Genomic DNA, 54,134 nt, shown 5'->3' with positions numbered 1-54,134 from the left:
GAGCCGGTCGCGCCGCGCGAGAACTTCCTCGAGCTCCCATCGGAACGCTTCCTTCTCTCCTTCGATCTCCGCCACGCCCGAGTGCGTGCGGAGCTTCTCGATTTCCTTCCCCAGCGCGGCGGAGGCCGCATCGACCGCGCGGAGGCGATCTTCGATCTCCTCCCTCCGCCGATCGAGGCGCACCTTCTCCTCGTCGGTGAGAGGCGCCTCTCCGCCGCTCGAGACGAGTCCCGCGATCTCCGCGGCGAGCGAATCGATCGACTCCCCCCGCTTTTCGACTTCCTCCTCGACGTGCCGTCTCTCGACCGCCGCGCTCCGCAGCGCCTCCCTCCTCTTCTCGAGGAGGGCGATGCAGGCGGCAAGATCCCCCGCGCCGAGAGCGAGCAGTCTCGTCTCCGCGGACTCCTTCTCCCCGCGCGCCCGCTCCCGCTCTTCCTCGATCCGCTTCACGCGGGCGTCAAGCTCCGGGATCCGCCTCGCCGCTTCCTCGTGCTCCCGCTCCGCACCCCTCGCCTCCTCGAGCGCGCGGCGGAGGCGGCGCGCCGCCTCTTCCGCGTCGGCGACATCGATCGAAAGCTCCCCGCAGAGGGCGAGCATCTCCGACTCCCGCGCCCGGATCCGCCCCTCGGTCGCCGCGATCCGCCGGCAAGTCTCCTCCTTCTCCTCCAAGGCGCGGGCGAGATTAACGAGATCCTCGGCGAGCGCCTCGTCCGGCTCCACGACGCGCGTGGGGAGGATCCCCGCGGCGCGCAGCGTTTCGCGGACCGAAGCAAGGCGCGCCTCCTCTTCGCGCCTCGCCTTCTCGAGCGCTTCCTCCCTCCGCTCGGCGTCCAAGACCGCGCTCGCGTGCCGGCGCCGCGCGCCGAGGACCCACCCCCCGAAGAGGAAGACGACGAGAAGAGAGGCGGCCCCCGCGCCGAGAAGGAGGAGCCTCGCCCCCCCCTCCGGTGCCAGGAAGGACGCGGCGATGAGCGCGAGCCCTCCCGCCCCCGAGAGGAAGAGAGGGAGAAGCGAGGGAGGAGAAGGGAGGGCGCCGGCCGCCTCGCGCGCCGCCTCGAACGACGCCCTCGCTCCGCGTGCGTTCCGAAAGGCGTGGATGAGCCCCCTCGCCTCCTGCGCGGGGAAGGACGAAAGGCCGACCGCCGTATCCGGTCTCTCGAAGAGGGCGCGCCCCTTCTCTCGGATCGCCGCCTTCTTGCTTTCGTACCCGCTTCGAAGGTCTTCGAGGTCGGCCCGCTCCTTCCCGAGAACCGCCGCCTGATCGGTCGAGAGCTCGACCGCGTCCGCGAGGTCGAGCACGCTCCGAAGCTCGGGGGTGAGACGGTCCCTTCGTTCGACCGCCCGTCCCCTCTCCGCCCGCTCTTCCTCGAGACGCCGGGAGAGGGATTCGATCCGATCGTCGACCGCGCGGAAGAAGTTCTCGATCTCCTCGGGGAACCCGGTGATCTCCGCGGCGTCCCCGGCGATCCTCTCGTTTTCCTCGATCCGATCGAACCTCTTTCGCATCGGGAGGAGCCTCTCGGTCCGCCGAATCGCGACGAGCGTCCCCGTCTTCTCCTCTTCGAGCGCCTCCCGTTCGGCCGCGAGGCGCGCGATCTCTTCCTCCTTGCCGCGAATCTCCGCGTCCCTCCCGACCGCGTCCCGGATCTCGGCGTTGAGCGCGCGGATCCTCTCCCGGATCTCCTTCACCCGGGTGCTCCCGCGGTTGTCCTCGCGCCAGAGCTTCTTCCCCTCCGACTCGAGATCCGAGGCGACCTGGCGGGCGGGTCGAACCCCGGCGAGGCCCCCCGTCCCGACAAACCGGTCCTTCATCTCCTCCCAAGTCTCTTTGGGGAACACGAGGCCTCCCCGCTCGAGCGAGTAGATCCTTTCGAAGACCTCTCTCTGGGTCGGGCCGAGCGCATCGATCGGGCGGTTGACGAGCTTTATGCTTTGACCTTCGCTTCGCCAAGTACCCGTGGGCCTCCCGCCGAGCCGCCTCTCGACCTCCGCCCTCCCGCCGGAGGCGAGCTCGATCTCGATCGATCCCTCCGGGTCCGATCCGTCCCACGACGCGTAGGGGTGCCCCTCGACGTTCGCCGGGTGGAACCCGAAGAGGAGGTCCTGCACGAACCGCCGCAAGGTCGTCTTCCCCGCCTCGTTCGGGCCGTGGACGGCGACGAGGCGCCCGAGCCCCTCGAAGGCTCGTCCCCTCAGTGCTCCGTACGAGCGGACGCGGATCGACCGGATGATCACGGCTCTTCCCCCCGCGCCCGGTCGATCAGCTCCTCCTCCGCCCCATCGAGAAGGGCGCGGAGGAAACGGCCTCTCTCCTCGGCGTCCTCCGGGAGCGGGCGGGCGAGCTCCGGGAGGAACGGGTCGAACGGCTCCCTCCCCTCCCGAAGGGCGGCGACGAGATCGAGCGCGGCGCCGAGAGGGCCGATCCGCGCCCGCCCCTCGTCCGCGAGAGGCCGGAGACGTCCGGTCCGGATCGCGAGAAACGCGAGCCCGGTCTCGGCGGCGAGATCCCCGGCAAGCTCGGCCGCCCCCTCCCCCTCCTCGAGCGCTCGCTTGAGAGGTGAAGATCCTTCCATCTCGATCGAGAGGAGCACCCCCTCCCCGTACCCTTCCGCGACGATCCGTTCGCGGAGGTGCCGGCGGAGCGCCTCGACCGACGACGCGCCGGCCGCGTCGATTCCGATTTCCTCCCATCGGACGGGAGCGGTCGGCCGGAACTCCACGCGCGCCCCGCCCCCCGGGACCACCTCGACGAGAAGCGCCCCCTTCTCTCCCGTCTCCGTTCGATCGAGCCCCATCGGGCTCCCCGAGTAATGCGCGGGAGGATCGTTGAGCGGCGCGCTTCTCTTGTGGACGTGCCCGAGCGCCCAGTAGTCGTATCCCTTTCCGCGGAGGTCGCGCGTCGCGCACGGCGCGTAGCGGTCGTCCGGCGCGAGATCCCCCACCCCCTCGATCGACGCGTGAAGAAGCGCAACCTCGGGGAGCGGACCGGAGACGGCCGGGAAGCGCGCCGCGAGGTTCTCCCCCACGGCCGGCCCCTCGTGCCCCGCGCCGGTCACGCGCGCGACGAGCCTTCCGTCCGGCGCGAGAACATCTCGCCGCGCGGGAACGCCCTCGAGGAAGACCTCGACCCCCTCGGGCCATTCGATCCGTCTCGCGCCCGCGGCCGCGCGCAAGGGATCGTGATTTCCGGTGCAGTAGAAGACGTGGATCCCCGCGGCGGACAACCGTCTCATCTGCGCGAGAAGGAACGTCTCGGCGGCGATCGAGGGATCGCGCTTCTGGAAGAGATCGCCCGCGATGAGAAAGGCGTGCACTCTCTCCCCGATCGCGAGATCGACCGCCCTCTCGAACGACCGGCGGAGCGAGTCCGCGAGAAGCCTTCGCAGTTCCGGGCTCTTGCTCGCGAAAGGCATATCGAGGTGAACATCCGCCGTGTGAACGAACCGGAACGCGCTCATCGTTTCCTCCGCGGGCGAGTATACGGAACGAACCGCGGAAGGGGTAGGTTCTCCGGCGCTCTCGAACCGGCGCGGACCGCGCCCGGCTTTATCCTGTTCAAGACGGGGCGGGGGCGATCCTCCGAACGGAGGCGAAGAAGTCGCAGAGCCCCGGCATCGGCCTCCCGCAGGGATCCTCGTCGATCTCCTCCCCCCAAACGAGAATCTCCCCGAGAGGAATCGAATCGGGACGGGCCGCGAGCCCGATGCGAAAGGGCGGGGCCGCGAGATCGAGGCATTCCTCACCGTTCGGGTCGAGGAACCCCCGGGCGACGAAACGCCTCGAAGAGGAATCCGGCTCGGCCGAGACCGTGAGCGTGTCTTGGAGATCCCCCGCCCAGAGAAGGTAGATCCCCGGATCGAGGCGGGGAAGCGGGAGCACGCGGGTCGCCTCTCGCGGCATCGTGCCGCAATCGTGCCCGTTGGTCCTCTCGACCGCGAGCCCGGAGACGCGGATCGTGTTCCCCTCGCGCGCGACCTCGAGCTTCTCCACCGCCCAACAGGTGTTCGGCCCGACGTAGAACCCGGTCTCGATCGTCAATGAGTCCGCCGGCGCGATCGGCGAGGAGAAACGAAGCACGGAGAAACGAAGGGCGCGCGCCCTCACGTTCTCGCGCGGGTTAAGGAGACAACCGGAGAGGAAGAAAAGAGAGAGAAAGAAGAGAGAAGAGAGAGAGGAGAGGAGGAGGAGGCGGACGGGTGTGCGCCCATTTCCCGCGCGAAGCGTCCTACGGCCCGTCCCTCGCGTCGCGCCGGATTCCTCTTCGCGGCCGCGCATGGTTCACTCCGTTTTCACCGCGGTCTCGATTTCCGGCGGGTTCTCCAGATAACGCTTCACGCTGCAAGTGTTCGCCGCGCGGACGAGCGCCTTCCGATACTTCTCCGGGAAGTCCGCGCCGACACGGATCTCATGGCGAACCCTGACGACGCGGTTCGTCTCCTCGTCCCGAACGAGACGCGCCGCGACGCGGAGCCCGTCCGCCGGAAGCCCCCGGCTCTCGCAAAAACCGAGGACCGTGTACGCGGTGCACGCCGCGATCGCCGCGAAGAGAAGATCGACCGGCTCGGGGGCGCTCCCCTCGCCGCCGCTCTCCCCCGGTTGGTCGGTCCGGTGCGTGAAGCCCTTGTAGCGGACGTCGACCTTCTTGCCGCCGCCGAACGCGATCTCGATGTCCATGGTGTTCTCCTCGCGACCACGCGCGTGCGGATCTACCTGAGGTAAGGGAGCGCCTGGAGCTTGTCGAGCTTCTCTCGCATCTCGCCGATTCTCCGATCCGAAACCTCTCTCTCGATCGGCCGATCGGCGAACCGGATCGGGGCCGCCTCTTCCAGGCTCTCCTCGAAGGGACCCTCGAACGGACGACCGTCCATCCGAAGAGGGATCGTTTCCCCGAGAAGGCGGAGCGCCGTCGGGGCGAGATCGAGAAGTCTCAAGTCCCGCTCCCCCCGCCCGGTCCGGACGTGCGGCCCGCGGACGAGGAAGATGCCGCGCATATCGTGGAAGGCGGAGAAGGTGTACGACGGCTCCCCGAACGTCCCGCCTTCTTCCATCGGAGAACCGCGCCCGAAGAAGTAGCCGGGCTCCGGGAGAAAGAGAAGATCCGGGGCTTCGTCCAGATGCGGGCCCGAATAGATCCGATCCGCCCGGAAGACCTCGGACACCACGCGTTTCCCGTTCGCGGGATCCCGCACCGCGAGGAGCTTCTCCGTCAGCTCGGCAATCAACTGCTCGTATTCTTCGCCGGGGGCGACGACCCCGTACGGGAACTTGTCCTTCCGATTGATCGTGAGCTCCCCGCCGTAGTGGGGAAGATAGAGCACGCGCGATCGCGTCGGGTTGATGTCGCAGTAACCCTCGTCCCAGAGCCAACGGAGAACCCGCATCTCGCGGTGAATCGGGCCGAACCCGTGATCGGAGACGACGAAGAGAACGGTGTTCGAGTCGGTGGCCTCGACGAACTCGCCGACGAGCCGGTCGACGTCGATCCAGAAATCGCGGATCGCGTGCCGATACCTCTCCGCCGTCGCCGGATCCACGTCGCCTCGCTGCTCGGCGTCCATGAACTTCCAGAAGAAGTGCTGGACCTTGTCCGTTCCCAGGAAGACGAACCAGAAGAGATCCCAGTCCTTCTGCCGATAGAGATCGAGTCCCACCCGTCCGTGCGACTCGCGCACCTCGTACAGATGGTTCAGGAACTCCTCCTCGTGCTCGTCCGCGAGATACTCGCCGTATTTGTGGAGGCGATATTCGATGAGTTCGTTCTCCAGCTCGGGAGGAAACGTGAACCCGGTTTCGCTGAGATGGGGAAATCCGGAGATCATCACGCCGTTCAAGGAGTCGGGCGGAGAGGTGAGGGGGATGGCGACCACGGTCGAGCGGCGATTCGATTCGGTGAGGTACTCCCAGACCGCCTTCGTCTTCCGATCGAGCGATGTCGCCGGAAACGGAAGGAACCGCTCTCGATCGAAGTGATCGAAGTTGAAGATGCCGTGCCGCCCGGGGTTCGTTCCGGTGATCGCGGTCGTCCACGCGGGCGCGGAGAGAGGCGGAACAACCGAAAGCAAGCCCGTCGAGAATCCTTCCCGGCGGATCCGCTCGATGTTGGGGAGGATCCCTTCCTCGATCCACGGATCGAGGAGGTTCCAGGTCGCCCCGTCGAGCCCGATGACCGCGACGCGAAGCCCCGTCGGGGGCGTTCGCTCCGCGCAACCGGCGACCAGCGCAAGGAGAAGCACGAAGATTCCTAGATTCCTCGTCATCACGGTTCCTGTTCCTCCCGCCCCCGTTCGCATCCGAAGAAGGAGATGCGCCCGCGCGAAGGCCCTCTCGCCCGACCGGAACATAATAACCTTTACGGGGGGTTGCACCCAACCGATCTCGCCCGCGGGAAGGGAGCGTCCGCCGAAGGCCGCGCCGCCGGGCCGCTCCCCCTCACTGCCCCGTTGCCAACGGGCCTCCCCGCCCCTATAATGCGTCGGTCGGTTCAACGGGGAGAAATCAAGCGTATGCCTTTCACGCTCACGTGGGACATGGAGACGCACTACGAGGTCGCCGGCGAGGGACACCCGCTCGTCCTCATCCACGACCTCACCCTCGACGGAAGAATCTGGAATCCCCAGTGGAAGGTCTTCCCGCGGGCGGCGCGCGTCGTTCGGTACGATCTCCGCGGCCACGGGGAATCCTCGTCGCCCGCCGCGCCCTTTTCCGCGGACAACCTCGTCCTGCAGCTTCGCACGCTTCTTGATACGTTAAAGATCACTCGCCCGGTTCTCGTCGGCCATTCGTTCGGAGCGGCGATCGCCGTTCACTTCGCGCTCCGGCATCGGACGCGAGCGGCCGCCCTCGTTCTCGCGAGCCCCGCGATCTGGGGCGCGCTGGGCGAGGGGGGATCGTCCGATCGCGCGCTCCCGGGGCCCTCCATCGATCCCGGTCTCTTGGAGGATCCCAGGGCGCACAAGAAGGCGCTCAAGGATTGGCTCGAGTCCGACCTCTTCGCGGCGACCCGAAGAAACGAGCAGGCGTTTCGCTGGATCGAGAACATCGTGCTCGCGCACGGGTGCGCCCCGTGGAAGAGCGCGGAGCCCTTCATCCGCCCCGACGACTGGTCGAATCTTCCCGCGCTCGATCTTCCCGTTCTTGTTCTTTGCGGGTCGGACGAGGACGCGCGCCTTCGCGGGGCCGCGCGCGCGCTGGGGGATCGCATCCGGGGAGCCCGCGTGATCGAGCTTCCGCAGGCGGGCCGCTTCGCGAACGTCGAGAGCCCAGCGGATTTCAACCGGCGCGTGCTCGACTTCCTTCAGGCGGAAAGTTTCGCCCGCGCTCTTCCGCCGGGCGCCGAGATCCCTCCGAAGACGCGCCGAAAGAAGAAGCCGCGCGGCGACCGGAAGAAGCCCGAGGGAGAGAGATTTCGTCCGCCGCCTACCGAGGAGCGGCCGCAGCCTTCGAAGGGAAAGCCGGAGCGAAGGCGGCGAAGACGAAGACGCCCGCGCTCGGCCGATGAGACCGCTCCCGGAAGAGGAGGACGCTCCGCGCCCGCCGAGCCGCCGAAGGAAGAGAAGCGAAGCTTCTGGAGCCGGCTGTTCGGGAAGAAGAAGCCGAAGGAAGATTGATGCGGAGCACCGAGCGCGAGGCTCGAACCGATCGATTCTAGCGGAGCCGAACGGAGCGGATCGTCGCGTCCGATCCGCCTTCCCGGACGCGAATGAAGTACACGCCAGGCGGAACCTCGCGCCCGACGTCGTCCTTCCCGTTCCACACCCATTCCCCCGAGACGCCGGCCATCGGAAGCGCGCGGATCCGCCGTCCGAGGAGATCGTACACCTGCGCCGAGGAACCGCCGCGCGCGGGCCTCGCGAGGCGAATCGTCGTTTCGGCGCGGAACGGGCTGGGCGCCGCGGCCGCGCGGAGCGCTCGAGGCCCCGCTTCTCCACCCCGGACGAGGACGGAGATCTCGACCTCGAACGCGTACCATCCGAGCGGAGCGGTGCGGGGAAGGCGCTCGACCCGCCCGCTGGAATCCGACGCCTCGAGCCAGTACTCCACCACGGCGCCGCCGGGCACTTCCGGAACGGCGGCGGCGAACGTGTCCGGATCCGCCGTCGGCGCGAGAGGAACATCGTTCCACTCCGTCTCGCCCTGAAGACGCCAGCGGAGGAAGCTCCCTCCCTCAACCAGCCCCGCGCCCCTCCGATCGTCGATGAACACGCGCATCTCGTGCGACGAAGCCCACGGGACCGTCTCGTCCATTCGCCGATGCGTCATCCGCAGCATGTGCCGGTCGTGGATCCCCATCGCCCGGCAGTGAAGAGCGTCGTAGTAGTACCAAGAGCCCCAAGGGAACCCGATCACCTCGTAGCCGGGCATCGCCGCCTCGTACGCCGCGAGCGCCGCCGCATCGGTGGAGATCCCGAAGAGGGGAACGAGAACCTTTCCGTTCAGGATCAGGGAGTTCGTGTAGGCGGCCGGAACGCCGTACGAGTTGTACGCGCCGCAATCGACGCGGTGAACCCGGTAGGGCCGGCCGTAGCATCCGGTCGCTCCCGCGAAGGCGTCCGCGAGCGCTTCCACGCACGCGTACTCCCCGTGGCTCGGAGAGACCCTCTTCACGAGCACCGTCTCCTCGTCGAGAAGCTTCGCATAGCAATCAATATGTTGGATTCCGTGGATCTCCGGGTTGTCGAGAACGAAATAGCGCGTGATGCAAAGGTACCCTTCCGCGAGGGAGAGGAAGGACGCCTCGTCGCCGAAGGACGCGTTCTCATCCGCCATCTGCCGCGTGGAGAACGCGGTCCCTTGTCCGTCGGTCATGATGTTCCCCCCCGTGCAGAAGCGCGGGAGCGCGTGCAACGGAGCGCCGAAGAACGCGGCCAGAGCGGCGTTCACTTGGTCGTCCTCTTCGTATCCCCTCGACCCCTTCGCTCTCGCGGCAACCATCGAACGGAAACTCGACCAGTTGGCAGCACTCGCAAGGCTTCCCAACCAGAGGAGGAGGGTTACCTCTCAAACGGCCTGACGATTACCCCTTAGGTTACATTCTTAAATGGCTTGATAGGGTCTTCCGGAAGCGGAGAGAGTTCTCGTGCCGACAAAGAGCGGGTGAGTCTCGGGAAAGAAGACGGCATACGAAGACGGCCGGCGATGCCCCGCAAGGGACTCGGGGAACCGTCGGGTCCCCTGCGATCACCGTTCAAGCTCGACGCGGAGCGGGGAACGCGACGATTCCCATTCCCCCTTGGCGGTGTTCTCCGTTCCTTCAAACACGAGATATCCATACTTCCCGTAATGAGGGATCTTCCGCGCGAGCGCGGGGACGGCTTCCGGATCGTGCGGATCGAAGAGGGACCACGAGCGCTCCGGATCGACCGGATGCCGCGCGGTGAGAACGACGGAGTGAGAGGCGGCGGGGAAATCCCCGGACGGGATCTTCCAGACGCCCTCGGAGAGGCTCGTCCCCGCGGGGAGGGTCTTGGCGAATCGCTCGGCGTAGACGGTCCGTCCGAAGAGCCAGATCGTCGAGCGCGCGAAGACGTCCTCGGGGAGCGCCTCCGTCGCGACACGGACGCCGGGACGGGCCGCCCACGACTCGGCGAGCGCGCGAAGCGCCGAATCGGACGGCGAGCCGCCCGTCTCGGGGAGCACGATCCACACCGAATCCGCTCCGAGAGTCTCGGAGAGCGACGGAGGGATCTCCTCCCGGTGGAGCCGCCGAAAGAGATGAAAGGCGGGATCGACCGCGACCGCGAGCGGCCGGGCATTCCCTTTCCACTCGAATCCTTTCTTCTCCCCAGTGAGGTAAACGACGAGGCTCTCCGGGCCCGCCTCGGTCTCGATGCGAACCGGCACGTCGAGCCGATACGGGGGCTTCTCCTGAACGACCGTCCCCTTCACCTCGTAGCGCCCCCCGCGGATCGTCTTCGAGCGGACATCGGCAAGGTGCAGCATGGGCGCCCCCGTGCGCTCCGTCCATTGCCGGAAGAACGTCTCGAGATCGGCGGCGCTCGCCGTCTCGAACGCCTCTCTCACGTGTCCCCAATCGGACGGCTGGAAGCGCCTGTCTCGGAAGAGATTCCTTTGACCTTCAACAAACGCGCGGTGCCCGATCTCCCTGCGGAGCATGTGGAAGACCATCGTACCCTTGGAGTAGCCGATCGCCTGCGTCGCCGCGTCCGATCGGCTGCGGAACCGGACGAGCGGGAAATCCTCGTGCTCGCTCACGTAGTTCCGGAATTTCTGGAGCTCACCGCGGCGAAAACCGGCCGCCTCGAGCGCCCCCTGGTCCTCCTTGTAGGCATAGTCCGCCCCGTAGGCCGTTAGCCCTTCGCACCAATTCCCCTTCTCCCAATCGACGTACACCCCGTTCCCCCACCAGTTGTGGAGGATCTCGTGCCCGAAGGAGGTGCGCGGAATGAACGGAAGCCGGATCACCTGCGCGCCGAGAAGGGTGAACGACGGCATCCCAAAGCCGGTCTGCCAGAAGTTCTCGACGAGGGCGAATTTCGGAAACGGATACGGGGCGATCGCGCGGCTGTAGCGGTCCAGAAAAGTTTGGGTGGCATCGATATACATATCATGGAGTTTTTCTGCGTCCTCCGCGTCGTAGAGGAAGGTCTGGATCTTGGTCCCGTGGAAGTCCGCCTCCCGAAAGACATACGGTCCCGCGACGAGATAGACCTCCTCCATCGGGTCGTCCGCGCGCCACCGGGCGATCCTCGATCCCCCCTCTTCGAAGCGCGCGAGAAGCGTCCCCTGGCTCACGCTCTCCCAGTCCCGCGGAACGCGCGCCTCCAAGCGAAACGTGAAGAGGTCCCCGGGAACCGTCGGCACCCAAAAGGTGGGGCCGCAAAGATAGGCCCCGCGCGCCTCGATCAGGCCGGACGTCGTCTCGAACGATCGCTCGTAGCCCGCGGACGGCGCGCGAAGCGAGTCGAGGACGGCGCCCCGGTATTCGATCGAGACCCTCGAGCTGTCCCCCGCGCGTCCGGGAAGGTTGATCGCGATCTCGCGAACCCCTTCCCACAAGGAATCCTCGCCGTACAGGGCTCCCCCCCACCGGCTCCGATCGAGCGGTTCTTCCCGCCATTGGATCGGGGCGCCGCCCAGCTCCATCGAGACGATCTCGAGACTCTCGTTCAGGAGGAACCGGAAGACGCTCGTTTCGTGGCCGACGATCGTGAAGCGGTCGGACGCCTCGAGCCGGGATCGGTACGGATCGATCGCCGCTCGGATGTCGTGCTCCACGATCCGCCCGGCTCCGTAGGCCGTCGATGCAAGCGCGAGGACGATCGCGAGGGCAGCTTTCAGAGATCTCATCGTGTTTCTCTCCTCGAGGCGGCGCCCGCCGGACGCGCGACTGATGCGATTATAGAGACCGATCGCGCGGGGCGCAAGAAACGGGCGGCGGGCGTTCCGATCGCCAAGGGCCTCGTCCCTCGTGTACGATAATAGGAGCTTTCTCGTCTCGGAGTGAAACGTCGTGCGGAAGACCGGTTTCATCCTTGTCGCTCTCGTTCTTCTCGCATGCCGCGCGGCGTTCGCGGAAGGGCCGCGCGCGGAGTCTCTCCGCTTCGATTTCGCGGGCGGCGACCTCCTCGGGTGGTCGGCGCCGACCGGGCGCCTCGCCCCGCGCGCGGGAGCCGCCCGGCTCGATGTCGAGGACGAGATCTCCTCGTTTCTCAGCCCGGGCCGCCTCGCGGTCGATGCTTCTCGGTTCAATCGTTTGGAGATCGATGTTCGCGTCGAACCTCCCGAGGCGGGGGCCGTGGTCTACTGGACCGACGACGCCGAGCGCGGTTTCGTGCCGGATTGGCGTCTCGCGATCCCGAGCGGCCGGAGCGTCCTCGATCTCTCGCGCGATCCGCGCTGGAGGGGAACGATCGATCGCTTTCTCCTCACCCCGGGTCCGCGGGCGCGGGGGGCAAGCCTCGTTCTCTTCGAACTGCGCGGCGCGCGGGGGTTTCGCGAGCGATTGCGCGCGATCGCGAGAGACTTCTCGGAGACGGAGCTTCGCGCGCACTACTCGGTGAACGGGATTCTCGGAGCCCGGATCGGCCCGATTCCGTTCTCCCTTCTTCTCGGGGTTCTCTTCGTCGTTTTGCCTTTCCTCCTCACCCTTCGGAGCGCCCGCAGGTTCCCCGCGAAAGGGGCGCGCGTCCTTTCGCGCGGGCTTCTCGCGGGGACGCTTCTCTTTCTCGCGCGCGCCGGCTGCGACGAGGTCCGGATCCTCCGAGCGGACACGCGCGTCCTCGCCGGGAAGAGCTTGGACGAGAAGATCGAGGCGACGAACCCGCCCGGGTTCTATCCGCTCCTCTACGAAGCGAAACGGAGAATCCCTCGGGGCGCGCCCGTCGAGTTCCGCGCGGAGAAGCCGTACCCGTGGGAGAGGGGCGCGTACTACTTGTACCCGAACCGCGTGGCTGATCGCGCGAACTATGTCCTTTCCTATCGTGTGCCCGCGCCCGACGACTCCGCCGCGTGCGAGCTTCTCTTCCGAAAGCCGGGGTTCGGATCGGTCTACAGGAGGAAAGGCGGATGACCGCGTTCTTCTCCGCCGGGATCGCGCTCGTTCTCCTCGTCGCCGCGGGCGAGGGGCTCCTCCTTCTCCTTCGGGTCGGCATGCGGCGCGCGGGGCTCCTCGACCGTCTCGTCGCCTCGTTCGGGAGCGGCGCCGCCGTCGTCGGAACCTGGTCGCTCGCCCTCGCGCTTCTCGGCGTCCCTGCGAGCGGGCCGCTCCTCGCGATCCCCGTTCTTCTCTATCCCGCGGGACGAATCCTCGGGAGGGGCGGTCCGATCGACTCGGTCTGGACGCGAGAGAGCGCGCCCCGATCCGTCTGGGCGCTCCTCGCTCTCGCCGTCGCCCTCGCGCAGGTCGCCTACGCGTTCCGCCAGGCGGTCCTTCGGCCGATCCACAGCTGGGACGCGTGGCGCATCTGGTCCTTCCGCGCGAAAATACTTTACATCGAAAAGGGATTCCCCGAGGGCTTCTTCGACGGAGACTGGGCCGGCTTCCCCGGCTACCCGCTTGGGATTCCGTTCGTCGAGGCCTACCTCGCGCGCGCCGCCGGAATGTGGCACGAGCCGGCGATCAAGATGCTCTTTCCGCTCTTTCTCGCGGCTCTCCTCTTTGTCTCGTGGCGCCTTCTTGCAGAGCGAACCGACGGAAGAACCGCGGGCCTCGGGCTTCTTCTTCTCGCTTCGGCCCCCCTTCTCGTCCATCACGGATCGGTCGCGTACATGGACCTTCCCCTCGCCTTCTTCCTCGCCTCGTCGGTTCTTCATCTTTCCCGATGGGAGCGGGAGAAGGACGGGGGATCGCTCGCGACCGCCGCTCTCTTCGCGGGTTTTCTTCCCGTGATCAAGAACGAGGGGCTCCCCTTCTTCCTGCTCCTCTCGGCGATCGTCGTCGTTCGCCGCACGGGGCGAGGGGGCGGACGCGCGCTTCTCCGATGGTTCGCGATCTCCCTTCCCTTCTCTCTTCCCTGGCTCCTCTTCAAGCATCTCGGGGGGATCGCCGAGTCCCCGTACCACGTTCTCTCGTTCCCCGACCCGGCGTCGATCGCCCGCCGCGCGTACGACTGCGCGCGTCTCTCCGCAGCGAACATGACGCTCACCGGAAGCTGGGGGCTCGCGTGGTTCGCGCTCGTCTTTCTCCTTCTTCCCGGACGAGCGCTGCGCCGCGGCGTTCCGGAGATCGTTCTCGCGGGGGGCGCGATTCTCTTCGCCGCCGCCTACTGCCTCACCGAAAGCTACACGTTTCTTCTGAACGGAACCGCGCTCGGTAGAAACCTTCTCGTCCTCCTCCCTCTCGCGGTCGCGGCTTGTCTCACCGCGCTCTTCGACGCCGGCGCTCGGCGAAATGCGCCCTCCGGAACTCGATGACGCACGCGCGCCGCGTGGCATCCCGACCGGCCCGTTGCTATAATCACGGGAAACAACGAACCTCCCGCGCGGATCCGCATGCGCCGCCGGAGAACCCGGACGAATCGGAGAGACCATGACCGAGAAGACGAACCCCGAGTACCGCTCGCCGATGGCCCGCGCCGTCCTCGATGCGTACCGCCGCGGCGAGGAAGACGAAGCGATGAACCCGCTCGTGCTCTACGGCCCGGACGGAACACCGGCCGGCCTTCCCGCGAAGGAGGACTCCGTGATCTTCTACGACATCCGCGGGGAACGCGAGATCGAGCTCACGCAAGCCTTCGTCGAGCGCGGTTTCCGGCACTTCCCCGTCCGGGAGCCGCTCGACCTCCGGTTCGCGACGATGATCCGCTATCACGAGGATCTCGACGTCCGCGTCGCCTTCCCCCCGGAAGAAGCAATCGCCGGAACGCTCGGCGAGGCGGTGAGCCGGGCCGGGCTCCGGCAAGCGAAGGTCGTGGAGACCGAAAAATCCGTTCATCTATCGTATTTTCTTAACGGAAAGAGACGGGAGCCCTTTCCGGGCGAGGAGAGGTTCTTCATCGAGTCGCCGGCGGTGGCCGACTACTCGACGATTCCGGGGCTTCACGCGAACGAGGTCGCGGACCGGATCGTCGCCTGCCTCGAGGACGGCGGCTTCGATCTCATCGTCGCCAACTTCGCGAACATCGACGTGCTCGGACATATCGAGAACGCCGAGTCTGCGAGACAGGCGGTCGAGACGGTCGACCGCCATCTCGGCCGCGTGACCGAGGCGGCGCGAAGGGCGGGGGTCGAGACGATCATCACCGCCGACCACGGAACCGTCGAGCATTGGCTCTACCCGGAGGGGACGGTCGACACGGGTCACACGACGAGCCCGGTCCCCTTCGTCTTCGTTCCGAGCGGCGAGGTCCCTCACGGAATCGTCCCGCGCGGCGGCGGCTCGCTCATCGACGTCGCCCCGACCGTGCTCGCTCTCCTCGGCGTCCCCCGACCGAGCGAGATGACCGGACGCCCCCTCTTCGAATGCTTCCCGGCCGGAGAGGGGAAGCGCCGCGTGCTCCTCGTGATCGCGGACGGGTGGGGGCACTCGGACGAGATCTTCGGCAACCTCATCGCCGAGGCGTACACTCCGAACATGGATCGTTTGCGTGCGAACTATCCGTCCACCCTTCTCGCCGCTTCCGGCGAGGCGGTCGGTCTTCCGAAGGAGACGGTCGGGAACTCGGAGGCGGGACATCTCCATCTCGGGGCGGGACGCGTGCTCTTTTCGGACCGGCTCCGCATCGACCGGGCGATCGCGGACGGTTCCTATCGGACAAACGAGGCGTTCCTCTGGGCGATGGACGGGGCCGCGAAGGACGGGAAGACGCTCCACCTTCTCGGCATCGTCTCGTTCTTCAGCTCGCACGGATCGCTCGACCACCTCATGGCGCTTCTCGAGATGGCGAAGGAACGCGGCGTGAAGAGGGTTTGCGTGCACAGCCTGCTCGGAAGACGGGGCGAGCGTCCGGAGGCGGGAGCGGCGTACATCGAGGCGGTCGACGAGAAGTGCGCCGCGCTCGGGCTCGGGCGCGTGTGCACCGTGACCGGCCGATACTGGGCGCTCGATCGCGAGGAGAACTGGGACCGTGTGGAAAAAGCGTACCGCGCGATCGCCTTCGGCGACGGGAGACGCGTCTCCCTCGCTTGAGCGTTGGATCGTCCGCTCCCTTATTTTTCTTCTCGCCGGGATCGCCGCGGCCGGGACGCCGCCCGATCCGGACGCCGGACCGCCCGGCCGCGGTCTCTTCCTCGAGCGTACGCGCGCCGGGACTTCCGCTCCGCTCCCAGCGTTCGCGAGCGCATCCTCGGCGGGGGACTTCCTCCTCGCGTCGCTCGCCTCGCGTTTCGAGGCGGACTCCTTGAGGCGGACCGTCGCCGATCTCGTCGCCTTCGGCACGCGCTATGAATACACCGCGGAGCAGGAGAGCGCGGCGGAGTATCTCTCCCGGCGGTTCGCCGCGATGGGATACGAGCCGGTCTTCCATTCGTACGGGCTCTCCCAGTGGGACCTCTTCGACATCTCGTTCTCGGAAAACGGGCGGGACGGATGGATGGCCGTCTCCCACGCCGACACCGGCGCGGTTCTCCGCACGGAGGACGACGGGGCGACGTGGACGGTCGACTTCCGCGCGCCGGTCCGCCTTCACGGGGTGAGCGTCGCGGGCGAGGGGCGCGTCTTCGCGGTCGGCGACGCGGGGCGCGTCTTCCGAAGGGACGGCGGCGCGTGGGCCCTCTTCGGCACGCTCGGATCGGATCCGCTCCCCGCCGTCGATTTCCTCGACGAGACGCGCGGAATGATCGCGAGCCAGATCGGCGTCGTCCACCGGACGGAGGACGGAGGGGAGACGTGGAGCGCGGACACGCTCACGACGAGCTATCTCATGGACGTCGCGTACGTCGACGAACGGCACGCCTGGGCATGCGGCGCGAACGGAACGATGCTCGCTTGGACCCCCAGCGGGTGGGAGCTTCAGCCGGTCGGGACGAGCCGAACGATTCAAGACGTGGATTTTTATGATTCAACGTTCGGGATCGCCGCCCTCAGCGACGCCTCCGCCCTCATCTGGGAGACGAGCGGATGGCGGGTCGCGGCGACCGGGGTCGCGTTCGGCTACAGCGCGGGAGCCGCTTCCGACTCGACCGTATGGCTCGCCGGGCTCGACCCTCTTCGCCTCACCCGCGTGATCCGGTCGGACGACCGCGGCTTCACCTGGAGGGAAGCGGTCTTCCCCTTCGGTGTCCTCTGGAGAAGCGTCAACCTGATGCGCTTCGATCCGAACGGGGGAATCCTCTTCGGCGGATACGACGGGCTCTTCGTTCAAAGCGGCGACGGGGGCGATTCGTGGAGCCTCGTCCCCCTGCCGGAAGAGATCGTGCATGTTTCAAGAAATGTGTACGCCGATCTTCGGGGGTGCGCCGAGGCGGAGAGCCTCGTGATCCTCTCCGCCCACTACGACTCCTACTCGGTCGCCGCCCCGTTCACCGACGCCCCCGGCGCCGACGACGACGCGACCGGCGTCGCCGCGGTCCTCGAGGCGGCGCGCGTCTTCGCTTCCTCGCCCGCCCGGAAGACGCTCCGCTTTCTCCTCTTCTCGGGAGAGGAACTCGGCCTTCTCGGGAGCACGGCGTACGCGATCCGCGCGCGCGAAGAGGAAGAACGAATCGCGGCGAACATCCAGATCGACATGATCGGCATTCCGGGAGAGCCGCTTCGCATCGTCACGAACGAGCCCTCTTCGTGGATTCTCTCCGAGGCCGCAGCGATTGGGCCTGCAGCCGCCCCCGGCCTCCCCTTCTCGATGGAGGTCTCTCCTCTCGCCACGTTCAGCGATCACGCTTCGTTCTGGGCGAACGGCTTCTCTGCCGTTCAGATCAGCGAGACGATCGAGGACGACAACCCGCTTCACACGCCCGGCGACACGCTCGGGAACCTCGACTTCGACTTCTTCACGCGCTCGGCCCGATTCGCGGGCGCGCTCGCCGCGAAGATCGCCGGGATCGCTCCCGCCGCTCCGCGCGCGGAAGAAGCGATCGTGTGGCGGCCGTATCCGAACCCGAGCCGCGGGATGCTCACGATCCCGCTCGTCTCGTCGAGCGAGAACACGACGCGGGTCGACATCTTCGACCCTTCCGGGCGTCTCATTCGAAGCCTCGCCGGCGATGGGGTCGGGCGCTGCGCCTCGTGCGCGATCACTTGGGACGGAAAAGACGCGGGCGGGCGCGAGGTTCCTCCCGGCGCGTACGTTCTTCGCATGGAAGCCGACGCGCGCCGCACGACGCGCAAGGTGATCGTGGTGAGGTGAACCCCACAGGATGGCTGCTGCCCTCCGTCACAATTCGTTCACCCTTCTTCGATCTTTCGGCGTTCGAGGAAGGGCACCCGCGCGACCTCTCGCCGTCCGCGTGCAGCTTTCGGTCCCCTCCATCCACAGAGCCTTGACTCCTGAAGAGTGGACGGAGTAGGATGCGGATCGATCGGCCGGTCGATTTCCGAGCACGAAGCGGTTTGGTCGGATGATCGCAGGAGCCGGCACGATGAATCACGAGACGCCAAGGGTTCGACCTCAAACTGCGCGAATCGACGGACCGGCCTTTCCGCGGGTTTGGACGAGACCGCTCGCAGCCTATTCCCCCTCGTTGAACTCCCGGACGAGACCGGAGGTCGTTGCGGGAGAACCGACAAGCGGCTCGGAGCCCGCAACGAGTCGCGGGAATCGGCAGCCGGCGATGCCGGCGTTGGGGTACTAGCCCAAGTTCCGCAGTTCGGGGGGTGGTTTTGAGGTTTTTCAACAACTTGTTAGGCGAACAGGGAGATACTCGGGGGATACGTGATGCCAAAGAAGAAGACAGGTACGGTCACCGAAACATCGACTCCAAAGGAATCCGGCAAGCCCAAACGCCCTCGCACAACGCCGACGAGTGGTGGCAAGAAAGGGGCGGCGTGGACGTTTCCGAAGGAAACCCTGGAGTCGGCTATCCGCGTCCCCCGAGCGATCGATGAGAAGCACGGTGGAAACCCAATGAACGCCGCAGACCTCGCAAAGGCAGTCGGCTTCCATCAGTCCAATGACTGGCGCTTTCTGGACCTCCTCCGCGCCGCGAATCAGTACGGACTCGTTTCGGGAAGTGGGGCCCACGCTACGGTGCGCCTCGAAAAGCTCGGTCAGGATATCGTGGCCCCAGAAGATGCCTCGGACAGGCAAAGGGCTCTTCTTGAAGCGTTCAGAAAGGTAGAGGACTTCAAGAAGGTGGAAGAGTTCTACGGGAGCAAGCCGCTTCCAGAGGACGAGTTCTTCAAGAACACTCTGTCCAGGCAGTTCAGCGTTCCCAGAGACCGCGTTGACCGCTTCGCTGAGGTCTTTCGTGAAAACCTGGCCTTTCTGATGTCGTTCGCAGCTAGACCACCCAAGACGCCGCCGCGGGAGAAACCTAGCGGCACAGGGGAAGAGGCACTCCCAGAGCCCCCGGAACCACTTAAGGAAGATCGGGTTCGTAGATTCCTTGATAGCTGTTTCGTAATGATGCCGTTCGGCGAGTGGTTCGATAAGTACTACCAACAGATCTACGTGCCTGCCATCCGAGCAGCGGGTTTCGAGCCCGTCCGCGCAGACGAACTCTTCAACACCGGGACTGTTGTCGAGCAGATTTGGGAACAGATCGGCAAGTCGACCGTTCTTCTGGCCGACTTGACCGGCAAGAACGCGAACGTGTTCTATGAGCTTGGCCTCGCTCACGCGGCGAGAAAGCCTGTAGTCTTCGCAGCCGGGCAGATCGACGACATCCCGTTCGATCTTCGTCACTTGCGCGTTATCGTCTACGATGTGCGAGAGCCCCAATGGGCGGCAACGCTCTCGCGGCAAGTCACAGAGTTTCTGAAGAACGCAAAGGCGGATCCCGCTAAGTCGATTCCACAGCCCTTCAGGGGAGATCAGGAGTGAGGTCGGCTAACACCTACAAGGCCCCCGGGCGCAAGTGAAAAGATCTCCCCGAGCTGCCGTCTTTGCGAGAGACGGCGAGGGTGTCCTGTCCATCTCGACGGTCTGTCTCCGCTTCGAAGGGTGTGCGGAGATTGGGCTCCGCACCCAACACTTATCGAGGATCGTCACGGAGAGCTTGTCCGGTCAGAGATCGGACAGAACGGATTTCCGGGGACGCCATACCGAATTCGGCAGCCGCTCACCCGAACAATCCGAACCGCGTTCACGAAGACCGCGCGGAGAAACTGGAATCAAGTCGAGCATTCGTCTACGATGACCGCGATCGCTCGCGCGGCGACCGACGGATGAGGACGCGGGTCTCCCGAGCGAAGGGACGCACGCGCGCGCCGGAGGGGAGGACCCACATGTCGAGAGAACGCGGGGAGCGAACGGGCGGCCTCTCGTGGATCCTCTGGATCCTGGCCGGCCTCTTCGCCGGAGGCGCGGCGGGCGCTCTCGATTCCCTCTTTCTCACCCGCGTGCTCTCTTCCTTATCCCTCCCGAGCTACTTCGTTCTCTTGACGGCGATCCAATACGGAATCCTCGGCGGCGCCGCGGGCCTCATCCTTTGGCCGCTCCTCGCGGTCTTCCCGGGCGGGCGCAGGCTTCACCCGCATCCGTTCGCCGTTCTTCTCCCGCTCCTCCTTCTCGTCGCCGTCACCAGCATCGGAAACCGGCACTACCTCCCCGAGGAGACGGCGCCGGCGAGCCTTCTCTTCGACGGCCTGGCGATTCTCCTCTCCGTCGCCCTCGGGATCGCGATCGCGCGCGTCGGCCGAAGGCTCCCGCGGCTCACTGCCGGAAGAGCGGCGATCTTCACGTTCGCGGCGGCGGGCGCGCTCTTCGGTCTTCTCTCGATCGTCCCGGGCTCCGCGGGGAGAACGATTGAACCATCATCGATCGAAGGCGGGAATGTTCGCGGCCGGCCCAATCTTCTCATCCTCATGATCGACACGCTCCGCAACGATCACGTCTCGTGGAACGACTATCCGAGGCGAACGACGCCGAGGCTCGATCGCTTCGTGGAGAGGGGAACCGTCTTCACCCATCTCGTCTCCCAGGCGCCGCACACGAAGGAATCGTGCGCGACGCTTCTCACGGGCCTCTATCCTTCCACCCACACCGCGGTGGAGCACGACGCCCTTCCGGAGTCCGCGCACACGCTGGCTGAGGACCTTCAAGGGAGAGGCTACCGGACCTTCTGCTCGAGCGCGAACACGTACATCTCGCCGGTCTTCGGTTTCGACCAAGGGTTCGAAACGCTCGTCACGCTCCCCGTGATCACCACGTACAAGAACGGTCTCGGCCACGCTCTTCTTCGAGGCGTGCGGAGGTTCGGTCCTCTTCCCGTCGTGTCGACCGGCCTGGATCTCTTGATCTCGATCGAGAAGCGGCTCTTCTGGGAAATCGAGCACGACGCGGCGGCGCTCGCGGCGCCCGAGGTGATCGATCCCTTCCTCGATTGGATCGGCGAAAACGACAAGGAGCCGTTCTTCGCCTATCTGCATTTCCTGGAGCCTCACGCGACGTACGAGCCGCCGGCTCCCTACGACGCGCTCTTCTCCGGCGGCTACGACGGCGACCCCGTGATTCGTCCTCCCTCCACCGCGGGGGTGTTCGCCCCCGCCAACCGAGCGCGCGCCCTCCCCGAAGCGGAACGGCGAAACATGATCGACCGCTACGACGGGGAGATCGCCTACTTGGACGAAGAGATCGGCCGCCTGATCGACGCGATCGAGACCCGCGGCCTCATCGAGCGAACCCTGATTGTCGTCGTGGCGGACCACGGAGAGACGTTCTACGAACACGGCTCTTGGGGCCACGGCCATTCGCTCTACGAAGAGGAGCTTCGCGTTCCGTTCGCGCTCATCCGCCCCGGGTCGGTCCCCTCCGGCCGGAGAATCGACTCGATGGCGCGCATGGTGGACGTGATGCCCACGCTCCTCGATCTTCTCGGTCTCGATCCCCCCGAGGGGATGCAGGGGAGCAGCTTCGCGGGCCTCTTGGAGGGACGCGGCGCGGGAGCGTCTTCTTCCTACAGCGAGATCCAGCTCTCCGGCCGCAGGTACGACACTCTCCGAAAGGGGAACTATAAGCTGATCCGATCCGAGGACGGGGGCGCATGGCTCTACGATCTGGAGAAGGATCCCGGGGAGCACGAGGATCTCTTCGAGGAGCTTCCCGACCGGGCGTCGGAACTCCTCGCGGAGATCGAGTCGCTTTCGGTTCTGTTCCGAGGCGCTCGGCTCACCCGCTCCGAGAAGAGCGCGGAGCTCGACGCGACCACAATGGACCGCCTCCGCGCGCTCGGCTACATCGAGTAGCGCGACGCTGCCGAAGCTTGATGACCGAAGTGTTTGGGAGAAGCGCTCCGCCGATCACACCTCGACGCCGACGAAGCCCTTGATCGCGAAGCCGAAGACGACCGAGACGACGAAGAAGACGAGGAGCCAGTGCGCTCCGATCCCGAAGAGCCGAAGGTCCCTTTCCGGATAAGCGAGCGCGACCTCGCGGATCGGGGATCCGTTCGGGAGAGGGCTCTCCGCGGGGCGCGCCCACACGGCGAGAATGCCGGCGCGGTCGCGGACTTCGGAGAGCTTGGCGACGCGCTCCCCCGCCTCGAGCCGCTTCACCGCGCGCTCCGAGCCGACGGCGATCACGAGATCGTGCGATCCTTCTCTCTCCGCGCGGATCCGCCAGTTCACCTCGTGCGCGCCGGGGATTCGCATCGGCTCCGTCTCGACCGTGATCCCCTCGGGCGCGTCGAGCCGCACCGACGAAAGGTCGGTCCCCTCTTCCACGGCGACGCGGAGGACCGTCGTCTCGCCGGGAAGGAGGGGCCTTCTCGCGTACCGCACGTCGAGCTGGATCAAGATGACGAGGACCGGAACGAGCATCACGAGCATCGGGGCGAGCGCGTAGCGCATGTAGCGGAGGTTCTCGACGAGGATCTTCCTCTGCGCGGCGAACTGCATGCGCAGGTCGTCCTTGAAGAGCCGGATCTCGAGGATGTGCGCCTTGATCAGCTCCTTCTGCCGGGCGATCGCCTGTTGGTTCGACGTGTAGCGGAAGATGACGAGCATCACGCCGCCCGTGAGAATGGAGACCGCGAGAAGCCCGACCATCGGGTTCCAACGGCCGAAGATCCCGATCAGGCCGTCGAAGACGGCGGTCACCGCGCGCACCAATCCCCACATGCTTCGATCCTCAAGCTTTATGAGATATAGCCGAGCCCCTGGAGTTTCTTCTTGATCTCCTCGTCCGATCCGGCCTCCTCGAGCTTCGCGATCTCCTTCTCGAGCGCGTGCAGGACGAACTCGTCCGGCGAGGAGTAGCCGGCGAGCGCCGAGTACTTCTTGATCTTCTCCATCAGGTCCTTGCTGATCTTGACCTTCGGTCCGAACATCTCTTCCCTCCCGCTTCCGGCGCGGCGGAGCCCTCTCCGCTTTCGCCCGAGTCCATTCTATCCGTTCGCCGCGCCCCGCGGAACGGAGCCCGCGGAATCCTCCTCGGGGGCGGCGCGGAAAAACGACCTCCCGGTCATGTGGCGAGGCCGCTCGATCCCGAAGAGATCGAGGACGCTCGCTCCGATGTCGACGATCGCGGGGTTCTTGCGCGCGAGGCGGCGGTTGCAGAAGAGAACCCCCGGCACGAGCCTCGGATCGACGCAGTGATCGCCGCTCCAGCTCTTCGTGTTGTCGGTGAAAACCTTGCCGTCCGCTTTGCCGACCGCCGATTCCCAGGAGATCCGATAGCCGGTGTTGAACGCGGGGAGGATGTCGGGGCTCGCGTCGAGATACGGACCGGTGTAGAGATCCTCGGCGACGATCGCGTCGTTCACCGCCGTCTTCCCGCGCTCCTCGTCGCGCAAACCCGAGAGCTTCGCCGCGATCTCGCGCTTCAGCGCGAGCGCTTCCTTCGGATCGACGATCCCCTGCCCCTCGCGCCCCGACTTATTGATGTAGATCCCCGTGAGGCCGAAGCTGTACGCGCGCGTCTTCGACCAATCCACCCCCTGGAACCAATCCTTGCACGTCTTGTCGCCGTTCTTCATCGCCATGTAGCCGTTCAGGGCGAGCCACGAGTTCAGGTTGATCCCGCGCGAGAACTCGGTGAACCCGTGGTCCGACATGACCATGAGCACGGTCCGCGGGTCGTCGCACGTCTTCATGATTCGGCCGAGCAGCTCGTCCGCGCGCACGTAGAGGTTCTCGATCGCGTGTTTGAAACGGACGGTGTCCTTGCCGCGGTTCGCCGGATGGTTCTCGTCGAAATAGCGCCAGAACATGTGCTGGATCCGGTCGGTGCAGTCGAAGACGCACGCCACGAGGCCGCGCTTCGTCTGATCGACCGCGTTGAAGAACATCCTCTCGCGCTCCTCGTGGTTCAGCCAGACCTGCTCGAGGAAGAGCTCCTCGTCGAGAACCCTCTCGTTCAGCGCCCACGTGTCCTCGGCGAGCCCGAGCGTCGAGTACGGCCCGAGGAGCTTCGCGAGGTAGACCGAGTAGAAGAGCGGCTCCGAGATCGGCATCGCCGGCTTGTCCGGATCGATCTGGGTCGGCGTGAGATAGAGCTCGAAGTGCGGGCGGATCGAAAGGACACAGAAGCGGACGATCCCGTTCACGCGCACGCCGAGCCCGGGCTTGAACGTCACGCGCTTCCACGGAGAGAACTCGCGAAGGCGGAGCCGGAAGGTCTCGTCCGGCAGATGGAGGGTCGCGCTCTCGTTCGCCTCGTCGATCACGATCCGAACGGGGACGCGAAGCTCCTCCTGTCCCTCCGTCATGCTGTTCGCCGGACCGGGAACAAACGCCTCAACGATGTTCCCGTTCCTCGCAACCGGCTTCCGCACGCCTCCGGTCGCCGCCTTGGCCCCCTCGGTGTCGGTCGTGAAGAAGGTGAACGTCCCCTGCGTGCCGGCGAGATCCGGAACGCACATCGCCGAGAGGACCGCGCCGTTGAACTTCTGCGGCGGGAAGGTGATCGGCACGCGAATGATCTGCGAGAAGATTCCGTGCTCGCCGAGGATCTTCCAGAAGGGGATCGATCGCTGCAGGAGGCGAACGACCGGCTTGCCGAGCGGGATTCGATACTTGCCGAGCTTGATGCGCCGCGTCGGGTTCACGATCTTCACCGACGCGAGATCGGGGATGTACGTCTTCGGATCGCGGGAGAGGAAGTCGTACTGGCTGTGACGGGACGCGTCACTGCTCGTCGCGAAGCTCGACCACGCGACCGGCGACATCGAAGGCCACGACGAGTCGAGCGGCCGGAACTCCCCCTTCTCCGCGAGGCGCTTGAAGTTGGGGAGCTTCCCCTCGTCCATCCACCTCCTGGCGAGCTTCGGATCGAGACCGTCGTACCCGACGATGATCACCCGATCCACGTCGGTCTTCGCGAGCTTCCCCTTCCTGCGCGCGAGACGGATGAGAAGACGGATCGGCCAAATCAGAATCGTGGCGATCGCGAGAAGGAACGTCACGAAGAGGACGAAGAACGAGGAAAGGAACGCGAAGCCGGCGCCCGGCCCGATGTAGGCTTCCGCGGGAGAGGCCGCCAGAAGAACGAGCGCGGCCGGAAGAAGAAACGCGAAGCGACCGACCGATCGGCGCATCGCTCTACTCCTCTTGGCCCGCGAGGCGGCTCTCGATCGCCGAGGCGATCGCCGTGATGTCGAAGTCCTCCGGCATCGGGCCTCCGTTCCAGAAGAACGCGTCGTCCCAGTTGTGCATCCCCGTGAAGTGGGACCGGCCGAACACCGGTCCGGTCCGCATCCATCCCTTGACGTCGAAACCGTCGTTCGCGAGGAGGACGAGATCGGGCGCCGAGGCGGTCTCGGGTCCCGAGTAGATCTCCTCCGCCCGGAACGCCCCCCGGAAGACCGGCTCGCCGGCGAAGCGGAGGGGAAGGATCTTCTCCGCGATCCGCGCGCAAAGCTCCGGAACCTCGTCCGGCTCCACGCACCCGTTCGGGAAGCGATCCTTGCGATGTAAATAAATCCTCGTCGGATCGAGGCCGAACGCCTTCGAGGAAGGCTCCGCGTCCTCGAACGACTTCGGCTCCCCGGTCCGGAATGAGAGAAGGCCCTCTTCGACGAGCCACGCGTTCACGTAAAACTCCTGTCGGATCCTGGTGAAGCCGTGGTCCGAGAGGGCGAAGAAGCCGCGCCCCGAATCATCTCCCGTCTCCCGGACAAACCGATCGAACACGCGCCCGAGCAGGGCGTCCACCTTCTCGTAGTAGTCGAGACAGTGCACATGGTTCGGATGGGACGGATCCTCGATCGCGTCGAACTGGAAGTGCTGCAGGCGGTCGGTTCCGGTCACCACGATCTCGAAGAGGTCCCATTTCTCCCTCTCCCAAAGATAATCGAGAGCTTCTTCCCGTCCACGGAGGATCGCCTGGAGCTCCCGGAAGAGGTAATCGGAGTGCTTCCCCGCCTTCTGGGTGTCGAGATCGATCCGGTAGTTCATCTCCTCGAGCTTCCGCGCGAGATCCGGCGGCCAGACCGCCTTCTTGAGATCGATCGCGACGAACCCGGAGACGAGGACTCCCGGGATCTCGCGCGCCGGGTAGGTCGACGGCTGGTTGAGGACGATCGAGCGCTTCCCGCGCCTGCCGAGGCGGTCCCAGAGCGTCGGCGCCCGGAGCGAGGCGAACGAGGGGAAGCGGATCCGGTACGATCCCTTGTCGAAATCGGTGAAGCCGTAGATCCCGTGCGTCCCGGGGTTCGAGCCGGTCATGAAGCTCGACCAGCTCACCGACGAGACCTCGGGGAGCGTCACCCGCATCCGCCGGAGAGCGCTCCCGAAGATCGCGCGCGCCCGCGGCATCACCCCCTGGTCCATCAGGCGGCGAAGGAGCGCGTGCGGCATCCCGTCCACGCCGAAGACGCACACCTTCGGGCCGCTCGATCGCTTCTTCCAGAACGCGGCCAACCCGTGCTCTCTCCTCTTCCCCCGTCCGGCCCGGCGAAGGTCTCGCCGGAACCTTCCCATCGCCTCCATCGAGGCATGATTGTTTTAGATATAACCGAGATCGCGAAGACGCCGCCGAATCTTCTCTTCCTCTTCCTCGCTCGTCTCGCCCGACGCGTCCGCGCCCGGAATGTATCCCATGAGCTCGAGCGTGCGGATGATCTTCTGCACGCACGCCTCTTCCGATTCCTTGTCGGTCTCGACCAGGACCTCGGGATTGAGCGGCTCCTCGTACGGATCGTCCACGCCGGTGAAGCCCTTGATCTCCCCGGCGAGCGCCTTCGCGTACATCCCCTTCACGTCCCGCTTCACGAGGACGTCGAGCGGGCACTTCACGTACACCTCGACGAACCTCCCGATGAGGCGGCGGTTCGAATCGCGCACGTCCCGGTACGGGCTGATCGCCGAGGCGATCGCGACGACCCCGTTCCGCGAAAGGAGATGGCAGACGAACCCGATCCGCTTGATGTTCGTGTCCCGGTCCTCTTTCGAGAACCCGAGACCCTTGGACAGGTTCGTGCGGACGACGTCTCCGTCCAGCACCTCGACCTTCATCCCGCGCTCGCGAAGAATCTCTTCCACGACGCGCGCGAGCGTCGTCTTCCCCGAACCGGAGAGACCCGTGAACCAGATCGTGAAACCCTTCATCTCCATGAACGCTTCCCTTCCTTCCCCGACTCCCCTCGCCCCCCGCGCGCGCCGATTCGGCGCTCGTCAGAACAGGGGCTCGCCGATCCAGTGCGCGGGGACATCGAGGCCGAAAAAGCGCACGATCGTGGGAGCGATGTCGAAAATCGAATACGGATCCTTCGCCTTCGGCCGGACTTTCGCCGGGTGGTCCCAGATGAGGATCCCGTTTCGGTTGTGATTCGCGTCGTCGAGGCCCGCCTCCTTGTCGAGGAGAGAAACCGATCCGGTTCCGACGAGCCCGGACGCCCGCCAGCGAAGATCGCCGAAGAGGACGAGAAGATCCGGCGCGATCCCGCTCACCGTCCGGTAGATCTCCTCCGGTTTCAGGACCTCGGTCTTCAGCGCATCCCCCTTGTCGTCCGGAATCGCGGCGATTCTGGCCTTGAGCTCCTCGCGGTACGATTCGTAGTCCGCCTCGGGGACGGCTCCCTTGGGCTCCCTCCCCTTCACGTTCAGGTAGATCCGTGCGAGGTGCCCCCCTTCCGCCCACGCGCGCGTCTTCCCCCAATCGATATGGTCCGCGGCCGGCGCCGCCGGCTCCTCCGGCTTCTCCTTGAGCGCGAGAAGCTTTTCATTCATCAACCATTCATTGATGCAGATCGCGCCGTCCGAGCGCGCGGCTCCGTGTTCCGAAACGATCATCGTGGAGGTGTCGGACGGAAGGGAGTCGAGAAGGCGGCCGAGCTCCTCGTCGAGGAAACGGTAGTACTTCCGGATCGAGTCGGCATGCTTGTGGTCCGCTTGGTGGAGCCGGTGCTCGGGGTCCATGTACCGCCAGAACGAGCGGTGGATGAGATCCGGACCGGACTCCGCGAGCACCATGAGATCGAACTCCTTCTTCGCCGCGAAACGGCGGAAGACGGCGAAGCGCTTCCGCGTCATCTCCTCGATCTGATCGAAGAGCCAGTCCTCCTCGAGGGAACGGAAGTCCGGGATGCCGAGCACGTACTCTCCCCCCGCGCTCTCCTCGATCTCGCGGGCGATCTCGCGCGGGTGGGTCCAGTGCGCGTCCTTCCCCGGCGTGTACGGCCCCGCCGCGAGAACCCCCTTGAGCGGCTTGGGGGGATACGTCTGGGGAACCCCGATCACGAGCGAGTTCAAGCGATGGTTCGAGAGGACGTTCCAAACGGTCTTCGCCCTCACTTGCTCCGAGGTCGCCGGCGCCGGATCGCCGTACTCGCGTCCCTTCCGGCCGCGCGGCCCGTAGATCCCGAGCTGTCCCGGGTCCTGCGAGGTCATCATCGAGGTCCAACCGGGGATCATCCCGAGCGGAATCGTCGATTGCAGGATTCCGTGGATCCCATCATTCATCACCGATCGGATGTTCGGCAGCTCGTCGCGCCACGAATCGAAGAGGAACTTCGGAGGGGCGCCGTCCAGACCGATCAGGGCGAAACGACTCATCCGTTCTGCTCCTTGTTTCGCTTGCGGTAGTACTCCATCAGGATCTCCGCGACCTCCGGCCGCGTGAACTCCGGCGGCGGCATCTCCCCGCGCGCCAACATCTCGCGGACTTTCGTGCCGGAGAGGGCGACGTGATCGGCGCTCCCGTGAGGGCACGTCTTGGAGGAAGCCATGTTGCCGCACGTGCGGCAGAAGAAGCTATTATCGAAGAACATCGGCGTAATGTCGATCTCGTAGCGATCGAACTCTCCGAAAATGTAGTGGGCGTCGAAGGGGCCGTAGAAGTTCCCGACCCCCGCGTGGTCGCGCCCGACGATCATGTGCGAGCAGCCGTAGTTCTTGCGGACGAGCGCGTGGAAGATCGCCTCGCGGGGTCCCGCGTAGCGCATCGCCGCCGGGAAGATCGAGAGCGCGGTCCGGGTGCGCGGATAGTAGTTCTCGAAGAGCGCGCGGTAGCACTCCATCCGCACGTCGGCCGGGATGTCCTCGCCGCGCGTCTGCCCGACGAGCGGGTGCACGAGGAGCCCGTCGACCACCTCGAGCGCGCACTTCTGAAGATACTCGTGCGCGCGGTGGATCGGGTTCCTGGTCTGGAACGCGACGATCGTCTCCCATCCTTTCGCCTTGAAGAGGACGCGGGTCTCGCGCGGATCGAGGCGGAAGTCCTCGAAGCGCCGGTGCTTCGGCCTCTGGATGAGGGTGATCGGCCCGCCGAGATAGACATCGCCGATGCTCTTCAGGTATTGGACGCCCGGATGCGACTCGTCGGTCGTGAGGAGAACCTTCTCCGCTTCCTGCTCCTTGTCGACGGCGAACTTCTCTTCCAGATCGAGAACGCCGAGCACCTCTCCTTCCGGCCCGACGAGGGCGATCTTCTCCCCCTCGCGGAACTCGTCGCCGTGCCCCTCCTTCGCCGAGAGAACGACCGGGATCGTCCACGGGAGGCCCTTGGCGAGACGCTTGAGATCTAAAACACTGACGTAGTCCTCGCGGTTCATGAACCCCTCGAGAGGGCTCATCGCCCCGATCGCGATCATCTCGATGTCGGCGGTCTCCCGCTCGTTCAGGGGAAGGCGCGGAAGCGAATCGACGAGACGGACCAGGCTTTCCCGCTCCTTCTCCTCCGCGACCCGGTGGACCAGCTTGCCTCCATGTGCGCGAATCATGCTTCGTTCCCTCGAAGTTTCCGGGGGACTATTCGAGATAGCCCAGGTTGCGGAGCTTCCGGCGGATGCTGCGGAGCTCCTCTTGTGTGAACTCGTCCGGGGTCTCCGCCGGACCCCGCTCCCCGACCAGATCCCGAAGAACGAAGACGACAAAGTCGGTCGGCGAGCTAAACCCAGACCCCTCAATCACTTGTCCGATTCTTCGGTAGAGCGGACGGGGGATCTTGATCGTGACGCGACTCTCTCTCACGCTCTCGTGCTCCCTATTGAGGCTCCGATCAGATAACCGATCGCACCCCAAGAAGAGCCTACTGTAGCGGTTCGGCGGGGTCGCCGTCAACCGGGCAGGCACAGGAGACGCGCGCCCGCCTCCTAGAAGATCGGCAGGGGTTTCGGTGCCAGGCACCGAAACTCACCAGGCACCGAAACTCACGTCTCCCGCCGGAGAAGGCGGAGCGTTTCGCGGACGGCGCGGAGGCGGCGCCGATGAAAGACGACGAGCGCGAGCGAGTAGACGACGGCGCCGACGGGGACCTCGAGGGCGAGGCGCCGGCCCGCCGACCAGCTGTCCGGCGCGAGCTGTTTCGCCGCGAGAACGGCGGCGGCCATCACGAGCACCGCGCTTGCGGCCGGCCAGACGGAACGGAGATAGCGGCCCGCGGAGAGCTCGATGCGTTTGAAGACTCGCCGGTAGAGCGGAAAGGTGACGAGCGGGTGGAGGATGAGCCAGGCCGAGGCGATCCCCATCGTTCCCCAACGCGCCCCGACGATGAACCCGACCGGGAGGACCGCGGCGGCGAGGTAGGCGTTCCACATCCCGAAGCGCGTCTCGCCGATCACGTTCACGACGTGCGGGAGGAGCGTCACGATCGAGCGAAACGTGGCGTAGAGAGCGAGAAGCCGGAGCGGAACGACCGCGCCCTGCCACTGCTCGCCGAGAACCGACGGCACGAGCGTGTCGGCGACGAGAGCGAGCCCCACAGCGACCGGGAAGGTCACGAGCGCGAGCCCTTCGGTCAGGTTCAAAAGATAACGCCTCAAGGATTCCTTCTCCGACTGAACCGCGGAGAAGATCGCGGGCGTCACGCGGCTCATGAGCGCGGTCACTTTCTCGACCGGCATCCCCGCCGTGCTCCACGCGAGCGAGTAGGAACCGAGCGGACCCTTTCCGAGAAGGCGTCCCGCGATCGCGAAGTCGGCGTGCGAGTAGATGTACCACCCGATCCGCGCGCCGAGGATGTGCCCGCTGAAGCGGATCGCCGAGCGGATCTCCCTCCACGCCGGGAGATCGAAGCGGAGCCGGCGGACGAAGAGGGTCATGCCGGTGAGAAAGAGCGCACCGACCACGTTCCCGAGGACGAGGGTCCAGTAGCCGAAACCGGCCGCCGCGAAGAGGATCATGAAGAGCGCGCGGAGGATCGACTGCACGCCCTCGATCACCGCGAGCGTCCCGAAGCGAAGCTCTCTCTGGAGGACCGCCTGCGGAACCGTGCGGAACGCGGCCACGACGAACGCGCTGCTCATCGCGATCACGACCGCCGTGAGCTCCGCGGCGTCGAAAAACGCCGCGAGAGGCCGGGCCGCGGCGAGCGAGAGGAGAAAACTCGCCGCGCCGAAGAGCACGGAAACGGTGTTGAGCTGCGCGATTTGCCGTTCGGAGAGATCGCGGAGCGAGACGATCGCCGTGCCGAACCCGAACTCGTTGAAGAGCGTGACGAGGCCGAGATAGACCGTCGCCATCCCGACGAGGCCGTAGTGCTCCGGGAGAAGAAGCCGCGCGACGACGAGGGTCGCCCCCCAGGCGACGATCTGGGTCCCCCACTTCGCCGCGCCGGTCCACGCCAGACCCTTGATGAGCGAACGATCGAGCTCTCGACGATCGGGCGTCTTCCCTTCGTTCAAGACATCACCTCGCCGGCTCCTCGGAAGAGAAGCCCTCCCCCTCCTCCGGGCGGTCCCAGCGAAACGCCCGAAGCCTCCATTCCGCGGGAAGAGGGATCTCCTCGAAATATCGCTCCAGGAAATCGGCCGCGGGCGCGGGAACGCCCCAGCTCGTCCGGAGCTGCTTCTTCTCGACGACCACGAGACCGCGCGGATGCCTTTCCACGATCCGCCGGAGCGACTCGGCCTCGGAGACCACCGGCACGCGGGTCTTCCAGTGCGGCGCGAACTCCTCCCTCATCCCCCGCGAATCGCCGAGCAGGTCGCGCGAGAGGATGTAGTCGATTCCGCCGAAATAGTAGAGGCCCTTGAGATCGGACGAAGCGACGAGAACCGCCCCCTGCACGCGTTCGGCGCCGAGGCGTCCGGCCGCCGCCCCCCAGTTCGGCTCCCCGCGATAGGTGCGGGCGAACGGCCAATCGGCGTCGCTGCCGGCGACCATCTTCGCGGCCAGCGAGAACGCGCCGTTCCCCGCGGCCGCGAAGAGACCGGCGAGGATGAGAAGCGCGAGCGCCGAGCCCCGCGCCGCGGAGGGCCGCCGCGCGAAGAAACCGACCGATCGGATCGCTTCCTCGAACGCCGTTCGAAGCCAAGGGATCAGCGCTCCGAGCCCCGCCCCCGCACTCGCGAAGAAGAAGGGGATTGCGTAGAAGAGATACCGCTCCGACTTCCACGCGGCGAGCGATTGGACGAGGAAGGGGACCGCGAAGACGAGGAGCGAGAAGCTCCCCTCCCGAGGGCGCGCGCGGATCGCAAGAAGCGCGAGCGCGGGGAAGAGCGTCCAGAGCGTCGCGTACTGCTCGAGGAAGAGCCAGTGGTAGTAGCGGACGTTCCCTCGATCGCCCGCCGCCCAGACATCGACGCGGTTGAAGAGCTCCCAGAAGCCTCGCGCGCGGTGGAGGATCCACGGCGCCCCGAGGAGACCGGCGGCCAACACGACGAGGCCGCCCACCAGGAGGATCGCGCGCGATCGTCCGCGCACGCGGAGCGCGCGGGGCGCCCGAGCGAGAACGACCCAAAGAGCGACCGCGCCGATCCCGACGACCGTGAGAACCTGGAAGTGGAGCGCGAGAGCGAAGAGAACGCCGGCCCCGATGAGAGACGCGATCGTCCTCCCCATCGTGAGAGAGCGGCCGAAGAGCCGGAGGACGAGGAGAGCGCCCCCCAAGAAGAAGAGCCCTTGAAGCGTGTAGAAACGGGAGAGCTGCGAGACGAAGATCGCGCCGGGCGAGAATGCAAAGAGAACCGCCGCGATCCACGCGGAGAGACGCCCGGCGAACGATCGGACCCAGAGGAAGAGGACGACGACGAGCGCCGTTCCCGCGAGAACGGCGGGAAGCCGCGCGGCGACGAGGCTCTCGCCGAAGAGTCGGAATGCCTCGGCGACGAGGCGCGTGAAGAGCCACGCGCGATCGTAGATCGCCCCGCCCGCGATCCGCATCGTTCCCTCCTCGAGGAACGAGCGCGCCGCGAGGACGTGGTTCAGCTCGTCGACGTACGGCGCGTGGTCGAGGGCGGCGAGTCGGGCTGCGAGGGCGACAAGACCAACGACGGCCGCCTCAACCGCGCCGGCGGCGCGCGCGATCAGGACGGGAACGCGCGCGGGGGTTGCCGTTCCGGCCGGTTCTTCGTTCAACGCGCTTCCTCCTTGCTCTTACCCCGCGGGCAGCGCGCCCGGGCTCGGCGCCCGCGCATCACGTTCGGCTCTCCGCCTCGCGCGCGAGAGTCTCCGCGATCCGCCGCATGAGGTCCTCCTCGCCGCCGAGCGAAAGCGCATAGCGGCGGCCGCGCTCGGCGACCGCTCGGCGACGCTCCGCGTCCTCGCTCGCGCGCGCGATCGCTTCGGCAAGCTCGGCCGGGTCGCGCGGCGGCACCAGGATCGCCTCCCCGCCGTTCGTGAGAATGCCCCGCACGGCCGGGCAGTCGGTGATCACGACGCACTTCCCGAGAGCCATCGCCAGAAGATAGGCGCCCACGCCGGAAGCCCCGATCGCCTCCGGTGCGATGCAGAACACCGCGAGCTTCGAGGACGCGATGTGGCGGATCCACGACTCCGAAGACCCGTCGTCGCGGACGAGCTCCACGTTCGCCGGAACCGCGAGCCCTTCGAGCAACGTTCCGTGTTCCGCGTTCTCCTCCTCGCGCGGCGTGAGGATGATCCCGCGGTACGGAAGCCTCTCCATCGCCCGGCAGAACGTGTGGAAGTCCCGCCGCGAGCGCCCCCCCGTGAAGACATAATCCCCCTCCCGCGTCCCGAGACCGGCGACGGCCTCCAGCGAGTTCACCTTGAAGGGAACGTACCGGCACTTCGACTCGGGGATTCCCCAGGACGCGCGAATCCCGGAACAATCTCGTACATGAAGAATCAAGAGATCGACCTTCTTCCAAAGAAGGCGCTTGAGGGCGTCCGCCGCGCGTCCCGCCGCGGAGCGTCTCGGCAGGGAGAAGACCGCGTCAACGACCGCGAAGAGGGGGCGGCGGCCGATCGTGAGGCAACGCAAGGCGGCGAGAAAGAAGAGCTCCCTTCCGGGTTGGTAAAGCACGATCGCGTCATAGGACCGGGACTTGGCGAAAAGAAGAAGCCCTGCGCGGAGGCTGTGGCGCCGAAGGGGCACGTGATCGATTCGGATCTCCCTCCCCGGCGGCGAGGCCCCCGTCAAGCGCCGGACGTTCGTCAGCACGCGCACCAAACGCACCTTTCCCCCGCTCCCTCGTTTTCGGAAACGCGGAACGGCCGCCGCCCTGCGCGGGCCCGTCCTCGCCCGAGGCATCGGCAGTGTACAGGATTCTCCCCCGCGGCAGAAGAAGAGACGCGTCTGTCGCTCGTTCTCAAGCTGCCTCCCCGCGCGCCGATAAGTGGTTGGGGATGTTATAATAGAAGAGCGCAGCCGGCCGCCGGTGCGGCGGCCGGACCGACGAGCATGCGCGCGCTCGCGAGGGCGTCTTTTCGACTACACTCATTCTGTGGGTTTGATCTCAACCCCGATTCGGAGATTGGCGATGCGGATTTCCTTCTCGCTCCTTCTCGTCGCGGCACTTCTCGCCGGAGTCGCGGCCGCGCCGGCGCCGGCCCGCGCCGCCTACGCGATCCCTTCCGGACACCCGAGGATCTTCTTCACGTCCGCCGACATCCCGTCGATCGCGAACCGCTGCCGCACCGGCGGCACGCACCGGCAGCATTACGAGAAGCTCCTCGCCTTCTCGGACGCCGGCATCAACGCGAACCGGACGGACGCGCTTTTCCTTCCGAACTACGCGCTCGTCTACGTCATCCACGAGCATTGGAACCAGACCGGCTACTCGGGCGGCGGCTTCGAGGTGAACAAGTACGGCAACTTCGTCCGGAACGCGCTCCTCTCCTCCTCGAGCAACTGGGGGATCGATTCCAAGGCGGCCGCGCGCGCCTTCGCCGCCGACTGGATCTGGGATCGCCTCTCGACCGCCGACATCTCGACGATCGCGCCCAAGTACGGCGCGCCCCAGACGTCGATTCCGGACGGCCACACCTGGAGGGACGCCTGTACGTGGGACCGGTTGACGCAGATGAGCCGATCGCTTCTCTATGCCGGGTCGAACGCGGACAACGGCAACTACGCCACCGAGTACCAGAAGGTTTGCTGGAACATCGAGAACGTCATGACGAAGGCGTTCGATCTTCACGGCGGAGCCGCCGCGATCGGGCCCTCGTACGAGACCGGCCACCAGTTCTGCCGCGCCTGGTTCATCGAGGCGTTCACCGTCGCCACGGGAGTCGACGGATGGACGCTCTCGGGGAAATGGCCGCTTGAGTGGGGGAAGTGGATCGCTCTTTCGACGCCTCCGCACCGCGGGACCATGGCGATGAAGGAAGACAGCCGCCCGCAGTACGGCGACGACTACCGAAACGTCGCGCTCATGGCCGCGCGAGCGAACGATCCGTACCACCAAGCGCACAATGTGAAGCAGTGGAACGATATCGTGAGCCGGAGCGCGGGCGACTATCGGAACGCGTGTATCTGGTGCTTCGTCCTCTGGTACGACCCGACGCTTCCCCCCTACAATCCCGCGACCGCCCCGAAGGCGGTGCGACTCGGAGAAGGGGGCACCGACCAGATCTACATGTGCACCGGACGCGATGCGAACGCGACGTGGGCCAACTTCGGCGCCGGGATGTATCTCTACGGCCATCAGCACCAGGACGAGGGCTCCTTCATCATCCATCGGAAGGGGAACCTCATCATCGACAGCGGCTACTACGCGCACTACTGGTCGACGGACGGCGGCAGCCACGCGTCCAACTATTTCCATCGATCGATCGCGCACAATACGGTCCACGTCTACAACCCGAACGAGATCTTCTACTGGACCGCGGGGGGCGCGGTCGTGCTGAACGAAGGGGGCCAGGTGATGCCCTCGAGCGCCCCCACCTACGCGCAGGCGACGACCGATCCCACCTTCCGCCCGGGAAAGATTCTTCGTTATGAAACGAACGATGCCTATACCTATGCGCTCGCGGATCTCGCGACCGCTTACGATCAGGAAGCGATCTCCGCGAGCCGCAACAAGCCCTTCCAGCCGAACAAGCTGACGCACATCACCCGGGAGTTCGTCTTCCTCCGCCCCGATTTCTTCGTCGTCTTCGATCGCGTCGGATCAGTGAACCCGAACTTCACGAAGGTCTGGAACGTGCACTTTCAGGCCGAGCCGACGATCCAGGGGTCCGGCGTTCAGAGGAGGGGGAACGCAGAGGCCGGCATCTGGGATTACGCGGGGGCGAGCATCGCGCGCGTGACCGATCCGAGTCCTTCGTACGGCCAGGGGAGCCTCTTCCTCAAGTCCCTCCTCCCCAAGAACCGGACGATGCGGAAGATCGGCGGGAACAACCGATCGCACGACGGATACGCGTACTGGGCCGGCGGGTTCGACGCGAACGGAAAGTACGATCCGACCAAGGGTGCGAACTACTATTGGGGCGAATGGTCCCCGGGAAGCGAGGGCGAGGAAGCGAAGGTCGTGAACCACACGATCGGCTGGGGGCGGATCGAGGTCGAGGCGACGACCCCCGCCCTCGAGGATCTCTTCCTCCACGTGCTCTATCCTTGCGACGCATCGGTTCAGTCGATGCCCGACACGCGCCTCATCGAAACCGGGAACATGGTGGGGGCCGAGATCGTGAACGACCGCGTGATCCTCTTCGGACGCGCCGAGGGGGTCGACATCGACTCGGTCACCTACTCGCTCGCCCCGGGCGACACGGCCTCTTTGCAGACGATCTGCAATCTGGCCTCGTCCGCCGTGTACCGGGTCTTCCGCGCGGGCCGCACGCTCTACCTTCGGCGTCTCGGGATGCCGGCCCCCGGCGGCGCGGAGGAGATCCTCACGCCCCCGCCGACCTCGACTCCTGCCGGGATCCTCTCGTTCACCTTCAGCGGGGAGAACGCTCTCGTTCAGATCGGGAACGTGGCCGCCTCGATTATCGGCGGCCAAACCTTCGCGGTGGCGATCGAGTGGGAGACCAATATCCCTTCCGACTCGCGCGTCGAGTACGGGCCGACCCCGGCTCTCGGCTTCTTCACTCCTCTCGATCCGGCTCTCGTGACGAGCCATTCGGTCGTCTTGACCGAGCCGGCAGCAGAGAACGATGTCCGCACCTACTTCCGCGTGCACTCCGTCGGCGCCGGCGGACAGTACGGGGTCTCCGAGACGCATAGTTTCCTCTTCGATGTCGTCCCGCCCGCCAAGGTGACCGACCTTCGCGCGGCGGAGTAGCGTCGTCCTTCGTCATCGAGTTCCGGCCGTCTCTTGGAGAAGCCGCCGCGCGTCCTCGCGGTGCGGTTCCGCCCGAAGAGCCCGCTCCAGATAGGGGACCGCCTCCGCGCCTCTTCCCGATCTCACGAGGCCGAGGCCGATCCACGTGTCGAGATCGGCGTTTTCCGGAAGCGCGCGGCGGGCCTGTAGGAGATGTTCGAGCGCCTCCTCCCACTCCCCCTTTCGGAGCAACACCCGGCCGAGATAGCTCTCGGCGGACGGATTCCCCGGGACGAGCTCCAGGAAACGTCGGAACGCCTCTTCCCCGAGATCGCCTTCTTGAAGATGAAAGCGAACGGTTCCGAGATAAAATAGCGGAGGGTCAAGCGTCGGATCGAGACGGACCGCCGCCTCGAGATGAGGTTTCGCCTCACGATACTCCCCGCGCCCCCAAAGGAGGATCCCGAGGTTCGAGCGGGCCACCGCGTTGTCCGGGCGCTTCCGGGCCGCCCGATCGAAGAGTCGGTGCGCCGCCTCCGGGGCGCCCCTCTCCGCCATCACCCAAGCAAGCCCCACGATCTTCGGCTTCCTACCCCAGTAGTGATGCGGATCGTCCGCGATCATTCGCGCGACCCGCTCTGCTCCCCGTTCGACCGTCGTGTTGCCGGCAACCCACGGGATCAGAAAGAAGAGGCCGAGTCCTCCCGCGAGCGTCGCAAGGGACGGGATTCTCCTCGGAGAAGCTCGAACGAGCGCGCGAGCCGACACCCAGAGCGCAAGCGGCGCGACGAAGAGCGAGAGAAGATCCCAGTCCCTCGGGCCGAGAAACGGACGGACGACGAGCGAGAGAGCGATGCCCGCGAGGGACGCGACGCGGAGGAAGCGGAAGAACGCCTCGTGTCGTGTCTCGCCTTCGCCCTTCTCCGAGCGGCGGAGAAGAAAGAGAAGGATCGGAACCGGCGCGAGAAGGAGCGCGAAGTTGAGGGAGAAGAGGAGATGGTCGCGCGAGAGGATTCCGTAAGGCGCCTCCTCGCCGATTGCGATCCACGGATGAAACTGGTGCACGAGGCGCGCCTGCGCAAGCGAGGGGGGGACGAGAAAGAGAAGAACGAGGCCGATCTCGGGAAGACGCGCGCGGGCCTTCCCGAGCAACGAGCCGTTCGACCGGGGCCAAAGAACGAGAAGCGCGGGGAGAAGCGCGAGAACCGCCCAGTGCGCGGCGGCGGCAAGAGCGAAGAACGTTGCCGCGGGGATCCTGCTCCCCCCGCGAAGAAGAACCCGCGATCCCTCGGCCAAGAAGGCGAGAAGGAGAAGATGGGCGAGCGCGTAGTTCTCCACGTACCCGAAGAAGAGCTGCATTGTCCCGACGGTGAGCGGGACCGCGGCGAGGAGAAGGACCGCGCCCCGCGTTTGTTCGGGATGAAGCGCGGGGGCGACCGCGCGGGCCCATCGGACCACCCAACACGCGAAGAGCACCCCCGCCGCGCACGAGAGGAGAACGAACACGAACTCCTCGCCCACGCCGAGCGCGCGAACCAGGCGGAAGAGCGCCCGATGAACAAAGAGCGTTCCCATCCCCGGCCTTGTCACGATCGGATCTTCGTCCCGTTCGAGAAGCGTGATGACGAGCCAGCCGTCGCCGAGAAAGTGGTTCTTCGAGCGGAAGGCGTAGAAGAGACCGAAAAGGAGAAGAGCGAGCGCCCCCTCGCCGGCCGGACCGGGAACGCGCGCCCTCCGGAGGAAGGCGGCGGCCCTCTCGCCGCTGCGCGCGTGAACCGGAAGAGCGGCGATCGAGAGGCCGAAGACGATCCATGCAATCCGAGCCGCGGACCCGAGATCGGCTCCGTTCGAGAGCGACCAAAGATGCGTCGAGGGACGGAACGAGAAGAAGACATACGCGATCGCGAGAAGAGCGGCGGCCGCGATCGTCCGGTTCATGCGCTCCTTCGAGCGCCGCGCGCGCCTTGCGAGAGAAGAACGTCGATCCCCGAGAGAGAGCGCGCGACGAGATAGAGGGCGGACCTCGCGAGGAAGAGAGGGAAGCGGGCGATGGAGCGATCCCCGCGCGCGATCGCCGTCGCGAGGATCGGGATCGCCGCGCCGAGAGCGAGGACGATTCCCGCGGGGCGGAGCGCGCCGGCCGCCGCGAGAGCCGCGCTCGCGGCGAGCGAGACAAGAACGAGCGACCCGAGCACGGCCGGACGCGAGCGGAGAAAACACCCCCACGACTGGAAGTCGCCTCGCCCGTGCCATCGTTCCCTTCGAAAGTACTCGCCGAATGTCTTCGGATACCCGCGGTGAAAGGCAAGGAAGTCCGGACGCGGCTCGATGCGGATCCCGCGCGCCGAGGCGCGCGCGCAGAAATCGTGATCCTCGCCGGTCGCGAGCCGCGGATCGAAACCCCCGACGCTCTCGAAGACGTCGCGCGTGACGATCAGATTGCCGCTCGGAATGTAGGAGGGCGCGCGCGACGGCCGACGAAACGCGAGGATCGTCTCCAGGCGGCCTGCGTCGGGCGGGACGGCGGCCGGAAAGCCGGTGATCAAGCCGATCGGCTTCTCGCGGACGATCGCGCCGAGCGCGGTCCGCCAGGAAGGCGCGACCTCGCAGTCGGCGTCGAGGAAGCAAAGGATCGAGGACGAGGCCGCCTCGGCGCCCAGATTGCGAAGGGTGCCGATCGTCCCTTCCGGCGCACGGAGAACCCGCGCCCCCTTCGACGCCGCGATCTCCGCGGTCCGGTCTTCCGAACGATCGTCGATCACGAGGATCGCGCCGCTCGCCCCGATCTCCTCGTCGAGACCGCGAAGCGCGTCGAGCGTTCTCCCGATCGCGCGTTCCTCGTCGCGCGCCGGAATGACGATCGCGTAGTCCCGGCTCATGAAGGCTCGCTCCGGTTCGCTCGCACGAGCGCCGCAGCCTCTTCCTCGTACACTCGAACGTACTCCTCGATCATGCGCGATGCGGAGAACTCGTCGGTTTCGCTCGAAGAGAACCGCTCGCGTGGGCGCCGCGGGAAGAAGCGGATCCCTCGGAGCGCTTCCGCGAGCGCCGCGGCGTCTCCCGGCTCCACGAGAAGCCCGTCCTCCGCGGAGACCGCCTCTGCGATCCCTCCGGTTCGGCTCGCCACGATCGGAACCCCGAGAGCGCGCGCCTCGAGAAGCGCCATCGGCATTCCTTCGTGCCGAGAGGGCATGACGAGAGCATCGAGACAACCGATGACACGGTCCGCGTCGTCGCGATGCCCGAGGAAGAGGACGCGGTCGGCGATGCCGAGCTCTTCCGCGCGCCGCTCGAGCTCCTCGCGCAAGGGCCCGTCCCCGACGAGAAGATATCGATGCTCCGGGCGGTCCGGCGCGAAACGGGCGGCCGCGTCGAGAAGGACGTCGAGCCCCTTCACCGGAACGAGCCTTCCGACGGCGCCGAAGAGAACGGTCCCTCCGGGTAGACCGAGCTCGCGAAGCAACCCCTCGCGATCACACGATCTCGGAAGGCGGTCCCTCTCGATCCCGTTTCGAATCCGAACGAGGCGCGCGCGGCCGGTCCGCCCGCGCAAGCGATCCTCGATCTCGCCGGACACGGCGACGAGAACGTGCGTCCCCAGGCGGATCACGAACCGTTCGATCGCGCGGAGAGCGCGCGCGCGGATCTTTCTCGCGGGGGGCGGGGGTTCGGGAAGACCGTGGAGCGTCCGGACGACGCGCGTGCGTGTCCCGCGCGCGGCAAGCGCGCCGAGAACATGCTCCTTGTAGCCGTGGGCGTGGAGCACGTGCGGGTTCGTTTCCCCTAGGATTCGCTGAAGGGCGCGTGCGATCGCGCGGGGGCCGTGCGTCCGCTCGTCGACGAGATCGACGCGAAGGCCCGCCGCGCGGAACTCCTCGAGAAGACGCCCCTCGCGGAAGACGACGGCGCTCCCCTCGATTCGGGAAGAGACGGCGATCCCCCGCGCGAGGGCGGCGGAGACCGCCTCCTTCCCTCCCCAGAGATCTCCCGAACAGATCTGACAGACCCGCGTCTTCTTCATGTCGGCCCGCGCGCCGATCGAACGCCGCCGATCTCCTTTAGGTCCGAACCACATCTCTCGCCGCCGTCCGCCGCGGCCGATCGTAGCACGCCGCTCGCGGACCGCTCAGCGGAAAAGCGCCCCCGGGCCGGCCTCCGGCGTCCGAACGCGCCCCGCCGAGGAGGTCGATTCCCCCGCTCGGAACTGGTACAATTCCGCCATTCGAAGTCGGCGCGGAAGCGTCGCCGGTCCACCCGCCGCGGCGGAGAAGAAGGAGGCCGATGGTGAAGAAAGTCATCGGGGCGGTCGGCAAGAACGCGTCGGGGAAGGACACGGTTCTCGACATCCTCGCTAAGCACTACGGGGTCCCGTTGATCTCGATGGGAGACATCGTCCGCGACATCGCGCACGAGAAGGGGATCGAGCCGACGAGGGAGAGCCTCAACGAGATCTCCCGCTCGCACTTCGAGAAGCACGGACCGGACTACTTCATCAAGACGGTGATCGATCGGATCGACGCCTCCGGCGCCCCTTTCACGGTGGTGGCCGGCATTCGAACGTATCTCGACGCCAAGAGCCTGCGCGATCGCTATGGACGCGATTTCCTCCTCATTCATGTCGTCGTTTCGGATGACACAGTCCGCATGCGGCGGGCGACCGAGCGCGGAACCCCGCGCGACCCGAAGACGATGGAGGAGCTTCATGAGCACGATGCGCGCGAAGAGAGGATCTTCGGCATCGAGAAGGCCGCGACGCTCGCCACATCCAGGATCGCCAACGACGACGGTCTCGCGGAGCTGGAGGAGAAGGTCGAGCGGTGGGTCGCGGAGAACCTGCCGGGGCTCGCGGGAAAGGGGGGATCGCGCGCGTAAGGAGCCTTCCCCGCCCTCTCGCGCGGTCCGGTGGTGTCTCGGCTCATGAGCCGTCCGGAAACGACGCGCGTTCTCCTCCCCCTCGCGGCGATCTATCTTCTCGCGCTCCTCGTTCAGATCCTTTATGTCCTTTCGATTCGCGGCGAGCCGACCTTCCGATCGCCGATCGTGGACGGCGCGGTGTATCTCGCCGATGCGCGGGCGTTCCGCGAGAGCGGGAGCCTCCCGGAGGCGCCGTTCCGCTACGCCCCTCTCTACCCGGTCCTCCTCGGGATTTGGCACGCGCTCGCGGGGGGCGATCTTCTCGCGACGCACATCCTCCAGGTCCTCTTCTCCTCGCTCGCCGCGCCTCTCGCCGCGCTCCTCGCGACCGCCGTCTTCGGGCGCGCGGAGGGGATCCTCGCGGGTCTTCTCTCGGCGCTCTACTGGCCTTTCCTCTATTTCGGCGGGGAGCTTCTTTCCGAACCGGTCTTCCTTCCGATCCTCCTCGGCTTCCTCGTCCTTGTCGCGCGCGAGGGAGGAAAGAGGCGGACACTCGGCGCGGGGATCCTCCTCGGGATCGCGTCGGCCGCGCGGCCGAACGCGCTTCTTCTTCTTCCCGCCTTCGCGCTCCGCGAGATCATCCGCCGGCGCGTCCGGCGAGGGCTCCTCCTCGCGGCCGGATGCGCGATCCCGCTCCTTCCCGTCTTCGCGTACAACCTCGCCGCGGGGAAGGACGCGGTGCTCGTCTCGACGAGCGCCGGGATCAACTTCTACATCGGGAACAATGAACATGCGAACGGACGCGACTCGGACTTCCCCGGAATCGTGCAGTGGACCTTCGAGAAGATCCACCGCCTCGCGGAGATCGAGAAGGGGAGACCCCTCCGGCCCTCGGAGGTCTCCGGTTTCTACATGCGCAAGGGGCTCGCGTTCGCCGCCGAGAAGCCGGGCGCCTTCCTCGCGCTGAACGCGCGGAAGCTCGCGCACCTCTTTTCCTCGTACGAGATCCCGAACATCGAGGACCCGAACTTCTACCGAGGGCGCTCGCGCATCCTCTCCTTCCCGCTCCTCTTCTCCTTCGGGATCGTCGCGCCTCTCGCCGTCGCCGGGATCCTCGGACGGCGGCGCCGGGAGCGCGAGGGGCCCCTCCTCCTCGCCGGAGCGGTGTACGTCTTCTCGATCGTTCTCTTCTTCGTGAACGCGAGGTACCGGCTCCCTCTCGTCCCGATCCTCGTCGTGTACGCCTCGGCGGGGCTCGCCGCGATCGTCCGGGCGCGGCGCGGCCCCCGAGGGACGCTCGTACGCCTTCTCGCCCTCCTCGCCGCGGCTCTTCTCCTCGTCAACTGGAACCCGAGCGAGCCGGAGAGGGACGAATCACAAACCCGTTTCAACGAGGGATGGGCCGCGCAGAAAAACGGGGACTTCGAGCGGGCGCTCGAGGAATACGCGCGCGTGGACCGATCGAGCGATTGGTACGCCCCCGCGCTCAACAACCGCGCGGTCCTCGAGATGACGCGGGACGATCTCGACGCGGCGATCGAGGATTTGCTTCATGCGGTGGCGATCGATTCGACGTATTTCGACGCATGGTCGAATCTGGGCCGCGCCTGCTATCGAGCCGGCCGAATGCGCGAGGCGGCGGAGGCGTTCGAGCGGGCCGCGCGGCTCTGGCCGCACGATCCCTCCTTCCACGCGAACCTCGGCCTCGCTCGAAAGGCGGAGGGGGATCTCGAGGGGGCGGCGCGGGCCTTCGGCGCGGCGCTCGAGGCGGACGAGACGTACCGGAGCGCGCGCCTCCATCTTGCCGAGATCCTGCTCGCCGGGGAGCGCCCCGCGGAGGCGCTTCCCCATCTCGAGCGCGCCCTTCGCGAGGAGCGGGGGGACGCCGCGGCGAGGTGGCTCCTCGGGAACGCGCTCGCCGGAGTCGGGCGGACCGAGGAAGCTGAGGCCGCCTGGCGGGAGGTTCTCCGGATCGCGCCGGGTTCGCCTCTCGCGGAGAGGGCGCGGGCGGCGCTCGGGAGCGATCCTCCCGGAGATTGAGCCGCCGATCCCCTTCCGATAGACTCGGAAACCGCGATGGAAGCCGCACCGATCATCCCCTACCGGAACATCCTCGTCATCCAGACCGGGTTCGTCGGCGACATGGTGCTCACGACCCCTCTCCTCCGCGAGCTCCGGCGGGCGGCCCCGGAAGCCGCGATCGCGCTCCTCCACGCGCCGAGAACTGCGGGGATCGTGCGGCGATCGCCTCACATCGACGACCGGATCGTCTTCGACAAGCGGGGGAGCGAGAGGGGCGCGCGGGCCTCGGCGCGGCTCGCCCGAGACCTTCGCCGGAGACGCTTCGATCTCGTGATCTCCGCGCATCGCTCCCTTCGGAGCGGATGGCTCGCCCTCGCGACGGGGGCCGGGCGAAGAATCGGCTTCGACCACCCCCCGAGCGCGGTTTTCTACACCGACACGGTCCCGTACAGCCGATGGGAGTCGACTTTCGTTCGGCGCAAACTCCGCCTGCTCGAACCGCTCGGCATCGAGGCGAAGGACGAGCGGACCGAGGCTTACTTCAACGAGGAAGACGCGGCGGCGGCCGAGGATCTTCTTCGTGCATCAAGTGTTCATCCCCCCTTCGCCGTCCTCGCGCTCGGCTCGGCCTGGCCGACGAAGAGGTGGCCGGGGGTTCGTTTCGGCGAGCTGGCCGCGATCCTCGCTCGGCGCGGAATGCAGAGCGTGCTCGTCGGCGGGGCGGAGGACGCGGGGGCGGCGGATGAGGCCGCGCGGGCCGGACCGGCCGTCGATTGGACCGGAAGGACTTCTCTCGAGGTCCTCGCCGCGCTTCTCTCGCGCGCCGCCCTCTTCGTCGGGAACGACTCGGGCGCCCTCCACCTCGCGTGCGCCGCGGGGACCCCGGCGGTCGCCCTCTTCGGGCCGACCGGCCCCGAGCAGTTTCGTTTCGACGGGAAGGTCCTCGTCGTTCGAAGCGACGCGCCGTGCGCCCCCTGCTCCGACCACGGCTCGCGCGAGTGCCCCCTCGGGAATTGGATCTGCCTTCCCGGAATCGACGCGGACCGGATCGCGCGCGAGGCGGAACGGTTGTTGGAAGGAGCAGAGCCCCGCCGGGGGCCGGGAGGATCTCCCGGTGCGTGAGACGCGGGCGAAGATCGTTGATGCAAAAACGATCGCCGTGATCCGGACCGACCGGATGGGAGACCTCATCCTCACGACCCCCCTGTTCCAGGCGATCAAGGAGGCCTCGCCCGAGGCGCGCGTGCTCTCGTTCGCCTCGCCCTACGCGGCGCCCGTCATCGAGCGGAACCCGCACGTCGACGAGACGATCCTCTGGAGGAACGACGCGCGGGAGATGTCGCGCGCCCTCGCCGCCCGCCGCCCCGAGGCGGCGATCCTCTTGAACCCCTCCTTTCGGGCGTGCGCGGCCGTTTGGAGAGCGGGGATCCCGTTTCGAACGGGACCTCTCTCGCGCCCTTCGTCGTTCCTCTTTCTGAACCGAGGAATCCGCCAGACGCGCTCCCGCTCGCCGCGCCATCAGTCGGAGCTCGACGCGGCGTTCGCCCCTCTCGTGACCGGCGGGCGCGCGTGCGGCGCGTCCTCTCCCCTCCTCTTTCTCGCGGAGAGCGAGCGCGAGGAGGGGGCGCGCCTTCTCGAGCGGTGCGGCGCGGGGGGAAGAAGCCCTCTCGCGGGCCTCCACGCGGGCTCCGGCGACTCCGCTCTCCGCTGGCCGGAGGAGCACGACCTCCTCCTCGGACGTCTTCTCCGCGACGACGGATGGTCGATTGTTCTTACCGGAAGCGCCTCCGAGCGCCCGCGCGCCGAGCGCCTCGCGCGCGCGATCGGCCCCGGCGCGTTCGTCGCCGCCGGAGGGGGAACCCTCCGCTCCTTCTTCGGTCTTCTTTCACACCTCAACCTATTCATCGCGCCGAGCACGGGTCCCCTCCACGCGGCGGCCGCGCTCGGCGTTCCGGTCGCGTCCCCCTACCCGCCTCTTCCCTCGCAGAGCCCGGCTCGATGGGGACCGCGGACGGAGCGCGCCGCGGTGCTCGTCCCGCCGGTCGAATGCCCGGCGCGCATTCGATGCAAAGGCGCGCGCTGCCCGCACCATCCTTGCATGGAGCGGATCGACCCGCGCGATCTCCGCGAGGCGATCCGCGCGCGCGTCGAACAGGAGGCTCGACCGGCATGAGGGAGGCGCTCTCCGTCGTCATCATCACGAGAAACGAGGAGGACGAGATCGAGGAGTGCCTTCGGAGCGTCTCCTGGGCGGACGAGATCGTGCTCGTCGACTCTCATTCGAGCGATCGGACCGTGGAGATCGCGAGGCGCTTCACCGACCGGATCCATCAGCGGGCGTTCTCGGGGTTCACCGACCAGAAGCAATGGGCGACCGACCGCGCGCGGGGGCCCTGGATTCTCAACATCGACGCCGACGAGAGGGTCCCCGAGGCGCTCCGCGCAGAGATCGAAGCGGTCCTCGAGCAAGGAACATCCTCGGCCGGCTTCCGCATCCCGCGGCTCACCTGGTATCTCGGACGCTTCGTCCGCCACGGCACGTGGTATCCGGACCGGAAGCTCCGGCTCTTCCGCAAGGACCGCGGGCGATGGACGGGGGGGAGCGTGCATGAGAGCGTCGCGATCGACGGCCCGGCCGGCGCGCTCCGGAACCCGATCCTCCACTACTCGTTCCGCACGCTCGCGGACCACTTCTCCACGATCGACCGCTTCACGCGTCTCGCGGCCGAGGACCTCGCCGCGAAGGGAGAGGGTGGATCCGTTCTCCGTCTTCTCGTCCATCCGCCCGCGACGTTCGTAAAGAGCTTGATCCTCCGGTTCGGCTTCCTGGACGGTTGGCGCGGGTTTCTCATCGCCGCGCTCTCGGCGCGTCATTCGTACCTCAAGTATGCCCGCGTGCGGGAGGCGCTGCGCGCGAAACGAACACGGGGAGTCGAACGATGACGCAGCATGAGAAGCCCGCCCTCGCCGTCGCCTGCTCCTCCCCCTCGTGGGGAGGAATGGAGATGGAGGCGGTTCTCTCCGCCGCCGCGCTCGCGAAGCGCGGGTATCCGGTTCTCTTCCTCGCGGGAAGGGGAACTCCCATCGAGCGGGAGGCGCGCGAGCGGGATCTCGCGGTCTTCCCGATTCTCTCGGGAAGCTACATCGCTCCCCTCACAGTCCTTCGCGCCGCTCGGCTCTTCCGGAAGAACGCCGTCCGGGTCGTCCACGCCGAGTACTCGAAGGATCTCTGGACCCTCGTTCCGGCGGCGCGCCTGGCCGGAGGGGTTCCGGTGATCCTCACGAAGCACGTCGCCTCTTCGATCGACAAGAAGGACCCGGCTCATCGCTTCCTCTTCTCGCGCACGGCGCGCGTCGTCTCGATCTCCTCGGCGATCCGGGAGAACTTGTTGAAAAGGACGCCGATCCCTCCCGAGCGGATCGTGACGATCCCGAACGGGGTCGATCTTCAACGCTTCAAGGATGGAAGATCCTTCCGCGCGGAGGTGCGCGCCGAGTTCGGGATCCGCATGGACGCGCCGCTCGTCGGCCTCGTCGGGCGGATCTCGCGGGGAAAGGGACATCTCGAGTTCCTCCGGGCGGCGGCGGCGGTGAAGGAGCGCGTCCCCGGCGCCCGCTTCCTCGTCGTCGGTTCCGTCACGAAGGGAGAAGAGGCGACCGCGCGCGCGGTGGAGGCGTTCGTGCGCGAGGCGGGTCTCGAGGAGGACGTTCGGTTCACCGGCTTCCGCAGCGATATTCCGAGAATCCTATCCGCGCTCGATGTACTTGCCGTCCCGTCCCGCTCCGAGGCGTTCGGGATCGTCGCCGTCGAGGGGATGGCCGCGGGTCTTCCGATCGTCGCGAGCGGATGTGCCGGAATCCTCGACATCGTCAGGGACGGCGAAACCGGAATCCTCTTCCCTCCCGATGATGTGGAGAAGCTCGCCGAGGCCCTCGTCCGAATTCTCGAAGATCCCGATCGTGGACGCGCGATGGGAGAGAGAGGACGAAGACGCGCGGAGGATCTCTTCGATCGAAGGAAGAAGACCGACCGAATGGAGGCGATGTTTCAAGAGGTGTGGGAGGAACGCCGCCTCGCCGCCGGAAGGCGCCGCGAGGAGTTCTCGGGACGAGCGCCCTCGCGCATCTGGACGAACCGCCACGGGCTCCTTCGCGTTCCTTGGAGGATCGCGCTCTTCCTTCTCCTCGGCTTCTCGCTCTCGGCAGCCTCGGTCCTTCTCCTCGCTCCGCTGCTTCGCTCGCTTCTCGGCCGGGACGACGCGCTCGGGGTGCAAGGCATCCCTCTCTCGCTCGCCGCCGCCGGATACGTTCTCGGGATCGCCGCGGTCTTCGTCTCGGGGGCGTTATTGGCGCGCCGCTTCGACCGGCGCCCGGCCGCGAGCCTCGGCCTCGGTCTCCACCCGAGATGGATCCGGGATCTCGCGCACGGGCTTCTCCTCGGAACTCTCCTGATCGGCGCCGTCGCCGGCGTGTCGGCCGCGGCGGGGACGCTCTCTCTCACCCCTGCCGGTCGGGACCTCCCGGCGGCGCTCGGCGACACCGTCCGCGTCTTCCTCCTCTTCGCGCTGGTCGCGGTCTTCGAGGAGCTCCTGTTCCGCGGATACCTGCTCCAAGTCCTCGCCGAGGGGATCGGAAAGGCCCGGGCCGCGATTCTCCTTTCCGCGGCCTTCGGGCTCACCCACGCCTTCAACACGGGAGGCACCGCCGCGGGCGCGCTTGCAACCGGATGCGCGGGACTCCTCCTCTCGATCGCCTACTTCCGCACGAGGAGTCTCTGGCTCCCGATCGGGATCCACACGACGTGGAACTTTGTTCTCGGGTGGATCCTCGCGGCGCCGGTGAGCGGCGAGGTCATGAAGAACACACCGTTTATCTATCGACCATCAGGACCTGAATGGATGACGGGCGGAGCGTTCGGCCCGGAGGCCGGCCTCCCCGCGCTCGCCGGCATGGGGCTTCTCGCGCTCTACCTCGCGCGCTCGAAGAGGGTTCGCGCCACGGAGGAAGCGCTCCGCGCGTTCCCGCCCCCGGAAGAGAGAGTGTAGCTAGGCTAGCGTTCGCGGTCCTTCTTGGCGCCGCTCGCCCCTCGCACGCGCTCGGTCTCGGCGGGAATGTCGATTCGGAAACGGCGGACGACGCGGCCGAAGCGGCGCTCGATCGCCCGGCGCCTCTCGTTTCTGCGAAGCGCCGATCGGTCTCTATGTTCACCCGCTCGCAGGTTGTCGGATCGGGCGTGTCGGAATCCGGTCATCAGCGAACACCGCCTTTCGAAAGGGCGTGGTCTCTCGGCTCGAAAACGGCTCCCCCGGCCCGTTCGTTCCGGGAACGGCGGGGCCGGTCTCCGCCCGCGCGCGGCGAGCCTTGGGGCCGCGAACGGGGGCGGGGGGACGGCGCCGACGAACGATCGAGGAATCGACGGCCGCGATCGGTTTATACTAGGCGCGCCCTGCGTTTCGGTCAAGCGGAACCCGGCTTCTTCGAGCGCTCCTTTTCGAGCGCGGGGGGGATCATGAAGCTTCCGATCATCGAGTATCTCCGGTGGGCGAGGGAAACGAAGGACGTCCCGTTTGACCTCTCCCGAAGCGGAATGGAAGAGATCCCGCTCGAAAGACTCGGCGTCCCGCCGGAGAAGCTTCTCGTTCCGGAGTCGTCCGAATGGGGAAGCCCGACGCTTCGCTCCGCGATCGCCGCCTCGTACGGATTGCCGGAGAAGAACGTCCTTCCCGCCAACGGGACGACGTTCGCCCTCTTCCTCGTCTACGCGGCGCTCCTCGATTCCGGGAGCCGGGTTCTCGTCGAGGAGCCGGCGTACGAGCCGATCCGGAGAATCCCGGCCCTCCTCGGCGCGCGGATCGACCGTCTCCCGCGCCCGTTCGAGAAGGGCTTCCGCTTCGATCGGGAACGCCTTCTCGACGCCCTCGCCCCCGACGTGCGGCTCGTCGCGCTCACCGATCCGCACAACCCGAGCGGGGTCCGCTTGACGCGCGAGGAGAGGGATTGGCTCGCGGCGGTCGCCGAGGACCGGGGCGTCGATATTCTGGTCGACGAGGTGTACGCCGATTTCGCCCGCCCGGACGGAAGCGCGGAATCGCCCGAGTACGCGAACGCCTTCCGCCACGGAACACGCATGATCTCGGTCGGCAGCCTGACCAAAGTGTACGGCCTCGGACGGCTTCGCGTCGGATGGATCCTCGCGCGCGAGGAGGTGATCCGGCGCGCGGCCCCATTCTACGACTACACGATCGGGGATCTCTCCGGTCCGTCGGTCGCGCTCGGCGTCGCCGCGCTCGCGAAGCGCGAGGAGCTCCGCCGCCCCGCCGAAGAGCGCGCCGCCCGGTGCCTCGCGATCGTCTCTTCATGGATAAAAGAAAGGCCGGACCTCGAGTGGGTCCGGCCCGACACGGGGATCACGGCTTTTCCGCGCCTCCGAGAGAGAAGAGACCTGCCGGCGCTCCTCGAGCGCGCCCGCCGGGAGCAGGGCGTCCTCGCCGTCCCCGGGAGCTACTTCGAGGATGCGCGCGGCTTCCGTCTCGGCTTCGGCCTCCCTCCCGCTCTACTGTCGGTAGCGCTCGAGCGCCTCGGCATGGCCCTTTCCGACGGGCCATAGGACGTCCGGAACGATCCGCTTCGCCGGAACGTAGTCGAGCCACTCCTCGAGCTCGTCGAGATCGAGCGTGATCAGCATCTCGTACATCTCGCCGAGCAGCTCTTCGGCGTCGAACACATGGCCGTCGATGACGATGTACATCGCGACCGCTTCCTCGTCGTCGCAGTTCACCATGTAGATGTCCGCTTCCGGAGAACCGTCGATCTTGATCGTCCCATCGAGGCACGTGTCCGGATCGCTGACCATCGTGAGCACAAGGTCGAATGACGGATCATCGGTCGTCCAGAGATGAACCGTCCCCTCGACCGCCCCCTCGGCGAGCGAGGTGTCCACGCTCCCCGACGCCTCGAAGTAGAGGGTCGGCTCGCCCGGATACGCGTACCATCCGGAGATCTCCCCCTCTCCGTCCTCACCGCCCATCTCGATCTCGAAGTACCAGTTCGCCCCGCACGAGTGGCCGGTGACCTCGACGTTTCCGTGGCCCGCGCTCGCGTCAAGCTCGCCCCTGACGCGGAGGCGTAGGCTGTCGTTCGGCGAACCGTCCGCGTGGACGGAGACATCGATCCGGATCGAATCGGTCGGCTCGCCGGCGAAGAACTCCCTGAGCACGATGCTCCCCGGGACCGGGTTTCCAAGGGTGTCGATACCCGCCACGATGATCTTCACGGCGTCCGTCGGCTGCGGGCTGATCCGCACCGCCCCGTCGAGCGGGCGCATCGGCGTTGTGTCCTGCCACGTCCCATAGAAGGGGGAGAGATCGCCGTCGGTCCGCATCGCCGAGTCGATCGCCAGTACGAGCAGTCCCATCTCCGGCAGGTTCTCCGGAAGGCCGAGCCCCGCGAGAACGACCATCGGATCGCAATCCTCGACGGCGCCTTGCACGGAGCCGAGCACGTTCTCGATCTCCTGGAGAACCTGATCGGTCGTCAGCGTGTCTCCCGGTCCGTTCGGCCCGGATGGGTTGTTGTCACCGTCATCGTCGCCGCCGCACCCTGGGAAGAGCGACACGGCGAGAGCAAACGCGAGGGCGGAAAGTAAGGAAGAAAAACCGTCGCATCGTCGTCACCTCCATCCGGAAACGCGCGTTTCCGAGGCGATCCACTCTTCCCGTTATCGACCGGGAATCGCCAAGACTTGACCCGAATCATGCACGCATTCCCCGCCGCCGTCACGGAGGGGTTTATGGTCTCGCCTAGGCCTTCGGGTCGCCCGGCTCCCCGAGGAGGCGAGCGTAGGTGGAAAGCACTCCGATGTGAATCGCCTCGTGCAGCGTGGAGAAGCTAAGCGCTTCCGCCGCGTTCGAGAGAACGATCCCGAGCGCGGTGAACGCGGGCTCGGGAAGAGGCGCCCGGAGATCGATCCCCCCCTCGATGAACTCCTCCACGCGCGCGCGCGCCGGATCGAGAAGGGAGACGACCTCGTCCCAGTCGGGGCGGTTCCCGTTCCACTCGCAGGAGCAGGTCCCCTCGCCGAACAGCTCCGGATAGCTCGCGGGAAGAACGCCTCTCTCCCCGAAGGGGCGGAGGAGGACGCTTTCCTGAACGGCGAGAAGATGGCCGATGTTCCAGATCGGGCAGTTGCCGCAGCGGTGCGGAATGCGATAGGCGTCCTCGGCGGTGAACCGAGCGGCGACCACGATCGTGAGATCGCGGACTTCCCGGGCATGCTCGATGAGGACCGTTCGCAGCAGCGCGTTCATGGTGCGACTTTCGTTTGATCTCCGCTCTGAGATTAAGCAGACCGCCGCGGAATCGCCACACTTTCTTCGGCGACCGATCCCTGGATCGTTTCTCGCGGGGTCCGCTCGATGGTATCCTGAAGACGATCATTCCCCTCGAAGGCGCGAGCCATGAAGAAGAATCCCTTCGATCGGATCGAGATCGTGGATGGGGACATCACGAGGGAACGGGTGGCGGCGATCGTGAACGCGGCCAACCGGACGTTGCTCGGAGGGGGAGGCGTGGACGGGGCGATCCACCGCGCGGCGGGTCCCGAGCTCCGCCGGTTCTGCGAGACGCTCGGAGGATGCGAGACCGGGGACGCGAAGATCACGCCGGGGTTCCGCCTCTCCGCTCCGTTCGTGATCCACGCGGTCGGGCCGGTCTATCGCGACGGGAGGCACGGCGAGCCGGAGGCGCTCGCGTCCTGCTATCGCCGGTCGTTGGAGCTCGCCGCGGAGCGCGGGTGCGCCGGCATCGCCTTCCCCGCGATCTCGACCGGGGCGTACGGTTACCCCTTCATCGAGGCGAGCCGAATCGCGATCCGGACGACGATTCGGTTCCTCCAGGCGCACCCCCTTCCGAAGACCGTTCGCTTCGTCCTCTTCGGCGAAAGGGATGCCGCCGCGTTCCGGAAGGTCCTCGGGAACATTCGATCGGAGGACGCGCCGAAAAGCGAGTAGAATGCGGCGGAAGCGCCCGAGCACCGATGGGGACCTCTGCCGCAAAGGAGATCCGTCTTGAACCTGTACGCCGAACTGGAAGCGCGCGGCTTCATCGAGAACGCGACGTCCGAGGAGATTCCGAAGCTCCTCGAGCGCGAGAAGGTCTCCTGCTACATCGGGTTCGACCCGACCGGACCCTCTTTCCACGCGGGGAACCTGATCCCGATCATGGGCCTCGCCCACTTCCAGCGGGCCGGGCACCGCGCGATCGCGGTGATGGGGGGGGCGACCGGCATGATCGGGGATCCCTCGGGGAAGTCGAAGGAGAGGAACCTCCTCGATCCAGAGACGCTCGAGCGGAACCTCGCCGCCCTCAAGAAGCAGTTCGAGCGCTTCCTCGACTTCGGCGGGGGAAAGGCGCTCCTCGTGAACAACGCCGACTGGCTCGGATCCTTCGGCTTCATCGAGTTCCTCCGCGACGTCGGCAAGCATTTCCGCCTCGGCGAGATGCTCGCCAAGGAGAGCGTGAAGAGCCGGCTCTCGGGAGAAACAGGCATTTCGTACACGGAATTTTCGTACATGCTCCTTCAGGCGTACGACTTCCTGCACCTCCACGATACGCACGGCTGCGTGCTCCAGGCGGGCGGAAGCGATCAGTGGGGGAACATCACCACGGGGATCGATCTCATCCGGAAGCTGCGCGGCAAGCAGGCGTACGGGATCGTCTTCCCTCTTCTCGTCGACTCCTCCGGCCAGAAGCTCGGAAAGACGAGCGACGGGGAGCGGATCTGGCTCGATCCGGCCCTCACCTCCCCCTACCGGTTCTATCAGCATTGGATCAACGCGAGCGACGCGGACGCGATCCCCTTTCTCAAGATGTTCACGTTCGTTCCGCTTCCAGAGATCGCCGAGATCGAGCGCGAGCTCGCGGCCGCGCCCGAGCGCCGC

41 protein-coding genes (1 of these 41 only partly in view) are annotated in these 54,134 nt (G+C 66.7%); 17 read left to right on the top strand and 24 right to left on the bottom strand.

Going from position 1 to position 54,134, the window contains the following annotated elements; translation table 11 throughout:
* The 5 genes from FJY73_01065 to FJY73_01045 form a co-directional block, all read right to left on the bottom strand.
* Positions 1-2,235 (bottom strand): AAA family ATPase (locus tag FJY73_01065; GenBank protein ID MBM3319255.1); only part of this gene is annotated, 2,235 nt, incomplete at its 3' end.
* Positions 2,232-3,458 carry a DNA repair exonuclease gene (locus FJY73_01060; GenBank protein MBM3319254.1) on the bottom strand — a complete coding sequence of 409 codons (1,227 nt, stop codon included), beginning with the start codon at positions 3,456-3,458 and terminating at the stop codon, positions 2,232-2,234. The genes FJY73_01060 and FJY73_01065, both read right to left, overlap by 4 nt.
* A 97-nt stretch (positions 3,459-3,555) precedes the next feature.
* A complete protein-coding gene (locus FJY73_01055; GenBank protein ID MBM3319253.1) occupies positions 3,556-4,275 on the bottom strand; it encodes a hypothetical protein in 720 nt (239 codons plus the stop codon).
* Positions 4,276-4,278: 3 nt separating this feature from the next.
* Positions 4,279-4,674, bottom strand: a complete 396-nt coding sequence (locus FJY73_01050) for an OsmC family protein (protein ID MBM3319252.1) — start codon at positions 4,672-4,674, stop codon at positions 4,279-4,281.
* A 32-nt stretch (positions 4,675-4,706) separates the two neighbouring features.
* Positions 4,707-6,257: an alkaline phosphatase family protein gene (locus FJY73_01045; protein MBM3319251.1), complete on the bottom strand. Its 1,551-nt coding sequence runs from the start codon at positions 6,255-6,257 to the stop codon at positions 4,707-4,709.
* A gap of 246 nt (positions 6,258-6,503) precedes the next feature.
* On the opposite strand from FJY73_01045, the gene FJY73_01040 reads away from it, so the two are divergent.
* Positions 6,504-7,607 carry an alpha/beta hydrolase gene (locus FJY73_01040; protein MBM3319250.1) on the top strand — a complete coding sequence of 368 codons (1,104 nt, stop codon included), beginning with the start codon at positions 6,504-6,506 and terminating at the stop codon, positions 7,605-7,607.
* Between the two features lie 37 nt (positions 7,608-7,644).
* Here FJY73_01040 and FJY73_01035 read toward each other — a convergent pair whose 3' ends face one another.
* The gene (locus FJY73_01035) at positions 7,645-8,880 is read right to left on the bottom strand and encodes an agmatine deiminase family protein (protein MBM3319249.1); all 1,236 of its coding nucleotides are present in this window, start codon (positions 8,878-8,880) and stop codon (positions 7,645-7,647) included.
* A 297-nt stretch (positions 8,881-9,177) separates the two neighbouring features.
* A complete protein-coding gene (locus FJY73_01030; GenBank protein MBM3319248.1) occupies positions 9,178-11,307 on the bottom strand; it encodes a M1 family peptidase in 2,130 nt (709 codons plus the stop codon).
* Between the two features lie 163 nt (positions 11,308-11,470).
* On the opposite strand from FJY73_01030, the gene FJY73_01025 reads away from it, so the two are divergent.
* The 6 genes from FJY73_01025 to FJY73_01000 all read left to right on the top strand — a co-directional run bounded on the left by FJY73_01025 (position 11,471) and on the right by FJY73_01000 (position 21,739).
* Entirely contained in the window at positions 11,471-12,529 is a 1,059-nt protein-coding gene (locus FJY73_01025) for a hypothetical protein (protein ID MBM3319247.1), read from the top strand.
* A complete protein-coding gene (locus FJY73_01020; protein ID MBM3319246.1) occupies positions 12,526-13,872 on the top strand; it encodes a glycosyltransferase family 39 protein in 1,347 nt (448 codons plus the stop codon). The genes FJY73_01025 and FJY73_01020 overlap by 4 nt, the downstream gene beginning before the upstream one ends.
* Positions 13,873-13,987: 115 nt before the next feature.
* Positions 13,988-15,586 (top strand): alkaline phosphatase family protein, encoded by a 1,599-nt coding sequence (locus FJY73_01015; GenBank protein ID MBM3319245.1) that lies wholly within the window; start codon positions 13,988-13,990, stop codon positions 15,584-15,586.
* Complete coding sequence (locus FJY73_01010; protein MBM3319244.1) at positions 15,525-17,741, top strand: M20/M25/M40 family metallo-hydrolase; 2,217 nt, start codon at positions 15,525-15,527, stop codon at positions 17,739-17,741. Before FJY73_01015 ends, FJY73_01010 begins: the two co-directional genes overlap by 62 nt.
* 528 nt (positions 17,742-18,269) lie before the next feature.
* Positions 18,270-19,376: a hypothetical protein gene (locus FJY73_01005; GenBank protein MBM3319243.1), complete on the top strand. Its 1,107-nt coding sequence runs from the start codon at positions 18,270-18,272 to the stop codon at positions 19,374-19,376.
* Positions 19,377-19,780: 404 nt separating this feature from the next.
* Positions 19,781-21,739: a sulfatase gene (locus tag FJY73_01000; protein MBM3319242.1), complete on the top strand. Its 1,959-nt coding sequence runs from the start codon at positions 19,781-19,783 to the stop codon at positions 21,737-21,739.
* Between the two features lie 54 nt (positions 21,740-21,793).
* On the opposite strand, the gene FJY73_00995 is transcribed toward FJY73_01000, so the two are convergent.
* The 11 genes from FJY73_00995 to FJY73_00945 all read right to left on the bottom strand — a co-directional run bounded on the left by FJY73_00995 (position 21,794) and on the right by FJY73_00945 (position 34,289).
* Positions 21,794-22,612 carry a hypothetical protein gene (locus FJY73_00995; protein ID MBM3319241.1) on the bottom strand — a complete coding sequence of 273 codons (819 nt, stop codon included), beginning with the start codon at positions 22,610-22,612 and terminating at the stop codon, positions 21,794-21,796.
* Between the two features lie 17 nt (positions 22,613-22,629).
* Entirely contained in the window at positions 22,630-22,821 is a 192-nt protein-coding gene (locus tag FJY73_00990; protein MBM3319240.1) for a hypothetical protein, read from the bottom strand.
* Positions 22,822-22,878: 57 nt separating this feature from the next.
* A complete protein-coding gene (locus FJY73_00985; GenBank protein MBM3319239.1) occupies positions 22,879-25,029 on the bottom strand; it encodes an alkaline phosphatase family protein in 2,151 nt (716 codons plus the stop codon).
* A gap of 4 nt (positions 25,030-25,033) precedes the next feature.
* Positions 25,034-26,353, bottom strand: coding sequence for an alkaline phosphatase family protein (locus FJY73_00980; GenBank protein ID MBM3319238.1), 1,320 nt, complete (start codon positions 26,351-26,353; stop codon positions 25,034-25,036).
* An 84-nt stretch (positions 26,354-26,437) separates the two neighbouring features.
* Positions 26,438-27,046, bottom strand: coding sequence for an adenylyl-sulfate kinase (gene cysC, locus FJY73_00975; protein ID MBM3319237.1), 609 nt, complete (start codon positions 27,044-27,046; stop codon positions 26,438-26,440).
* 60 nt (positions 27,047-27,106) lie between these two features.
* Complete coding sequence (locus FJY73_00970) at positions 27,107-28,486, bottom strand: alkaline phosphatase family protein (GenBank protein ID MBM3319236.1); 1,380 nt, start codon at positions 28,484-28,486, stop codon at positions 27,107-27,109.
* On the bottom strand, positions 28,483-29,652 hold the full coding sequence (sat, locus tag FJY73_00965) for a sulfate adenylyltransferase (protein MBM3319235.1): 1,170 nt from the start codon (positions 29,650-29,652) through the stop codon (positions 28,483-28,485). Before sat ends, FJY73_00970 begins: the two co-directional genes overlap by 4 nt.
* Before the next feature lie 28 nt (positions 29,653-29,680).
* Complete coding sequence (locus FJY73_00960; protein ID MBM3319234.1) at positions 29,681-29,902, bottom strand: CopG family transcriptional regulator; 222 nt, start codon at positions 29,900-29,902, stop codon at positions 29,681-29,683.
* 179 nt (positions 29,903-30,081) lie between these two features.
* Positions 30,082-31,554 carry a lipopolysaccharide biosynthesis protein gene (locus FJY73_00955; protein ID MBM3319233.1) on the bottom strand — a complete coding sequence of 491 codons (1,473 nt, stop codon included), beginning with the start codon at positions 31,552-31,554 and terminating at the stop codon, positions 30,082-30,084.
* Between the two features lie 4 nt (positions 31,555-31,558).
* Positions 31,559-33,229: a glycosyltransferase family 39 protein gene (locus FJY73_00950; GenBank protein MBM3319232.1), complete on the bottom strand. Its 1,671-nt coding sequence runs from the start codon at positions 33,227-33,229 to the stop codon at positions 31,559-31,561.
* 58 nt (positions 33,230-33,287) lie between these two features.
* On the bottom strand, positions 33,288-34,289 hold the full coding sequence (locus FJY73_00945; GenBank protein ID MBM3319231.1) for a glycosyltransferase family 4 protein: 1,002 nt from the start codon (positions 34,287-34,289) through the stop codon (positions 33,288-33,290).
* A gap of 304 nt (positions 34,290-34,593) precedes the next feature.
* Between FJY73_00945 and FJY73_00940 the strand changes: the two genes are divergently transcribed.
* On the top strand, positions 34,594-37,341 hold the full coding sequence (locus tag FJY73_00940; GenBank protein MBM3319230.1) for a heparinase II/III family protein: 2,748 nt from the start codon (positions 34,594-34,596) through the stop codon (positions 37,339-37,341).
* Between the two features lie 12 nt (positions 37,342-37,353).
* Here FJY73_00940 and FJY73_00935 read toward each other — a convergent pair whose 3' ends face one another.
* Genes FJY73_00935 through FJY73_00925 form a run of 3 tightly spaced genes read right to left on the bottom strand, consistent with a single transcriptional unit; the run spans position 37,354 to position 41,341 of the window.
* Entirely contained in the window at positions 37,354-39,258 is a 1,905-nt protein-coding gene (locus FJY73_00935) for a tetratricopeptide repeat protein (GenBank protein MBM3319229.1), read from the bottom strand.
* Positions 39,255-40,199: a glycosyltransferase gene (locus FJY73_00930; GenBank protein ID MBM3319228.1), complete on the bottom strand. Its 945-nt coding sequence runs from the start codon at positions 40,197-40,199 to the stop codon at positions 39,255-39,257. The genes FJY73_00935 and FJY73_00930 overlap by 4 nt, the downstream gene beginning before the upstream one ends.
* Entirely contained in the window at positions 40,196-41,341 is a 1,146-nt protein-coding gene (locus tag FJY73_00925) for a glycosyltransferase (GenBank protein MBM3319227.1), read from the bottom strand. The genes FJY73_00930 and FJY73_00925 overlap by 4 nt, the downstream gene beginning before the upstream one ends.
* Positions 41,342-41,601: 260 nt before the next feature.
* Here FJY73_00925 and FJY73_00920 point away from each other — a divergent pair, with 260 nt between their 5' ends.
* From FJY73_00920 to FJY73_00895, 6 genes are read left to right on the top strand one after another with little or no spacing between them, the layout of a single operon-like run.
* A complete protein-coding gene (locus FJY73_00920) occupies positions 41,602-42,192 on the top strand; it encodes an AAA family ATPase (GenBank protein MBM3319226.1) in 591 nt (196 codons plus the stop codon).
* A 45-nt stretch (positions 42,193-42,237) separates the two neighbouring features.
* Complete coding sequence (locus tag FJY73_00915; protein ID MBM3319225.1) at positions 42,238-44,214, top strand: tetratricopeptide repeat protein; 1,977 nt, start codon at positions 42,238-42,240, stop codon at positions 44,212-44,214.
* Between the two features lie 36 nt (positions 44,215-44,250).
* Positions 44,251-45,318, top strand: a complete 1,068-nt coding sequence (locus FJY73_00910) for a glycosyltransferase family 9 protein (protein ID MBM3319224.1) — start codon at positions 44,251-44,253, stop codon at positions 45,316-45,318.
* A complete protein-coding gene (locus FJY73_00905; GenBank protein ID MBM3319223.1) occupies positions 45,311-46,369 on the top strand; it encodes a glycosyltransferase family 9 protein in 1,059 nt (352 codons plus the stop codon). Before FJY73_00910 ends, FJY73_00905 begins: the two co-directional genes overlap by 8 nt.
* On the top strand, positions 46,366-47,139 hold the full coding sequence (locus tag FJY73_00900) for a glycosyltransferase family 2 protein (GenBank protein ID MBM3319222.1): 774 nt from the start codon (positions 46,366-46,368) through the stop codon (positions 47,137-47,139). The genes FJY73_00905 and FJY73_00900 overlap by 4 nt, the downstream gene beginning before the upstream one ends.
* Positions 47,136-49,241, top strand: coding sequence for a glycosyltransferase (locus FJY73_00895; protein MBM3319221.1), 2,106 nt, complete (start codon positions 47,136-47,138; stop codon positions 49,239-49,241). The genes FJY73_00900 and FJY73_00895 overlap by 4 nt, the downstream gene beginning before the upstream one ends.
* Positions 49,242-49,246: 5 nt before the next feature.
* On the opposite strand, the gene FJY73_00890 is transcribed toward FJY73_00895, so the two are convergent.
* Positions 49,247-49,447, bottom strand: coding sequence for a hypothetical protein (locus FJY73_00890; protein MBM3319220.1), 201 nt, complete (start codon positions 49,445-49,447; stop codon positions 49,247-49,249).
* A gap of 258 nt (positions 49,448-49,705) precedes the next feature.
* Between FJY73_00890 and FJY73_00885 the strand changes: the two genes are divergently transcribed.
* Positions 49,706-50,803 carry a pyridoxal phosphate-dependent aminotransferase gene (locus FJY73_00885; protein MBM3319219.1) on the top strand — a complete coding sequence of 366 codons (1,098 nt, stop codon included), beginning with the start codon at positions 49,706-49,708 and terminating at the stop codon, positions 50,801-50,803.
* On the opposite strand, the gene FJY73_00880 is transcribed toward FJY73_00885, so the two are convergent.
* Both FJY73_00880 and FJY73_00875 read right to left on the bottom strand, forming a co-directional pair.
* The gene (locus FJY73_00880; protein ID MBM3319218.1) at positions 50,750-51,811 is read right to left on the bottom strand and encodes a hypothetical protein; all 1,062 of its coding nucleotides are present in this window, start codon (positions 51,809-51,811) and stop codon (positions 50,750-50,752) included. The two genes, FJY73_00885 and FJY73_00880, sit on opposite strands and share 54 nt — an antisense overlap.
* A 184-nt stretch (positions 51,812-51,995) precedes the next feature.
* Positions 51,996-52,502, bottom strand: coding sequence for a DinB family protein (locus tag FJY73_00875; GenBank protein ID MBM3319217.1), 507 nt, complete (start codon positions 52,500-52,502; stop codon positions 51,996-51,998).
* 150 nt (positions 52,503-52,652) lie between these two features.
* Between FJY73_00875 and FJY73_00870 the strand changes: the two genes are divergently transcribed.
* On the top strand, positions 52,653-53,204 hold the full coding sequence (locus FJY73_00870; protein ID MBM3319216.1) for an O-acetyl-ADP-ribose deacetylase: 552 nt from the start codon (positions 52,653-52,655) through the stop codon (positions 53,202-53,204).
* Between the two features lie 57 nt (positions 53,205-53,261).
* A protein-coding gene (locus FJY73_00865) for a tyrosine--tRNA ligase (GenBank protein MBM3319215.1) crosses the window boundary here: on the top strand, positions 53,262-54,134 show its 5' portion. Its footprint extends 399 nt past the window's final position; the window shows 873 of its 1,272 coding nt (coding positions 1-873); its start codon is at positions 53,262-53,264; the stop codon falls past the right edge of the window.

The organism is Candidatus Eisenbacteria bacterium (assembly GCA_016867715.1).
Lineage (GTDB): Bacteria > Orphanbacterota > Orphanbacteria > Orphanbacterales > Orphanbacteraceae > VGIW01.
This window is presented reverse-complemented; position numbering and strand designations above follow the sequence as displayed.

Bases quoted from the DNA above. Each gene is read 5' to 3' on its own strand.
- FJY73_01060 (MBM3319254.1), bottom strand. From the start codon at position 3,458: ATGAGCGCGTTCCGGTTCGTTCACACGGCGGATGTTCACCTCGATATG.
- FJY73_01055 (MBM3319253.1), bottom strand. From the start codon at position 4,275: ATGCGCGGCCGCGAAGAGGAATCCGGCGCGACGCGAGGGACGGGCCGT.
- FJY73_01050 (MBM3319252.1), bottom strand. From the start codon at position 4,674: ATGGACATCGAGATCGCGTTCGGCGGCGGCAAGAAGGTCGACGTCCGC.
- FJY73_01045 (MBM3319251.1), bottom strand. From the start codon at position 6,257: ATGACGAGGAATCTAGGAATCTTCGTGCTTCTCCTTGCGCTGGTCGCC.
- FJY73_01040 (MBM3319250.1), top strand. From the start codon at position 6,504: ATGCCTTTCACGCTCACGTGGGACATGGAGACGCACTACGAGGTCGCC.
- FJY73_01030 (MBM3319248.1), bottom strand. From the start codon at position 11,307: ATGAGATCTCTGAAAGCTGCCCTCGCGATCGTCCTCGCGCTTGCATCG.
- FJY73_01020 (MBM3319246.1), top strand. From the start codon at position 12,526: ATGACCGCGTTCTTCTCCGCCGGGATCGCGCTCGTTCTCCTCGTCGCC.
- FJY73_01015 (MBM3319245.1), top strand. From the start codon at position 13,988: ATGACCGAGAAGACGAACCCCGAGTACCGCTCGCCGATGGCCCGCGCC.
- FJY73_01005 (MBM3319243.1), top strand. From the start codon at position 18,270: ATGCCAAAGAAGAAGACAGGTACGGTCACCGAAACATCGACTCCAAAG.
- FJY73_01000 (MBM3319242.1), top strand. From the start codon at position 19,781: ATGTCGAGAGAACGCGGGGAGCGAACGGGCGGCCTCTCGTGGATCCTC.
- FJY73_00995 (MBM3319241.1), bottom strand. From the start codon at position 22,612: ATGTGGGGATTGGTGCGCGCGGTGACCGCCGTCTTCGACGGCCTGATC.
- FJY73_00990 (MBM3319240.1), bottom strand. From the start codon at position 22,821: ATGTTCGGACCGAAGGTCAAGATCAGCAAGGACCTGATGGAGAAGATC.
- FJY73_00985 (MBM3319239.1), bottom strand. From the start codon at position 25,029: ATGCGCCGATCGGTCGGTCGCTTCGCGTTTCTTCTTCCGGCCGCGCTC.
- cysC (MBM3319237.1), bottom strand. From the start codon at position 27,046: ATGGAGATGAAGGGTTTCACGATCTGGTTCACGGGTCTCTCCGGTTCG.
- FJY73_00970 (MBM3319236.1), bottom strand. From the start codon at position 28,486: ATGAGTCGTTTCGCCCTGATCGGTCTGGACGGCGCCCCTCCGAAGTTC.
- sat (MBM3319235.1), bottom strand. From the start codon at position 29,652: ATGATTCGCGCACATGGAGGCAAGCTGGTCCACCGGGTCGCGGAGGAG.
- FJY73_00940 (MBM3319230.1), top strand. From the start codon at position 34,594: ATGCGGATTTCCTTCTCGCTCCTTCTCGTCGCGGCACTTCTCGCCGGA.
- FJY73_00935 (MBM3319229.1), bottom strand. From the start codon at position 39,258: ATGAACCGGACGATCGCGGCCGCCGCTCTTCTCGCGATCGCGTATGTC.
- FJY73_00930 (MBM3319228.1), bottom strand. From the start codon at position 40,199: ATGAGCCGGGACTACGCGATCGTCATTCCGGCGCGCGACGAGGAACGC.
- FJY73_00925 (MBM3319227.1), bottom strand. From the start codon at position 41,341: ATGAAGAAGACGCGGGTCTGTCAGATCTGTTCGGGAGATCTCTGGGGA.
- FJY73_00920 (MBM3319226.1), top strand. From the start codon at position 41,602: ATGGTGAAGAAAGTCATCGGGGCGGTCGGCAAGAACGCGTCGGGGAAG.
- FJY73_00915 (MBM3319225.1), top strand. From the start codon at position 42,238: ATGAGCCGTCCGGAAACGACGCGCGTTCTCCTCCCCCTCGCGGCGATC.
- FJY73_00910 (MBM3319224.1), top strand. From the start codon at position 44,251: ATGGAAGCCGCACCGATCATCCCCTACCGGAACATCCTCGTCATCCAG.
- FJY73_00900 (MBM3319222.1), top strand. From the start codon at position 46,366: ATGAGGGAGGCGCTCTCCGTCGTCATCATCACGAGAAACGAGGAGGAC.
- FJY73_00895 (MBM3319221.1), top strand. From the start codon at position 47,136: ATGACGCAGCATGAGAAGCCCGCCCTCGCCGTCGCCTGCTCCTCCCCC.
- FJY73_00890 (MBM3319220.1), bottom strand. From the start codon at position 49,447: ATGACCGGATTCCGACACGCCCGATCCGACAACCTGCGAGCGGGTGAA.
- FJY73_00885 (MBM3319219.1), top strand. From the start codon at position 49,706: ATGAAGCTTCCGATCATCGAGTATCTCCGGTGGGCGAGGGAAACGAAG.
- FJY73_00875 (MBM3319217.1), bottom strand. From the start codon at position 52,502: ATGAACGCGCTGCTGCGAACGGTCCTCATCGAGCATGCCCGGGAAGTC.
- FJY73_00870 (MBM3319216.1), top strand. From the start codon at position 52,653: ATGAAGAAGAATCCCTTCGATCGGATCGAGATCGTGGATGGGGACATC.